General features: G+C 67.9%; 58 protein-coding genes and 1 pseudogene (1 of these 59 running past the window's edge). 44 read left to right on the top strand and 15 right to left on the bottom strand.

Going from position 1 to position 57,671, the window contains the following annotated elements; all coding sequences use genetic code 11:
- Together AU197_RS12755 and AU197_RS12750 are read left to right on the top strand one after the other, a co-directional pair.
- Positions 1-202, top strand: partial view of an ArsR/SmtB family transcription factor gene (locus AU197_RS12755; RefSeq protein ID WP_064403067.1) — the 3' portion only. Its footprint begins 149 nt before the window's first position; 202 of the gene's 351 nt are visible here — the last part of the coding sequence; the start codon falls outside the window, past its left edge; the stop codon is at positions 200-202.
- A gap of 18 nt (positions 203-220) precedes the next feature.
- Positions 221-694 (top strand): SRPBCC family protein, encoded by a 474-nt coding sequence (locus AU197_RS12750; RefSeq protein ID WP_064403066.1) that lies wholly within the window; start codon positions 221-223, stop codon positions 692-694.
- Between the two features lie 66 nt (positions 695-760).
- Here AU197_RS12750 and AU197_RS12745 read toward each other — a convergent pair whose 3' ends face one another.
- Positions 761-1,072: a GlsB/YeaQ/YmgE family stress response membrane protein gene (locus tag AU197_RS12745; protein WP_064403065.1), complete on the bottom strand. Its 312-nt coding sequence runs from the start codon at positions 1,070-1,072 to the stop codon at positions 761-763.
- 78 nt (positions 1,073-1,150) lie between these two features.
- The gene (locus tag AU197_RS12740) at positions 1,151-1,771 is read right to left on the bottom strand and encodes a hypothetical protein (RefSeq protein ID WP_064403064.1); all 621 of its coding nucleotides are present in this window, start codon (positions 1,769-1,771) and stop codon (positions 1,151-1,153) included.
- Between the two features lie 131 nt (positions 1,772-1,902).
- On the opposite strand from AU197_RS12740, the gene AU197_RS12735 reads away from it, so the two are divergent.
- The 8 genes from AU197_RS12735 to AU197_RS12700 all read left to right on the top strand — a co-directional run bounded on the left by AU197_RS12735 (position 1,903) and on the right by AU197_RS12700 (position 10,035).
- Positions 1,903-2,292, top strand: a complete 390-nt coding sequence (locus AU197_RS12735) for a secondary thiamine-phosphate synthase enzyme YjbQ (RefSeq protein WP_156434406.1) — start codon at positions 1,903-1,905, stop codon at positions 2,290-2,292.
- 147 nt (positions 2,293-2,439) lie between these two features.
- Positions 2,440-5,136, top strand: coding sequence for an alanine--tRNA ligase (gene alaS, locus AU197_RS12730; RefSeq protein WP_064403062.1), 2,697 nt, complete (start codon positions 2,440-2,442; stop codon positions 5,134-5,136).
- Positions 5,137-5,140: 4 nt separating this feature from the next.
- A complete protein-coding gene (gene ruvX, locus AU197_RS12725) occupies positions 5,141-5,722 on the top strand; it encodes a Holliday junction resolvase RuvX (protein WP_064403061.1) in 582 nt (193 codons plus the stop codon).
- Entirely contained in the window at positions 5,715-6,956 is a 1,242-nt protein-coding gene (locus AU197_RS12720) for an endolytic transglycosylase MltG (protein ID WP_156434402.1), read from the top strand. Before ruvX ends, AU197_RS12720 begins: the two co-directional genes overlap by 8 nt.
- Before the next feature lie 22 nt (positions 6,957-6,978).
- Complete coding sequence (locus AU197_RS12715) at positions 6,979-7,785, top strand: shikimate dehydrogenase (RefSeq protein WP_082696651.1); 807 nt, start codon at positions 6,979-6,981, stop codon at positions 7,783-7,785.
- Between the two features lie 58 nt (positions 7,786-7,843).
- Entirely contained in the window at positions 7,844-8,962 is a 1,119-nt protein-coding gene (locus AU197_RS12710) for an esterase-like activity of phytase family protein (RefSeq protein WP_064403059.1), read from the top strand.
- Positions 8,963-8,982: 20 nt separating this feature from the next.
- Positions 8,983-9,504, top strand: a complete 522-nt coding sequence (locus AU197_RS12705; protein WP_064403058.1) for a hypothetical protein — start codon at positions 8,983-8,985, stop codon at positions 9,502-9,504.
- Between the two features lie 129 nt (positions 9,505-9,633).
- Positions 9,634-10,035 (top strand): prepilin peptidase, encoded by a 402-nt coding sequence (locus AU197_RS12700; protein WP_064403086.1) that lies wholly within the window; start codon positions 9,634-9,636, stop codon positions 10,033-10,035.
- Here AU197_RS12700 and AU197_RS12695 read toward each other — a convergent pair.
- The 5 genes from AU197_RS12695 to AU197_RS12675 are packed head-to-tail and all read right to left on the bottom strand — an operon-like array spanning position 10,032 to position 12,408.
- Positions 10,032-10,232 carry a CbtB domain-containing protein gene (locus AU197_RS12695; RefSeq protein WP_064403057.1) on the bottom strand — a complete coding sequence of 67 codons (201 nt, stop codon included), beginning with the start codon at positions 10,230-10,232 and terminating at the stop codon, positions 10,032-10,034. The two genes, AU197_RS12700 and AU197_RS12695, sit on opposite strands and share 4 nt — an antisense overlap.
- On the bottom strand, positions 10,225-10,515 hold the full coding sequence (locus tag AU197_RS12690; protein WP_064403056.1) for a nitrile hydratase accessory protein: 291 nt from the start codon (positions 10,513-10,515) through the stop codon (positions 10,225-10,227). Before AU197_RS12690 ends, AU197_RS12695 begins: the two co-directional genes overlap by 8 nt.
- Positions 10,512-11,132, bottom strand: a complete 621-nt coding sequence (gene nthA, locus AU197_RS12685) for a nitrile hydratase subunit alpha (protein WP_064403055.1) — start codon at positions 11,130-11,132, stop codon at positions 10,512-10,514. Before nthA ends, AU197_RS12690 begins: the two co-directional genes overlap by 4 nt.
- Positions 11,129-11,866, bottom strand: a complete 738-nt coding sequence (nthB, locus tag AU197_RS12680) for a nitrile hydratase subunit beta (protein WP_064403054.1) — start codon at positions 11,864-11,866, stop codon at positions 11,129-11,131. Before nthB ends, nthA begins: the two co-directional genes overlap by 4 nt.
- Complete coding sequence (locus tag AU197_RS12675; RefSeq protein WP_064403053.1) at positions 11,866-12,408, bottom strand: DUF1097 domain-containing protein; 543 nt, start codon at positions 12,406-12,408, stop codon at positions 11,866-11,868. The genes nthB and AU197_RS12675 overlap by 1 nt, the downstream gene beginning before the upstream one ends.
- 132 nt (positions 12,409-12,540) lie before the next feature.
- On the opposite strand from AU197_RS12675, the gene AU197_RS12670 reads away from it, so the two are divergent.
- From AU197_RS12670 to AU197_RS12630, 9 genes and pseudogenes are all read left to right on the top strand, one after another.
- Positions 12,541-12,903, top strand: a complete 363-nt coding sequence (locus AU197_RS12670) for a nuclear transport factor 2 family protein (protein WP_231744914.1) — start codon at positions 12,541-12,543, stop codon at positions 12,901-12,903.
- Positions 12,900-13,388, top strand: a complete 489-nt coding sequence (locus AU197_RS12665; RefSeq protein WP_064403051.1) for a DUF3237 domain-containing protein — start codon at positions 12,900-12,902, stop codon at positions 13,386-13,388. Before AU197_RS12670 ends, AU197_RS12665 begins: the two co-directional genes overlap by 4 nt.
- 78 nt (positions 13,389-13,466) lie before the next feature.
- Positions 13,467-13,763: a nitroreductase family deazaflavin-dependent oxidoreductase gene (locus AU197_RS12660; RefSeq protein WP_082696649.1), complete on the top strand. Its 297-nt coding sequence runs from the start codon at positions 13,467-13,469 to the stop codon at positions 13,761-13,763.
- Positions 13,764-13,779: 16 nt separating this feature from the next.
- Positions 13,780-14,394, top strand: coding sequence for a TetR/AcrR family transcriptional regulator (locus AU197_RS12655; RefSeq protein ID WP_064403049.1), 615 nt, complete (start codon positions 13,780-13,782; stop codon positions 14,392-14,394).
- A gap of 37 nt (positions 14,395-14,431) precedes the next feature.
- Complete coding sequence (gene aroC, locus AU197_RS12650; RefSeq protein ID WP_064403085.1) at positions 14,432-15,643, top strand: chorismate synthase; 1,212 nt, start codon at positions 14,432-14,434, stop codon at positions 15,641-15,643.
- Positions 15,643-16,149, top strand: a pseudogene (locus tag AU197_RS12645) (shikimate kinase); the annotation flags it as partial. The gene aroC and the pseudogene AU197_RS12645, both read left to right, overlap by 1 nt.
- Positions 16,150-16,282: 133 nt before the next feature.
- Positions 16,283-17,368: a 3-dehydroquinate synthase gene (aroB, locus tag AU197_RS12640; RefSeq protein ID WP_064403047.1), complete on the top strand. Its 1,086-nt coding sequence runs from the start codon at positions 16,283-16,285 to the stop codon at positions 17,366-17,368.
- Positions 17,365-17,805, top strand: coding sequence for a type II 3-dehydroquinate dehydratase (gene aroQ / locus AU197_RS12635; RefSeq protein WP_064403046.1), 441 nt, complete (start codon positions 17,365-17,367; stop codon positions 17,803-17,805). The genes aroB and aroQ overlap by 4 nt, the downstream gene beginning before the upstream one ends.
- A gap of 118 nt (positions 17,806-17,923) precedes the next feature.
- A complete protein-coding gene (locus tag AU197_RS12630; protein ID WP_156434401.1) occupies positions 17,924-18,850 on the top strand; it encodes a DUF5995 family protein in 927 nt (308 codons plus the stop codon).
- On the opposite strand, the gene AU197_RS12625 is transcribed toward AU197_RS12630, so the two are convergent.
- Genes AU197_RS12625 through AU197_RS12610 form a run of 4 tightly spaced genes read right to left on the bottom strand, consistent with a single transcriptional unit; the run spans position 18,810 to position 25,200 of the window.
- Entirely contained in the window at positions 18,810-20,498 is a 1,689-nt protein-coding gene (locus AU197_RS12625; RefSeq protein WP_064403044.1) for a hydroxysqualene dehydroxylase, read from the bottom strand. The genes AU197_RS12630 and AU197_RS12625 overlap by 41 nt on opposite strands.
- On the bottom strand, positions 20,495-23,683 hold the full coding sequence (locus AU197_RS12620) for an adenylate/guanylate cyclase domain-containing protein (RefSeq protein ID WP_064403043.1): 3,189 nt from the start codon (positions 23,681-23,683) through the stop codon (positions 20,495-20,497). The genes AU197_RS12625 and AU197_RS12620 overlap by 4 nt, the downstream gene beginning before the upstream one ends.
- Positions 23,684-23,733: 50 nt before the next feature.
- Positions 23,734-24,636 carry a hypothetical protein gene (locus AU197_RS12615; protein WP_064403042.1) on the bottom strand — a complete coding sequence of 301 codons (903 nt, stop codon included), beginning with the start codon at positions 24,634-24,636 and terminating at the stop codon, positions 23,734-23,736.
- Positions 24,637-24,654: 18 nt separating this feature from the next.
- Entirely contained in the window at positions 24,655-25,200 is a 546-nt protein-coding gene (locus AU197_RS12610; protein ID WP_064403041.1) for a B-4DMT family transporter, read from the bottom strand.
- A 33-nt stretch (positions 25,201-25,233) separates the two neighbouring features.
- Here AU197_RS12610 and AU197_RS12605 point away from each other — a divergent pair, with 33 nt between their 5' ends.
- The 10 genes from AU197_RS12605 (at position 25,234) to AU197_RS12560 (ending at position 34,877) form a co-directional block, all read left to right on the top strand.
- On the top strand, positions 25,234-26,349 hold the full coding sequence (locus tag AU197_RS12605) for a M24 family metallopeptidase (RefSeq protein ID WP_064403040.1): 1,116 nt from the start codon (positions 25,234-25,236) through the stop codon (positions 26,347-26,349).
- A gap of 16 nt (positions 26,350-26,365) precedes the next feature.
- On the top strand, positions 26,366-26,929 hold the full coding sequence (gene efp, locus AU197_RS12600) for an elongation factor P (RefSeq protein WP_064350768.1): 564 nt from the start codon (positions 26,366-26,368) through the stop codon (positions 26,927-26,929).
- 13 nt (positions 26,930-26,942) lie between these two features.
- Positions 26,943-27,449, top strand: a complete 507-nt coding sequence (nusB, locus tag AU197_RS12595) for a transcription antitermination factor NusB (protein ID WP_502687878.1) — start codon at positions 26,943-26,945, stop codon at positions 27,447-27,449.
- Between the two features lie 3 nt (positions 27,450-27,452).
- The gene (locus AU197_RS12590) at positions 27,453-28,001 is read left to right on the top strand and encodes a hypothetical protein (protein ID WP_064403039.1); all 549 of its coding nucleotides are present in this window, start codon (positions 27,453-27,455) and stop codon (positions 27,999-28,001) included.
- A gap of 180 nt (positions 28,002-28,181) precedes the next feature.
- Positions 28,182-28,925 (top strand): GntR family transcriptional regulator, encoded by a 744-nt coding sequence (locus tag AU197_RS12585; protein WP_064403083.1) that lies wholly within the window; start codon positions 28,182-28,184, stop codon positions 28,923-28,925.
- Positions 28,922-29,149 carry a 4Fe-4S dicluster domain-containing protein gene (locus tag AU197_RS12580; protein WP_064403038.1) on the top strand — a complete coding sequence of 76 codons (228 nt, stop codon included), beginning with the start codon at positions 28,922-28,924 and terminating at the stop codon, positions 29,147-29,149. The genes AU197_RS12585 and AU197_RS12580 overlap by 4 nt, the downstream gene beginning before the upstream one ends.
- 10 nt (positions 29,150-29,159) lie before the next feature.
- Positions 29,160-30,587: an ABC transporter substrate-binding protein gene (locus tag AU197_RS12575; RefSeq protein ID WP_064403037.1), complete on the top strand. Its 1,428-nt coding sequence runs from the start codon at positions 29,160-29,162 to the stop codon at positions 30,585-30,587.
- A complete protein-coding gene (locus AU197_RS12570) occupies positions 30,584-31,435 on the top strand; it encodes an ABC transporter permease (protein WP_082696648.1) in 852 nt (283 codons plus the stop codon). The genes AU197_RS12575 and AU197_RS12570 overlap by 4 nt, the downstream gene beginning before the upstream one ends.
- Positions 31,432-32,193 carry an ABC transporter ATP-binding protein gene (locus tag AU197_RS12565; RefSeq protein WP_064403036.1) on the top strand — a complete coding sequence of 254 codons (762 nt, stop codon included), beginning with the start codon at positions 31,432-31,434 and terminating at the stop codon, positions 32,191-32,193. Before AU197_RS12570 ends, AU197_RS12565 begins: the two co-directional genes overlap by 4 nt.
- Positions 32,190-34,877 carry a fumarate reductase/succinate dehydrogenase flavoprotein subunit gene (locus AU197_RS12560; RefSeq protein WP_064403035.1) on the top strand — a complete coding sequence of 896 codons (2,688 nt, stop codon included), beginning with the start codon at positions 32,190-32,192 and terminating at the stop codon, positions 34,875-34,877. The genes AU197_RS12565 and AU197_RS12560 overlap by 4 nt, the downstream gene beginning before the upstream one ends.
- On the opposite strand, the gene AU197_RS12555 is transcribed toward AU197_RS12560, so the two are convergent.
- Together AU197_RS12555 and AU197_RS12550 are read right to left on the bottom strand one after the other, a co-directional pair.
- The gene (locus tag AU197_RS12555; protein WP_064403034.1) at positions 34,874-36,094 is read right to left on the bottom strand and encodes an FAD-dependent monooxygenase; all 1,221 of its coding nucleotides are present in this window, start codon (positions 36,092-36,094) and stop codon (positions 34,874-34,876) included. The genes AU197_RS12560 and AU197_RS12555 overlap by 4 nt on opposite strands.
- Positions 36,095-36,111: 17 nt before the next feature.
- Positions 36,112-37,314, bottom strand: coding sequence for a serine hydrolase domain-containing protein (locus tag AU197_RS12550; protein WP_064403033.1), 1,203 nt, complete (start codon positions 37,312-37,314; stop codon positions 36,112-36,114).
- Between the two features lie 144 nt (positions 37,315-37,458).
- Between AU197_RS12550 and pyrR the strand changes: the two genes are divergently transcribed.
- From pyrR to metK, 12 genes are all read left to right on the top strand, one after another.
- Positions 37,459-38,046 (top strand): bifunctional pyr operon transcriptional regulator/uracil phosphoribosyltransferase PyrR, encoded by a 588-nt coding sequence (gene pyrR / locus AU197_RS12545; protein ID WP_064403032.1) that lies wholly within the window; start codon positions 37,459-37,461, stop codon positions 38,044-38,046.
- Positions 38,043-38,993, top strand: a complete 951-nt coding sequence (locus AU197_RS12540) for an aspartate carbamoyltransferase catalytic subunit (protein ID WP_064403031.1) — start codon at positions 38,043-38,045, stop codon at positions 38,991-38,993. The genes pyrR and AU197_RS12540 overlap by 4 nt, the downstream gene beginning before the upstream one ends.
- Positions 38,990-40,282 carry a dihydroorotase gene (locus AU197_RS12535; RefSeq protein WP_064403030.1) on the top strand — a complete coding sequence of 431 codons (1,293 nt, stop codon included), beginning with the start codon at positions 38,990-38,992 and terminating at the stop codon, positions 40,280-40,282. Before AU197_RS12540 ends, AU197_RS12535 begins: the two co-directional genes overlap by 4 nt.
- A 31-nt stretch (positions 40,283-40,313) precedes the next feature.
- Positions 40,314-40,817: a PH-like domain-containing protein gene (locus AU197_RS12530; RefSeq protein ID WP_064403029.1), complete on the top strand. Its 504-nt coding sequence runs from the start codon at positions 40,314-40,316 to the stop codon at positions 40,815-40,817.
- Complete coding sequence (gene carA, locus AU197_RS12525; protein WP_156434400.1) at positions 40,814-41,944, top strand: glutamine-hydrolyzing carbamoyl-phosphate synthase small subunit; 1,131 nt, start codon at positions 40,814-40,816, stop codon at positions 41,942-41,944. Before AU197_RS12530 ends, carA begins: the two co-directional genes overlap by 4 nt.
- Before the next feature lie 92 nt (positions 41,945-42,036).
- On the top strand, positions 42,037-45,384 hold the full coding sequence (gene carB / locus AU197_RS12520) for a carbamoyl-phosphate synthase large subunit (RefSeq protein WP_064403028.1): 3,348 nt from the start codon (positions 42,037-42,039) through the stop codon (positions 45,382-45,384).
- A complete protein-coding gene (gene pyrF / locus AU197_RS12515) occupies positions 45,381-46,199 on the top strand; it encodes an orotidine-5'-phosphate decarboxylase (RefSeq protein ID WP_064403027.1) in 819 nt (272 codons plus the stop codon). Before carB ends, pyrF begins: the two co-directional genes overlap by 4 nt.
- A 430-nt stretch (positions 46,200-46,629) precedes the next feature.
- Positions 46,630-46,947 (top strand): integration host factor, actinobacterial type, encoded by a 318-nt coding sequence (gene mihF / locus AU197_RS12510; RefSeq protein WP_003889986.1) that lies wholly within the window; start codon positions 46,630-46,632, stop codon positions 46,945-46,947.
- Between the two features lie 10 nt (positions 46,948-46,957).
- Positions 46,958-47,533, top strand: coding sequence for a guanylate kinase (gene gmk, locus AU197_RS12505; protein WP_064403026.1), 576 nt, complete (start codon positions 46,958-46,960; stop codon positions 47,531-47,533).
- Positions 47,534-47,606: 73 nt separating this feature from the next.
- Complete coding sequence (rpoZ, locus tag AU197_RS12500) at positions 47,607-47,924, top strand: DNA-directed RNA polymerase subunit omega (protein WP_064403025.1); 318 nt, start codon at positions 47,607-47,609, stop codon at positions 47,922-47,924.
- Positions 47,925-47,955: 31 nt separating this feature from the next.
- A complete protein-coding gene (gene coaBC, locus AU197_RS12495) occupies positions 47,956-49,206 on the top strand; it encodes a bifunctional phosphopantothenoylcysteine decarboxylase/phosphopantothenate--cysteine ligase CoaBC (RefSeq protein ID WP_064403024.1) in 1,251 nt (416 codons plus the stop codon).
- A 126-nt stretch (positions 49,207-49,332) separates the two neighbouring features.
- A complete protein-coding gene (metK, locus tag AU197_RS12490; RefSeq protein WP_064403023.1) occupies positions 49,333-50,541 on the top strand; it encodes a methionine adenosyltransferase in 1,209 nt (402 codons plus the stop codon).
- 85 nt (positions 50,542-50,626) lie between these two features.
- Here the strand turns inward: metK and AU197_RS12485 are convergent, their stop codons facing one another.
- Positions 50,627-52,108 carry a flavin-containing monooxygenase gene (locus AU197_RS12485; RefSeq protein WP_197415529.1) on the bottom strand — a complete coding sequence of 494 codons (1,482 nt, stop codon included), beginning with the start codon at positions 52,106-52,108 and terminating at the stop codon, positions 50,627-50,629.
- A gap of 28 nt (positions 52,109-52,136) precedes the next feature.
- Entirely contained in the window at positions 52,137-53,126 is a 990-nt protein-coding gene (locus tag AU197_RS12480; RefSeq protein WP_064403022.1) for an alpha/beta hydrolase, read from the bottom strand.
- Here AU197_RS12480 and AU197_RS12475 point away from each other — a divergent pair.
- The 3 genes from AU197_RS12475 to AU197_RS12465 form a co-directional block, all read left to right on the top strand.
- Positions 53,125-53,847 carry a lysoplasmalogenase gene (locus AU197_RS12475; RefSeq protein ID WP_064403021.1) on the top strand — a complete coding sequence of 241 codons (723 nt, stop codon included), beginning with the start codon at positions 53,125-53,127 and terminating at the stop codon, positions 53,845-53,847. The genes AU197_RS12480 and AU197_RS12475 overlap by 2 nt on opposite strands.
- A 77-nt stretch (positions 53,848-53,924) precedes the next feature.
- Positions 53,925-55,871: a primosomal protein N' gene (locus tag AU197_RS12470; RefSeq protein ID WP_197415530.1), complete on the top strand. Its 1,947-nt coding sequence runs from the start codon at positions 53,925-53,927 to the stop codon at positions 55,869-55,871.
- Positions 55,872-55,908: 37 nt separating this feature from the next.
- Positions 55,909-57,671: DUF2207 domain-containing protein (locus AU197_RS12465; protein ID WP_064403019.1), on the top strand; the 1,763-nt coding region annotated here is incomplete at its 3' end.

Here is a 57,671-nt window from a genome sequence, read left to right as displayed (position 1 = left end):
GGTGTCCAAACACATTCAGGTGCTCGAGCACGCGGGACTGGTCACCAGGACCCGCGAGGCTCAGCGCAGGCCGGTGCACCTGGACGCCGCTGCGCTCGAACGGCTGACCGCCTGGATCGACCGGTACCGGCTCGACGCCGAACGCAGTTATCGCCGGCTGGACACCCTGCTGACCGAGACTTCACCGATGACCGAAACCTGACGAGAAAGGAACCGACACATGAGCAACGCACTGGATCTCACGGCCCCCGTGGACACCCTGGCCATGGAGTTCACCCGGGAGTTCGACGCTCCCGTGGACGCGCTGTTCCGTGCCCACGCCGAACCCGAGCTGGTCAAGCAGTGGCTCGGCCCGCGCGGGCTGGAGATGACGATCGAGGAGTGGGAGTTCAAGAGCCACGGCGGATATCGCTACGTGCACTCCGACCAGGGCGGCGCGTACAGCTTCAACGGAACGTTCCACACCGTCCGGCGCAACGAGTTCATCCTGCAGACGTTCGAGTTCGACGGGGCGCCGGATCAGGTCAACATCGAGTACCTGTGGTTCGAGGATCTGGGCGGCGGCCGCAGCCGGTTGCGCGGCCGGTCGATCTGCCCGAATGTCGAGGCCCGCGACGCTCTGCTGTCCTCCGGCATGGAGGGTGGAATGACCGAGGGCTACGAAAAGCTCGACGAATTGTTGAAGACCCTGTGACAAACCCTGTGACAGCAGCGATCCCGGCCGCCGGGGGGTGCAGCCGGGATCGCCTGGGTGGTTTCGCTATCGCAACACGCCGCCGCGACGGCCGCCCGTCATACCGGTGCGCCCCCTGCGGCCCATGAGCGCGGACGCCAGGCCCACGCCGATCACGGCGACGACGACCTGGCAGAGCAATTCGATCCAGTCGACGCCGCTGGTGGCGGTCGGAAGACCCAGGGCTCGAGCGATCGCCGTGCCGATCAGCGCCGACACGATGCCGACGAGGACGGTCACGATGATGCCGATGGGCTGCCTCCCGGGCAGGATCAGTCGGGCGAGCACGCCGATCACTGCGCCAATGAGAATCGCGGTGAGAATGCCGGTGACGGTCATGGTTCCTCCAGGGTCTCGGGGTGCAGCTGACATACCCCGACACCGGCGTCAATAAACGGGATCGTCAGGCGGACCGGATCAGACCATCTCGGGAATGCGGAGGTGGGCGAGCGCCAGATCGAACTCGCCCACGTCGACGATGTCGGCGCCGAGCTCGCGGGTGCGGGTGTTGCGCAGTTCCCTGGCCTGCTCGCGGTTGCCCGCCATCGCGTCTCGGCTGTCGAAGGTCGCCGACGACACCGCGCGGCCCGAATCGGCGTTGATCAGGTAACTGGCGCTGCAGAACCCGTCCAGTGCTTCCAGGGCCGGCAGCACATCGGTCTTGTAGAACGCGACCGAACGTGCGATGTGTTCACGGGGCAGCCGCAGCCATGTGGCCCGGACGCACGCGCCTTCGGCCGCGCGGTGGTCGCGGTGCATGACGCCGATCTGCCACTGATCGACGGTCGCCTCACCGCCTAGAATTTCGGCGGCGCGATCGCGCAGAGGTGCCGCCCGCTCGGCGCTGGTCCGCAACACGTCGTCGGAGTCCCAGGCGCTGGTCGCGATGCAGTGGCCGGATTCTCGATCCACCAACAGCGACAAGCCGACGAATCCGTCCATCGCTTCCAGCGCGGGCATGACCTCGGATCTGATGAAGGCGATGCCGTCATCGATCGACGCAGGTCGTGCATGGACGGTGGTAGAGCGTGCGTACACGGCCGACCCCCTTTTGCTCGGGGCAGCGCCCCAGCGGCGCCGCCGGACCACCTCTCAGCTTCCTCCTGGTGGAAGGCCGATTCAATGGACGATCGAAGGCGACTCGTACCCTCGATGATGTGGATACCGACGTGCTCGACATCGAGACCGGTCAGCGCCGGATCATCGACCTGACCGACGACGTGCGCGCCTTCTGCAGTCGCCGCCGCGACGGCTTGTGCAGCGTATTCGTGCCGCACGCAACCGCCGGGGTGGCGATCATCGAGACGGGTGCGGGTTCCGACGACGACCTCGTCGACACCCTCGAGAACCTGCTCCCGCGCGACGATCGCTACCGGCACTCGCACGGCTCGCCCGGACACGGCGCCGACCATGTGCTGCCCGCCCTGGTGTCGCCGTCGGTGACGATTCCTGTGCAGGACGGCGAGCCGTTGCTCGGCACCTGGCAGAGCATCGTGCTCGTCGACCTCAACCGCGACAACCCGCACCGCCAGGTACGACTGAGCTTCATCGACGGTTGACGTGACGTCGGTGACACCCGACCGAGTCTGACCTGGGCACTGCCGACGCCGCCCGTTCGTTGTCTTTTCGGCGTGACAACCGCGACCGGTACTGTAGTGCGGTCGAATAGTCGCAGGTACCAGCGAAACTCCAAGGATGTATCAGACGTGCAGACACACGAGATCAGGAAGCGTTTCCTCGATCACTTCGTGAAGGCGGGCCACACCGAGGTGCCGAGCGCCTCGGTGATACTGGACGACCCGAATCTGCTTTTCGTCAACGCCGGCATGGTGCAGTTCGTGCCCTATTTCCTGGGGCAGCAGACTCCGCCGTGGAAGCGGGCCACCAGCATCCAGAAGTGCATCCGCACACCCGACATCGACGAGGTCGGCATCACCACCCGCCACAACACCTTCTTCCAGATGGCGGGCAACTTCTCGTTCGGCGACTACTTCAAGAAGGGCGCCATCGAGTTCGCGTGGACGCTGCTGACCAACCCGGTCGAACAAGGGGGCTACGGGCTGGACCCGCAGCGGCTGTGGGCCACGGTCTACCTGGACGACGACGAGGCGATGGCCCTGTGGCAGGAGGTCGCCGGGCTCCCGGCCGAGCGCATCCAGCGTCGCGGGATGGCCGACAACTACTGGTCGATGGGCATTCCGGGACCGTGCGGGCCGTCGTCGGAGATCTACTACGACCGGGGCCCCGCATACGGCGTCGAGGGCGGCCCGGTCGCCAACGAAGACCGCTACATCGAGATCTGGAATCTCGTCTTCATGCAGAACGAGCGCGGCGAGGGCACCTCCAAGGAGGACTTCGAGATTCTCGGGCCCCTGCCGCGCAAGAACATCGACACCGGGATGGGCGTCGAGCGGGTGGCCTGCCTGCTGCAGGGTGTGGACAACGTCTACGAGACCGACCTGCTGCGTCCGGCCATCGACCTGGTGGCCGCGCATGCCCCGCGCGGCTACGGGCAGGGCAGCCACACCGACGACGTGCGATACCGCATCATCGCCGACCACAGCCGCACGGCGGCGATCATCATCGGCGACGGTGTGAGCCCCGGCAACGAGGGCCGCGGCTACGTGTTGCGCCGCCTGCTGCGCCGGATCATCCGCGCCGCGAAGCTGCTCGGCGTCGAACAGCCGATCATGGCCGACCTGATGACCACCGTGCGCGACGCGATGGGCCCGTCCTACCCCGAACTGGCCGCCGACTTCGACCGTATCCAGCGCATCGCGGTGGCCGAGGAGACCGCGTTCAACCGGACGCTGGCCGCAGGCTCGCGGTTGTTCGACGAGGCGGCAGGCGCGACGAAGGCCAAGGGCGCCACGGTGCTGTCCGGTTCCGACGCGTTCACGCTGCACGACACCTACGGCTTCCCGATCGAGCTCACGTTGGAGATGGCGGCCGAACACGGGCTGTCCGTCGACGAGGAAGGCTTCCGCGGCCTGATGGCCGAACAGCGCCGACGCGCGAAGGCCGACGCCGCGGCCCGCAAGCAGGCGCACTCGGACCTGTCGGCCTACCGAGACCTGGTCGACGCGGGTCCGACGGAATTCACCGGATTCGACGAGTTGTCTTCTGAAGCAAGGATTCTCGGGATCTTCGTCGATGGTGAGCGCGTACCCGTCGTCAGCCACGACGGGGGCGGCCCGCCGCCAGACCGCGTCGAGTTGATCCTCGACCGCACCCCCTTCTACGCCGAGTCCGGCGGCCAGATCGCCGACGAGGGCACGATCAGCGGCTCGGGCGCCTCCACCGCGGCCAAAGCGGCGGTCACCGACGTGCAGAAGATCGCGAAGACGTTGTGGTCGCATCGCGTCCACGTGGAGTCCGGCGAGTTCGTCGAGGGCGACACGGTCGTCGCCGCCGTCGACCCCAAATGGCGCCACGGTGCCACGCAGGGACACTCCGGGACCCACATGGTGCACGCCGCGCTCCGGCAGGTGCTGGGGCCCAATGCCGTTCAGGCGGGCTCGTTGAACAGGCCCGGATATCTGCGTTTCGACTTCAACTGGCAGGGCCCGCTTTCCGAGGAACAGCGTAGCCAGATTGAAGAGGTGACCAACGAGGCGGTCGAAGCCGACCACGAGGTGCACACGTTCACCACCGAGTTGGACAAGGCCAAGGCGATGGGCGCGATAGCGCTGTTCGGTGAGCAGTACCCCGAAAACGTTCGCGTGGTCGAGATCGGTGGACCGTTCTCGCTGGAACTGTGCGGCGGCACCCACGTACACAACTCCGCGCAGATCGGTCCGGTCACCATCCTGGGTGAGTCGTCGGTCGGCTCCGGTGTGCGTCGGGTGGAGGCCTACGTCGGCCTCGAGTCGTTCCGCCACCTGGCCAAGGAACGTGCGTTGATGGCGGGACTGGCCTCGACGTTGAAGGTGCCGTCCGACGAGGTGCCTGCGCGGGTGGCCAACCTGGTCGAGCGGCTGCGGGCGGCCGAAAAAGAGCTGGACCGGCTGCGCCTGGCCAATGCCCGCGCCGCGGCAGCCAATGCCGCCGCGGGCGCAGAACATGTCGGTAAGGTCCGTCTCGTGGCGCAGCGCATGGCCAGTGGCATGTCGGCTGGTGATCTGCGCACGCTCGTCGGCGACGTCCGCGGCAAGCTCGGCAGCGATCCCGCCGTGGTCGCGTTGATCGCCGAGGGCGAGAACGACAGCGTCCCCTTCGTGGTCGCGGTCAATCCGGCCGCACAAGAGCTCGGCTTCCGGGCCAACGATCTGGTGAAGACGTTGGGTGCGGCGGTCAACGGCCGCGGCGGCGGAAAGGTCGATCTGGCACAGGGTTCCGGCAAGGGGGCGGCAGGCATCGACGCGGCACTGGCCGCGCTCCGCGCAGAGATCGACCGAGGCTAGCGGCGTGGATTCCACACCGACGGACGACGATCCGCACACGCGTGCGGCCTCAGACGACCGCCGTCCGGATCGGCCCGGGGATTCACTGAACCCGCCGGATCCCGGGCGCGGCCGCCGGATCGGCATCGACGTCGGCAGCGTGCGGATCGGAGTTGCCGCCAGCGATCCCGACGGCATCCTGGCCACTCCGGTCGAGACCGTCCGTCGCGACCGCTCCGACCGGCACATCCGGCGGCTCACCGGGTTGGTCAAGGACCTGGACGTGGTGGAGGTCGTGGTGGGGTTGCCCCGCACGCTCGCCGATCGATCAGGGTCGTCGGCCCAGGACGCCGTCGCGTTGGCCGACGCGTTGGCCGCACGGATCGCGCCGACACCGGTGCGACTGGCCGACGAACGACTCACTACGGTGGTGGCTCAACGCTCGCTGCGGGATGCCGGTGTTCGCGCCAGAGGGCAGCGCTCGGTGATCGACCAGGCGGCGGCGGTGGGCATTCTGCAGAACTGGTTGGACCAGCGGCGTGAAGCGGCGCGCACGCGAGGAGCGGATGAGCACGTTGCCGCGCATGGAGAGGTCGGGGATGACTAACCATTGGAGCGGCGAGCGGGCCGAACCGGTTGCGGTCGGCCCGCCGCGGCGCCGGATGACCCGCGCGGAGCGGATCCGGGCGGCGCGCAACCGGCGCAAGCGTCGCTTGGCGAGCGCCTTGGCCGTCGGCCTGCTGATCGTGGTGGTCGTCGGCGCGGTGTTCCTGGGTTCCAAGTTATGGCACTCCCTGTTCGGCGGTAACGACTTCACCGGTGATGGCGTCGCGGATGTCGTCATCCAGGTGCATGACGGCGACTCGACCACTGCGATCGGCAAGACGCTGCAGGAGCACAACATCGTCGCGACCGCCAGCGTGTTCGTCGACGCAGCCGAAGGAAACGACGCGATATCGGCGATCCAGCCGGGGTTCTACAAGTTGCGGACCGAGATTCCGGCCGCCAACGCCGTTGCGCGGCTCTCGGATCCGAAGAACCGGGTCGGGAAGTTGACCATTCCCGAAGGACGCCAACTCGACGATGTGCGTGACGTCAAGACCAACGCGGTCACCGAGGGCATCCTGACCCTGATCTCCCGAGCGACGTGTGTCGACCTCGACGGTGAGCGGCGCTGTGTGCCCGCGGACGCGCTGAAGAACGTTGCCGCGACGGCGGCGCCGGCATCGCTCGGAGTGGCCGACTGGGCTGTCGGTCCCGTCCAGGCGATGGGTGACGACCATCGCCGGCTCGAGGGGTTGATCGCCGCGGGGACGTGGAACATCGATCCGTCGGCTCAGCCGCAGGAGATCCTGTCGAATCTGATCTCCACCAGCGCAGCGCAATACGCCAATGGTGGACTGCTCGAGACGGCCGCGGCCATGGACATGTCGCCCTACGAGATCCTGATCGTCGGCTCACTGGTGCAGCGGGAGTCGACGCCGGAGGACTTCTCGAAGGTGGCGCGCGTCATCTACAACCGGCTGGCCGAGAACCGCACGCTCGAGTTCGACTCGACGGTGAACTATCCGCTCGACCGCATCGAGGTGGCCACCACAGACGCCGACCGCGCGCAGCACAATGACTGGAACACCTATGTGCGGCCAGGCCTTCCGGCGACCCCGATCTGTTCACCGAGCACTGCGGCGTTGACCGCTGCGGAGAACCCTGCGCCGGGGGACTGGCTGTACTTCGTCACGATCGACATGCAGGGAACCACGTTGTTCACCAGGGACTACCCGCAGCACCTCGCGAACATCGAGCTCGCCCGGCGCAACGGTGTGCTCGATTCCGCGCGGTGAGCGCGAATCGGGCAGTGGCGCGGTGAGCGCGGGCCGTAAGGCGGCGGTGCTCGGGTCGCCGATCGCGCATTCGCGTTCCCCGCAGCTGCATCTCGCGGCGTACCGGGCGCTGGGGCTGACCGACTGGACCTATGAGCGCATCGAATGCACGGCGCAACAGCTGCCGGGCCTGGTCGGTGGGCTCGGACCGGAGTGGGTCGGCTTGTCGGTCACCATGCCCGGCAAGTTCGCCGCGCTGCAGGTCGCCGACCAGCGCACGGCGCGCGCCGAGCTGGTCGGCTCGGCGAACACGCTGGTGCGCACCGATACCGGTTGGCGAGCCGACAACACCGACGTCGACGGGGTGAGCGGCGCCCTCGGGGAGGCCCCCGCCCGACACGGTGTGGTCATCGGGTCGGGCGGCACCGCACCGGCGGCCATCGTCGCGCTGGCCGAACGCGGCGTCGCCCGAATCACCGTGATCGCGCGTAACCCGGACAAGGCCGCTCCGCTGGTGGACCTGGCGACGCGGGTCGGTGCCGACGCCCGATGGGCCGATATCGACGGACCCGGCCTGGCCGCGACGGCGGCCGACGCGGACCTGATGATCAACACGATTCCCGCCGACGTCGCCGCGGCGTATGCCCCCACGCTGGCCGTCGTCCCGCTGCTGCTCGATGCGATCTACGATCCCTGGCCGACCCCGCTGGCCGCCGCGGTGCAGGACGCGGGCGGGCGGGTGATCAGCGGCCTGCAGATGCTGTTGCACCAGGCCTATACCCAGGTCGAACTCTTCACCGGGATGCCGGCGCCGAAAGAGGCGATGAGTGCCGCGCTGCGGGATCGGTGATGTCGAGCGCGTCTGCCGGCACGTGAACCTGATCGCCCGCTCTGGCGTTGGTAGAGGTATGAAATCAGCCGGCAAGGCCGCTCTCTCGGTGACCACGGCGGCGGTCCTTTCCACGGCGCTGCCCGTTGCGCACGCCTCGACGCCGCAGTACCTGGGTCAATGGCAGGCGCCCCGCGGCGCGGTGTACGACAGCACCGTGATCGGGGGGCTCTCCGGGATCAGTTACGACGCGGAGCGCGATGTCTACTACACGATCAGCGACGACAAGTCCGACCACGGCAAGGTCCGGTTCTACAGCCTCCGACTGAACGTCTCCGACGGTGGTATCGACGGCGGTCACTTCGTCAGCAAGCACGACCTGCTCGATGAATCGGGACAACCCTTCCGTCCCAACGACATGTCCGTCCAGCCACCGGTGCTGGCCCCGGACGCTGAGGCGATCGCCTTCGACAGTGCGCGCGAGCAGTTGTATTGGACCTCCGAAGGATTCGTCGCCGACGGCGACGGCGGCCCCGCGGGGCTGCTGCAGCCCTGGATCAGGGTCGCCGGCCTCGACGGCACGTATCGAGGGGAATTCGTCATGCCGCCCGGGTTCGACCTGTCGGCCGACGAGATCAGCGGGCCCCGTCGCAACGGCGCGCTCGAGGGGCTATCTCTCACACCCGACGGCCGCTACCTGTTCGCGGCCATGGAGCACTCGCTGTACCAGGACGGCCCCACCGCAGACGAACAGACATCCGGGCAGATCCGCATCACCAAGTTCGATGTCGAGTCGAGGATGGCCGTCGCGCAGTATGTCTATCGGGTGGAACGCGCGGCCCCGCGAACCGGACAAAACGGTGTGCCCGACATCCTGGCCCTCTCGGAGAGCTCACTGCTGGTCATCGAACGTGCAGCCAATCTTCCCCATGCCGTCGGGGTCGCGCTCTACCGCGCCGATGTCGGCGACGCCACGGATGTGCTGGGGATGCAGTCGTTGAACGAAGCGTCGGTCACACCGATGGCCAAGTCGCTGGCCGTTGACCTCAACGCCCTCGACGAGCTCAAGCCGCTCGACAACGTCGAAGGAATCACCGAGGGCCCTGTGCTGCCCGACGGCCGCCGATCGGTGGTACTGGTCAGCGACGACAATTTCCAGCCGTTCGAAGTGACCCAGTTCTTGGCGTTCGCGCTGTAACGGCGACCGGGAGGGACACGGTGAGCGTTCCGTACCAGTACGACAACCGCATTCAAGAGTCGGCGCGCCAGTGGCAGACACTTCAGCTTGCCGTGTTGGGCTTCGTCGGCCTGTGCGGTGTGCTCACCGGTGATGATTCGGGTCGGAGCCGCCCGGGCTGGCTGCAGGAGATCGGGGCGGTCAGTGCGTTCGCCGGTTTCGTGCTGGCGGTTGCGGGGATCTTTCTCGTCGCCACCATCGCGCACCCTGTCATCGGGCAGCCTCGTCTTGGTCCGGCCACCGTTTCTCGACTGCGCGTGGGGATCACGTTCACGTTCGCCGCGGCCGCGCTGACCGCGGTGGCGGCGTTGACCTGGTGGTGGCCGCAGTCGCGCAGCGAGGTGCCCCCCGCACCCAAGATAGAGGTGACGACCTCGCAAGGCTCGGTGTGCGGAACTCCGGTGCCCGGCCGCACCGGAGCGGTTCGGCTCGACGCCGACGGTGAGCAGGTCGTGATCCCGCTGCGGCGGTTGCTCGCCATCACCGCCGTCGAGACGTGTTGAGGCGCAACGGGCCACGACACCCAGGTCGAGCGGTTCACCGCAACACCCGCGCTCAAATAAGTGATGAGGGCGGCTCTGCAACCCCGTTAGCCTTCAATCGTGGGGGCGGGGGTCTGCGGTGTCGTGGCGATGGTGTGGCTCGTGGCGCTGAGCGTGTTCGACGTCATGCAGCGGCGCTTGCCCAACTGGCTCACCCTGCCGGGTGCGCTGGTGGTCGTGGTGGTCGCGTTCGTGGCGGGGCGCGGTGTTGCGGCCTTGATCGGCGCCTTGGCGCTGTTCCTCGTATACCTGACGGTGCACCTGTTCGCGCCGGCGGCGATGGGTGCGGGCGACGTCAAGCTCGCGATCGGTCTGGGGGCGCTGACCGGTTCATTCGGTGTCGACGTGTGGGCCCTCGCCGCGCTCACAGCCCCGCTGGTGACGGCGACATGGGCCCTCGTCGCCGTGGTGTGCCGTTCGAAAGGAACTGTCCCACACGGTTTGTCGATGTGTCTGACTACGGCGACGGTGACCGCGCTCGTGGTGTCCTAGTGGCAGGGGAACCCGAGAAGGTGGCGCGCGTCGTGGACGAACTCGTGGATGTGGGTGTCCGAGCCGAAGATCGAGGTCGCGCCCTGGTCGAGCCCGACGAGGTACAGCACCATCAATGCCAGGAACGCGGTACCGGTCAACCACGCGGTGGCGGTCAGTGCGCCGTCCTCGACGCGCGTGGCGGTCGCCTCAGTCATGGCTGTCTCCTGTCATCCGGGCCGGTGCGGTCAGCAAATGGTGGTCGTGAATCACCTTCTCCAGGGCGCTGACCCAGTGGTCGTAGTACTGCCAGTCGCCGCGCTCGGGTTCGGGCGTGTCTTCCCACCGCCCGATGGTTTCGATCAGACTCTGCTGGAAGTCGACCCAATCGAAGTGGCGGAATTCCGACAGAGCCAGTGCCAGACCGAACGCGCGGCGCTGCCAGTCGTGGTCGAACTGCGGCGCGGCCTGGTCGGTGGTGCAGGTCTCGTGCAGGCTCATGACACCGGTCCCGCCAGCGCCACGCCCATCATCGATTCGGTCGTGACCAGTTCCATCAGTTCCTCGTCTGTGAATTCCTCCGTGCCGGAGGGGCGTTCGGGGATGACGAACCACCGTGAGTGACCGCTGCTGTCCCACACCTTGATCTCGGTGTCCTCGGACAGGTCGACGCCGATCTCGGCGAGCACCTTGCGCGGTTCGCGCGCTGCGCGCGCACGGAACACCGGGTCCTTGTACCAGTACGGCGGCAGACCGAGCACAGGCCACGGGAAGCACGAACACAGCGTGCAGATGACGAGGTTGTGCACACCAGGTGAGTTGGCGACTGCCTGTAGATGCTCACCCTCGGCGCCGGCCATGCCCTCGGGCAGGTCGAGTTCGGCGATGGCCGCAGGTGTGTCGACCACGACGCGAGCCGCGAAATCGGGGTCGGTCCATGCCTTCACGACAATCTTGCGTCCGTTCAGCGGTGTCATCTCCGATTCGAAGTACGACAACACCTTGTCCACGGTCTGGTTGGTGATCACACCCTTCTCGATCAGAAGCGATTCCAGCGCAGCGACTTTGGCGGCGCTGGACAGCTCGCGGTCCTCGCGGTAGTGGAATTGGTCGCTCATTGCGCTCCTTGCAAATAGGCCTCGAACAGCTCGGCGTAGATGGTCAGGGGACCGTCCTCTGCGCGCTCTCCGAACAGATCCTGCGGATCGAACGCGACGATGTAGATCGGCATCGGGTCACCGATGCCGTCACCGGTGTGGGTGAAGTACGCGTAGTCGCCCTCGAAGATCCGCTCCACGGTGCCCACGTGTCCACGCAGATAGCCGGGCAGGCGGGTATGGGCGGCGGCAGGCACGTTGGTGATGCGCACGGAGTCACCGACGGCGAACTTCGGATGCGCGACATCGCGACGGGGACTGTCGCCGCGGCGCAGATAGTCGACGACCTGGTCGTCGATCGCCGGCTCCGGACCGCCGACGGCAGGAGCGTTCTCGGTGGCCAGTTCGTCCTTGCGGGCCGATATTTCGTCTGCTGTCACGTAGCCCTTGTCGATGAAGAACTGTGTGATGCCGCCCAGCCATTTTTCGTAGTAGCGGAACTTGAAGTAGTCGAACGGGTTCATCGCTTCGGCGCCGGTGCGCAGGTCGGCCCACGTCCACTCGTCCTTGAACGCGGTCGGCACCTCGTCGATCGGATACCGCGGAAGGGCCGAACCAAGGTGGTTCGACAACCCCATCATCGCGACGTGGATACCGAATATCCGCTTCTCCCACTCTTCGACGAAGACGCGCTTCTCGAGTGTGAGCGGTTCCGGCAGCCCCTCCAGGCCGCCGAGGTAGTGCTGCAGTTTCATTACGCGGGGCTGCCTTCCGTCGTCGGTGCAATTTCCGGGCTTGCGTGGTCGGGTTCGGGCTCGCGGGTCAACACCTTCGCGACGTACTCGGACAACAGGCCGAACGAGGCGCCGAGCACACACGCCATCGCCGCGACCAGGCCCGGGTGCGATATCGACGTCACGGTGATCGTGTTGCCCGTCCCGGCCACCGTGGACACCGTGCTCGCAAACCCGACGACCACCGCGGGCGTCGTCGACAGCAGCGGCACCCAGGACGCCTGCACCATCACCGCGCTGCCGATCCCGACGGCGACGGCGACCGCCAACAGGCTGCCGCCCAACAGATGGCCCGCGTACAGGCTCGCCGACGCGATCAGGACGCCGGCCAGATTGCTCGTCAGCGACCGCACCCATCCGCCGATTCCGCCACCGACGAAGAAGAACGAGGCCCACGTCAGGAACACCACCCAGATCGGGACCGTGATCACTTCTGCGGTGAGGGCCACCGCGAGTCCACCGAGCACACCGATGCTCACCGTCAAAGCCGATCTTGAATCCATGGATGAACTGTGCAGCCAATGTGTTTCCGCGGTGTGACGGCCATGTTGGATTCGTGACAACGCGAGATCGGTGAAGAGCTATTGCATACCGAGGGTAGGTTAGTACATACTGCGAGTATGCAAAGTAGTCTGATGGCTCTATCCGAGCGTTACTTCGCCGCTTGGGCCGACCGCGACCCCGACGCGATCGCCGCTCTGCACACCGAGAACACCTGCTTCTGGACACATCTGGGCGCCGAGCCCGTCGTTGGCCGCGCCGCCGCGCGCGAGGCGTTCGCCGCCGTCTTCGCGCAGTTCCCGGACTTCGCCTTCGAAACCAAACGGGTCCTCTACGGCGAGGCGCACTGGGTGCTGGACTGGACGCTGGTCTCCGGTGGTGTGCGGTTCGACTGCCTGGACCTGGTCACCGTCTCGCCCGACGGGCTGGTTTCGCGCAAGGATTCGTTCATCGACTCCGCCCAACTGACGGCGACCATGACGGGGGATAGAGCGTGACCGCGGCAGCGGCCGCCCAGCTGCCCCTCGTCGAGTCCCTGCCGGTGGAGCACCTGTTCGATATGCACGTCAACCTGCAACCGGCACAACCGATTCCGACTCCCACCGGAATGCGGATGACATTCATCACGACCGGCGGGCACATCGACGGGCCACGGCTGTGCGGTGAGGTGTTGCCCGGCGGCGGCGACTGGCTGCTCGTCGGCGACGACGGCTGCGGTCGGGTCGATGTCCGCGCGACGCTGCGCACCCACGACGGTGTGCTGATCCACTTCGAGAGCGCAGGGATCATCAAGGTGCCGGCCGACGGGCTCGACCGGTTGGCCCACGGCGAGGTGCTCGGCTTCGACGAGACCTACGTCCGCACGACACCGAGGTTCGCCACCTCCGACGAGCGATACGCGTGGCTCAGCGAGGTGGTCGCGGTGGGCTACAACATCCTGTCGCCCGGTCACGTCGACTACCGCGTCTACCGAGTGCGGTGAACGACGAACGGCTTGCCCGGCAGTCGAACCGGGTGGTCAACCGCTGGCCGCGTGCGCAGCGGGCGATGGGCCGCCTGCATGCCCGGATCTACCGGGCCCGTGCTCTATCTGCGCCACGGTCACGCCGTGGTCGTGCTGGCCGCCAACGCCGGGGCGTCCCACACTCCCGCATGGTGGCTGAACCTGCGTCACGCCGGGACCGGCGTCGTCCAGATCGGCCGGGTTCGCACGTCGGTGCGGCCCCGGGAGTTGACCGGCGCCGAGCGCGAGCGCGCGTGGCATGCGTTTGTCGGCATGTATCCGCAAGCCGAGTACTACGCGCGCTTCACCGAGCGGCGACTGCCGCTGATCGCGCTCGAACCGGCCGGGTCGTAGCGGTTATCGTTCGGCCGTGACGACGAAGAGCGCGAGGCGCACCCAGGCGGAACGCACCGAGGCGACCGTCTCCGCGCTCGTCGACGCGGCGCGCGCGTTGTTCGCCGAGAACGGATACGAGGCGACGTCGCTGGACGCGGTCGCGGCCCGGGCGCGGGTGACCAAGGGCGCCGTCTACCACCACTTCGACGGCAAGCGCCGACTGTTCGAGGCGGTGTTCACCCGCGAGGTCGAGCGGATGACCGTACCGCTGGCCGAGGCCTATCAGCGTGCCTACGCGCGCAAGAAGGACCCCTGGGACGCGTTCGGAGCCGCCTGCCGGGTATTCCTCGACGAGTGCCTCGACCCCGGGGTACAGCGGATCGTGCTGCTCGACGCGTTCACCGCGCTGGGGTGGGAGCAGATGCGACGCCTGGAGACCCCGCTGCTCGACATGATGGAGACCGCGGTCGCCCGCGCGGTGGACGCGGGTGTGATCGCCAAACGCCCACCCGGGCCGCTGGCCCACTTCCTGTTCGGAGCCCTCTGTGAGACGGCGATGATCGTCGCGCGGGCCACCGATCAGAAGTCTGCGCACCGGCAGGCCGTCACCGAGCTAGGCCACGTTCTGACGGGCCTGGTCATCGGCTGATTCGGGGTGAGACGGCCGACGTGGGAAGATGGGACGCGTGTTGCGATGGACCACTGCTGGTGAATCACACGGCCGCGCCCTGGTGGCCGTGGTCGAAGGCATGGTCGCGGGCGTGCACGTCACCTCGGACGATATCGCCGCTCAGCTGGCGCGCCGACGTCTCGGGTACGGCCGCGGCGCGCGCATGAAGTTCGAACAGGACCAGGTCACGATGCTCGCGGGGGTCCGCCACGGCGTCACGCTCGGCGGCCCGATCGCGGTCGAGATCGGCAACACCGAGTGGCCGAAGTGGGAAACCGTGATGGCACCGGATCCGGTCGACCCTGCGGAGCTGGCCGAAAGCGCGCGCAACGCGCCGCTGACCCGGCCCCGACCCGGGCACGCCGACTACGCGGGCATGCTCAAATACGGTTTCGACGACGCCCGCCCGGTGCTGGAGCGTGCCAGCGCGCGCGAGACCGCGGCGCGCGTCGCCGCAGGCACCATCGCCCGTGCGTTCCTCTCCGAGGCCCTCGGCGTCGAGGTGCTGTCCCACGTCATCTCGATCGGTGCGTCGGACCCCTACGACGGCCCGCCGCCGCAAGCGGGCGACCTCGCTGCGATCGATGCCAGCCCCGTGCGCGCCTACGACAAGGACGCCGAGAAGTCGATGATCGACGAAATCGAGGCGGCCAAGAAGGACGGCGACACACTGGGCGGCGTCGTCGAGGTCGTCGCGAACGGCCTTCCGGTCGGGCTGGGCTCCTTCACCAGCGGTGACAACAGGCTGGACAGCCAACTCGCCGCCGCGGTGATGGGCATCCAGGCGATCAAGGGTGTCGAGATCGGCGACGGCTTCACGACCGCGCGCCGTCGCGGCAGCGTCGCCCACGACGAGATGCACCCGGGACCCGACGGCATCATGCGCTCGACCAACCGCGCAGGTGGACTGGAAGGCGGGATGACCAACGGCCAACCGCTGCGTGTGCGGGCGGCGATGAAGCCGATCTCCACGGTGCCGCGGGCCCTGGCCACCGTCGACATGGCCACCGGTGAGGAGGCCGTCGCGATCCACCAGCGCTCCGACGTGTGCGCGGTGCCCGCCGCCGGCGTGGTGGTCGAGACCATGGTGGCGCTGGTGCTGGCGCGCGCGGCGCTGCAGAAGTTCGGCGGCGACTCGTTGACCGAGACGCGCGCCAACATCGACAACTACCTGCGGGCAGTGGCCGAGCGCGAGCCCTCGCCGCAACGGGTCCAGGCTTCGGGCTGATGGCGCCCCGAGCAGTGCTGGTGGGGTTGCCCGGCTCGGGTAAGTCCACCATCGGGCGGCGGCTGGCCAAGGCGCTCGACCTTTCGCTGCTCGACACCGACGCCGCGATCGAGGAGAGCACCGGCCGCACGATCGCCGACATCTTCGCCACCGACGGCGAGCAGGAGTTCCGGCGGATCGAGGAAGAGGTCATCCGCTCGGCACTGCAGACCCACGACGGCGTGCTGTCGCTGGGCGGCGGCGCGGTGACCACACCCGGCGTGCGCGAGGCACTGGCCGGTCACACCGTCATCTATCTGGAGATCAGCGCCGCCGAAGGGGTTCGCCGTACCGGCGGAAGCACCGTGCGTCCGCTGCTCCAGGGCGGTGATCGCAGCGAGAAGTTCAAAGCGCTGATGTCCGAACGGATTCCGCTGTACCGCGAGGTGGCGACGCTGCGGGTCAACACCAACAGGCGCAACCCGGGCGCCGTGGTGCGCTACATCGTGGCCCGCCTCGAGAACCCCGAGACCCCCCACTCCTCGCGACGCAAGCGCCGCTCGCCGTGGCGCCGGGGACCGTCGCAGCTGACCGCCGAACCCAGTACCGAGGCCCCGCCGTCCCCGGCGGCGGTCGCCGCCCGCAATCCGAAGGCCAACCGTGACTGAGCCCGTGACCATAGACGTCCTCGTCGATCCGCCATACCCGGTGATCGTCGGCACCGGACTGCTCGGCGATCTCGAGCGCGTGCTCGAGGGTAGGCACAAGGTCGCGATCCTGCACCAGCCGACGCTGGCGCAGACCGCCGAGGTGATTCGAAGCACCCTGGCAGACAAGGGGATCGACGCACACCGCATCGAGATCCCGGACGCCGAGAAGGGCAAGGACCTGCCGGTCGTCGGCTTCATCTGGGAAGTGTTGGGGCGCATCGGGGTCGGCCGCAAGGACGCGGTCGTCAGCCTGGGCGGGGGAGCGGCCACCGACGTCGCCGGGTTCGCCGCTGCCACCTGGCTGCGCGGAATCGACATCGTGCACGTGCCGACCACGCTGCTGGGCATGGTCGACGCCGCGGTCGGCGGCAAGACCGGCATCAACACCGACGCGGGCAAGAATCTGGTCGGCGCGTTCCACCAGCCCGCGGCCGTGCTCGTCGACCTCGCGACCCTTCAGACGTTGCCGCGCAACGAGCTCGTGGCGGGTATGGCCGAGATCGTCAAGGCCGGCTTCATCGCCGATCCGACCATTCTCGACCTGATCGAGGCCGATCCCGAGGCGGCGCTCGACCCGACGGGAACCGTGCTGCCCGAACTGATCCGCCGCGCGATCGCGGTAAAGGCCGAGGTGGTCGCCGCCGACGAGAAGGAGTCGCAGCTGCGCGAGATCCTCAACTACGGCCACACCCTGGCCCACGCGATCGAACGCCGTGAGCGCTACCAGTGGCGGCACGGCGCTGCCGTCTCGGTGGGACTGGTGTTCGCCGCCGAGCTCGGACGGCTCGCAGGCCGCCTGGACGACGAGACCGCCGACCGGCACCGCTCCGTGCTGACCGCGCTGGGGCTGCCCGTCAGCTATGACCCCGAGGCCTTCGGCGAGCTGCTGGAGAACATGGCGGGTGACAAGAAGACGCGCGCGGGTGTGCTGCGGTTCGTGGTGCTCGACGGTCTCGGCAAGCCCGGACGCCTGGAGGGGCCAGACCCGTCACTGCTGGCGGCGGCGTACGCAGAAATAGGGGCGGTGACGTCATGACCCAGACCGTGCTCGTGCTCAACGGTCCCAACCTCGGTCGGCTGGGCCGGCGCGAACCCGATGTGTACGGCAGCACCACCCACGACGAGCTGGTGGCGCTCATCGACCGCGAGGCCGAGGCTCTCGGCCTGAAGGCCGTTGTGCGCCAGAGCGATAACGAGGCCGACCTGCTGGGCTGGATCCATGCGGCCGCCGACGCCGGGGATCCGGTGATCATCAATGCCGGCGCGCTGACCCACACGTCGATCGCCCTGCGCGACGCCTGCAGCGAACTACGCGCGCCGCTGATCGAGGTGCACATCTCGAACGTGCACGCGCGCGAGGAGTTTCGGCACCATTCCTACCTCAGCGCGGTGGCCACCGGTGTGATCGTCGGCCTCGGGGTGCAGGGTTACATCTTGGCGCTGCGGTATCTCGCGTCCCTGGAAGACAGGTAGTCGATTACTCACATCATCAAGACCGAATGGTGCCATCGTGGTGTCGTGCCCCCCGTTTCCACGGGCGGCTAGCCCAAGCGAAGGCGGTGCATCGGCGATGTCTCTACACGATGAACCGGTGCCGGACCCATCGGCGATGCCCAGCCGGGCAGCCCCTTCCCAGGGAGTCCCGTGGGAGCCCCTCCAACCGGCCACGAACATCGATGACGTGGTGCGCAATCTCGATCAGATCATCGATTGGTCGGTCCGGCAGAAGAGTACCGTTGGCTACTTCGCGGTGTTGTACAAGCGGTCGACCGTCGCCATCCGCGCCGCCCTCGACGAGGGTCTGTTCTACGACCGCCCGCTGATGGAGCAGTTCGACGCGGTGTTCGCGAAGCGCTACTTCGACGCGCTGAACGCCTACTTCTGCCCGGACGACTACGACGGGTTGACCCTTCCCTGGGAGGTGACTTTCGTCCGTCAGGAGTCCGGACAGTCGACGATGCTGCAGCACATGGTGGCCGGACTGAACGCCCACATCAACTTCGATTTGGGCCTGGCCACCGCGGAGATGGTGCCGGACTCGATGGAAGCGTTCGAGCACGATTTCCAGCTCATCAACGCGCTGGTGTCCACGCAGATTCGTGGCATGCTCCGGGTCACCGAGGGCCTTTCACCCGCGGTGCGATGGATCCGCCGAGTCATACCGAACGAGGTCGGGTTCGTCAGCAGAATCCTGATCAAGTTTCGGAGATCGGGCTGGTTGTTCGCGATCTACCTGTCGATGAATCGCGACAAGGCGCGTGAGAAGGAAGTGAACCAGATGGCCTGGGCCGCTGCGCTCAGCGCCTGGTATCTCGATCCGCCGAGGTATTTCCAACTCATTCCCCGCATCATCGCGGCCATCGCCACGCGCGAGAACCGAGACATCGCCGCCCATTTGGAGGCGCTGGACAAAGCGACGATCGAACCTGACCCGCTGGACGAGCGCTTCCTGGACCGTCGATACCGGACGCGATCCCTCATCCGAAAAGGCGCGCCAGCCCGGCAAGTCCGCGGCTGAGCGGTCCGGCCGACCCAAGACCATCTGTGTTGACCTTCAGGGGTGGTCGGCCCAGCTTCCACAACACCCGGTCCGCCACGCGCGCTGCTCCGAATATTCGCGGTTCCTGCAACGGCCAGACGGGGCACCGGGGCGCCGCCGAACCGGTGGCGTCGAGAATCCCGTTGACAGCGCGCCGCGCGGCCTCGTTCGCGCCTTCCATGGTTGCCAGATCCGTGTAGGTGCGCACGAAGTCGGAGGCGAGAAAAAAGTTCGGAATCCGGGTGGCGGCCTCGGGGCGGTTGGCCCACGAGCCGGCCGTGTTGATCAACAGCGGTTCCAGGTTGGTCGCTTGTGTCGGGTTCGGGAAGACGATGGCCGGATCGAGGAACCAGGTGAGCACATTTTGTTCGTCGAGTGAACCGTCATCGATGTGTGCGACCATCTGGGCCCACACCTCAGCACGTATCTCCTCCGGCGTGCACTCGGTTGCCACCTTCCCGTAGAGCCTTCCGGGCCGCTGCCATTCGGAGATGTCGACCGACAGGATGCCCTCCACACGGCCGTCTCCGCGCCGCGCGAGGTCGACGTCGGGCCAGAACTGCTTCTGGGAGATCGCGGTCAACGACCATTCGGAGTCGATGAAGATGGCGTGTCCCGGCTCCAGCGGCACGTCACGATCCAAGTAGAACATGATGCCGTTCATCCAGCGGGTGACCAGTTGCGGGAGCCTGCCGAGAATGGGGTCTGCGGCGCGCAGCTCTGGGGACACCAGCTTTTCGAGCTGTTCTTTGGGGATGGCGCAGACGTAATAGTCGGCGACGACGGGCTCCACACCGGCCGAGGATTCGACGGTCACCCCGGTGACCCGGACCCCGTCGCACTTGATTGCGGTGGCCTTGGCGTCGGTGCGCAGATTGACGCCGAGATTGCGCAGATGCGCCGCCCAGGGGTCGATCCAGACCTCACTCGTCGGGCCGTCGAGCATGCGGGACATGCGGCCGTCAGCACGCACGATGTCGAACAGCAGCTGGCACAGGATCAAACCCCCTGTGCGCGCGGATAACTCGCGCGCGCGTGCCGCGACGAGCGTGCGCGTCATCCCATCGGCGAGGAATTTCTGGAAGGCCGGGGACCGGTGCTCGGCGCCGACGAACTTCCACCAGCTCGTTTTCTCCCACTGGTCGTACCGGCGTTCATCACATGAAGTCATCAGTGTCAGCAGGCGTTCGATGAACACACCGAGTTCCGGCGGACTGATTCCGAGGCTGCTGCCGGCTTTGCGGATGAATGCCGCTGTGGCCGCGAAATCCTCGAAAGACGACGGCTGCTCGGCGATGCCGACAAGCTCCGGATACCCGTCCGCCTGGGCCAGGAGTATCCGCGTCGTCGGCACGAGATGGTCGACGACGGTCTTCGATCCATAGGGTATGCGTGCCATCGTGTCGGGAACGTGCTTGTAGAAGCCGGGGAAGAACCGAAATCCGTGCTCACCGGGCAGGTCGAGCCGGCCGCCGGTACCCGATCCCCACACCGGTATCGAGCGTGCTTTCCCGCCGAACGAGTCGGGTCGGCCCTCGTAGACGGTGACCTCGAAGCCGCGCTCGGCGAGCTCGTGGGCTGCGGTGAGGCCGGCGACGCCACCCCCCAGCACCGCAACGGACTTCATGCGAGTAGCTGTTCAGCGCGCGCTATTTCAGGCCACCGCGCGTCGCCGGGAAACCGGCACACGGCGTCAACCAATTCCGGCCGGACTGCGTCGCCGTCGATGTCGAAGGTATCCAGCAGACAGCGCAGTTCGAACAGAAGCGCGCTCTGACTGCGGGCGAGATCAAGTGCGGCGGCCAGGGTGTCGCGCCGGTCTTGCACGTCGGTCAGGGTGTGCGCGCGCACCCTGATCAACTCGGCGTCGTTGAAGTGCATTCCGGTGTCCTTTGCGTGACGAAGCGACATATCCAACCGCTCCCGTGCCTGGTCGTTCCTTCCGGCAGCGCACAGCAGTCGGCCGATGACTCCATCCTGGTAGGTGAGGTATACGTTGAGCTGCATCATTCGCGATCCGTCGACGAACCGCGCGATTTTCTGCGCCCGCAGAGTCAGCATCTCGGGGTCGGCGCCGGCTCCGAGCGCGGCCAACCCTTTTACGGTGTTGTGCTGCGCCGCGGCGACCAGGCGCCACAAATCGAGCCCGGATTCCTCTGTGAAGCGGCGCATTTCGATGGCGAGGACGGCGGCCTCCCCGAGTTGGCCGGCTTCCATCGCCACCCACACCTGTGTGAAATACGTGTGTGCACGATTGAATGCGTTCAGCGGGAATCCCAGGGTCTCACAATGGCGTACCGATGCGGCCAGCCTGGCCTCGGCCCGATCGAGTTCGCCGCCGAGCACGTCCGTCATCGCCAGATACGTGAGAGCTCCGGAGATCGGGTCCGTGTTGCCCCACCACGCGGTGTCCGGGTCGCGTGGCTGGACGGCGGTGAGACGGTCGAGTGCCTCCGACAGCTGCCCGCGCGCGGTCACGAAATCGCCCTCCAGCCAGGTGACAGAACCCAACGACGACTGGATCGCAGCGTGACTCCAGGGTCGATCCCGGGTGATCCGGCCGCCCATCGAGTCCAGCAGTGCGTGTGCCCGCCGCAGATCGGCGCGAGGGACGTAGTAGCTCAGCAGGGCGGTCAGAGTCGCGTAAAGTTCGTCGTCGTAGCCGCCGGAGGCGGTCATCTGCAGACACTGCTCGAAATCCGCGGGGCCCTCGCCGCTCATGCTTCCGTGTGCAGCCCCGATCAGAAACCCCCGTTCGAGGCGGATCGCGATCTCGGTCGTGTCGCGCCGGGGCCCCGGATCGCAGCGAGCAAGCCGGTCGAGGGCGTTGGTCAGGTATCCGTACGCCTCCAGCGCTGCACCGCGACGTCGGGCGTCGACGCATGCTTTCCGGTAGGCGGTGACCGCGTCCGCGAACCGCTCCGCTGCGTCGTAATGGCGTGCCACCACACGCCAATCGGGTTCGGCTCCGCCAGCGGCGTGCACCAGGGCGTCCGCGACGCGCGCATGCAACTCCCGCTGCAGGCTGGGTGGGGCAAGCTCGAGGGCAAGCTCGCGCAACAATTCGTGGCGGAACTGCCAACGTTCGTCGCGGGTCGGCTCGAAAACTCGAGCCTGCACCAGTTGATGTACGACTGAATCGATTTCGGAGTCGCTGGTATTCACCGAACGTAGTAGTGCGAGATCACCACTGCGCCCGATGACGGCCGCCGCCTCCACCACGGGCACGACGTCCCGACGAGGGTGCAGGCGGGCCAACAGCGGTTCATAGAGCGCCTCGGGCACCTGCTCGTCGGACCCCGACCCGTTCAGCCCCGCCACGACATGCTCGATGTAGAACGGGATCCCGTCGCAGCGACGACGCACCGCGGTCCGCTGCGCGTCACTCACGGTTGGATTCAGGGTGTCGATAAGCCTGTCGGACTCCTCCTCGGATAACGCCCGGAGCTCGAAATAGGTTACTGGCCAGTCCATTTCCAGCCACGGCCCGTCGCGCCCCGTCAGCACGACCATCAGCCGCCCGTCCGCTGATTTCAGTATCGAGTTGAGCAGTTCCATCGTCGACGGGTCGAACCAGTGCACGTCCTCGGCGATGACGACACCGGCGCGCCCGTCCAGACACGACGACACGTAGCGTTGCGCCGCGGCGCCGATCGACTCGTACAGTGAGCGGCCTTCCGCTGCGGCCGGGTGGTAGCCGTATTCGGGTCCCACGCCCAGGATCGGCGCCAGAAGCGGCATCGTCGATGCTGGATCCAGTGCGCGAACTTCCAGCTCCGCCTCGAGCAGGCGTAGCCGCTCCGCGCCGTCGGTGAATCGCGTGATCCCGCAACGACGTTCCAACAACCTCCGCACGGGGTACAGGCCGGTGTCGGCATGAAGAGGCGAACCCGAGAGCTCGACCACGGCTCCTCCCGTGTCCTCGACCAGTTCGGCAGCCGCATGCGCCAGCCTCGTCTTACCAATGCCCGGCTCACCGTGGAACGCCACGCCCGGCCGGGCCGACCGCCCCTGTCGAGTCTCCTGCCACGCCTGCTGCAGCCACGCACATTCCTGCTCACGGCCCACCAGCGGCACCGCTCGCGGTGCGAGCGCCTGTGACCGTTCCGCGAGCACGCGGTGATAGGAGACCGGTTCCTCCACACCTTTCACGCGGGCCGGTGCACAGGCGGCGAGTTCGAATGCGTTATGCACGAGCGCGGCAACCGCATCCGATATCGCCACCGAACCCGGCTCGGCCAACGACTGAATCCGTTGCACCAAGTTGGCGGCGAACCCGTACACGTCGTCCTCGGCCTGGTCGAGGTAGATCACCCCCCGATGGACGCCGACGCGCACGTTCAGCGCCTGACCGAACCTGCGCTGTGCCCGCTCGCCGAGCCGGCTGACCGCCCGCGCGATGTCCAGTCCCGCGGTGACCGCACGCCGTGCGTCGTCTTCATGCGCCTCGGGGTGACCGAACATCACCAGCAGGCCGTCGCCCTTGGTCGAGCTGATGTGCCCCTCGTAGTGGTTGACCAACCGGACCACTTCGTCGCGGTAGCGACCGACCAAGGCGCGGTAGGTCTCCGGTTCGACGCGGGTGGACAATACCGTCGAGTCGACCAGGTCCACGAACATCAAGGTGAGTCGACGGATTTCGCCGTGGTTCGTCGACGCGGCGAGAAGATCCTCGGCGTCAGGGTTACCGTGATCGACAGACAGCACCTGTCCGGCCAGAGCGGAGGCCGTGTCGCGGTCACCGCGGTTGATGGCGCGCACGGCCCGGTCCAGCAGCTCGTCGATCGACAGACCGCTCTCGCCTGGGCCCACCGGTTCCTCCTGCCCCAGAACGGGTCAAGAGTAACGCGCCGAGAACCCGCTTACAGGGATAAACGGCGAGCCTGGCGGTTCGCCCGACCTCGGCCGATACGCCGTCCATCGGTACTGGCCACCGAGTAGCAGATCGCCGTCGAGATCACCGTCGGCAACACGAGGGTGAGCACCAGCACGCAGATGACGATCACCGGGTTCGGCGCCGTGAGCCAGTCCTCGGGGATGCGGGCCAGACTGACCGCGAGCCAGGATCCGACGATCGCGAGCACCACGGTGCCGATGGTGGCGAACTGGATCGACCGAAGCTCCAGCAGCGTCGGTTCGGTGCTGTCGGCCAACGACCTTCGCAGCGTCCGGGTGCGCAGGTACACCAGCACGAAGTCGGCGATGACGAATGCCGCGGCCGCGACGACGATGCTGCCTTCCACCCACACCGCGGGTCGGTGCCCCCACATGAAGCGCAGGTAGTCGATCGAGGTCTCGGACACGATCAGCGTCGCCGTCATCGCCGCCGCGAAAGTCAGCCAACCGCCGAGTTCGGCGAGGAAACAGTACGCGCGCACGTCGGCGGGGTCCTGGTCGCTGACCTTGTTGACGGCGTGGCTGGCCAGCATCCAGCCGAGCCCGCCGAACAACGCGGCCGCCCCCGCGGCCAGCATCCCGGTCGACACCGCACCCTGAGTCCAGGCGATCGCACACGTGGCCTGGCGTGCCCCGTCGGGCACCTGGGTTCCGGTGATCAAGCTGAACAGGAAGCTGTCGAGCATCAACACCAGGACGGCCGAGGAGAACAGCGCCAGGGTGTGCACGCCCTCGCGACTGTTCTTGTCGAACAGCAGGGCGATCGCGGTGATCAGGAAACCGCCGAGCACCCCGGCCAGTTGTGAGTTCGACGCCGCGGACGTCAGCACGCTCCATTGGTCGGACGTGCAGAACTCGTCCGGGTTCACGGAGCGGTGGGCCTAGTGCTAGGCCCGGTCGTCGCGGGGCGCGGACTGGGTGGTCTCGTCCGTACCCGGTTGGCTGACGGCGGCGAACACGTCGGTGTCGGCGCGGTCGTCGTCACCGGCGCGGTGCAGGTGCGGGGTCTGATCAGCCTTGCGGTCGACGAGCCAGCGGCCGAGCGCCACCCCTGCCAGCGCCATCAGGAACACCAGCAGCGCGGTGAACGCCGCGAAGGTGGTGAGTTCGTTGACGAGCGCCTCGACGTAGAGCGCCTTGTAGAACAGCGAGATGAACCAGGCCACCGCGCCGCTGACGATCCCGGCGAACAGGCCGGCCAACAGCCAGATCATGGCGAGGTCTCCGCGGCGGTCCGGGTCCGGGTTGGCGCGGGCGTCGGAGCGGCCGTCGACGAACCCCCAGATGAACACCGCGACCGCGAACAGGACGACCAGCACGACGCTGATCAATCCCGCCTTGGTTTCCCACGCGTTGATCAGCGCGCCCTGCAGCAATCGCACGATCACCATCAGGGTCGCGAACACCAGTCCGCGCAGCAACCACTTACTCATGGGGCCTCACCTTAGCGAGTAGCGTCATCGACCGTGACTATTTCACAGCGCCGGGACCGGCTGCGCGAGCGGCTGGCCAAATCCGACATCGATGCCATGTTGGTATCGGACCTGGTCAACGTGCGCTATCTGAGCGGGTTCACCGGCTCCAACGCCGCCCTGCTGATCAAGGCGGACGACGAAACGCCGGTGTTGGCGACCGACGGGCGCTACCGCACGCAAGCCGGGCAGCAGGCGCCCGACGCCGAGATCGTCATCGAGCGAGCCTGCGGACCGCATCTGGCGGGTCGTGCCGCCGCCGACGGCGTGCGCCGGCTCGGCTTCGAGAGTCATGTGGTGACCGTCGATGCCTTCTCGGTCCTGACCAAGGCCGCAGGGGAGCAGACCGAACTGGTGCGTGCAGCCGGGACCGTCGAGGCGCTTCGCGAAGTCAAGGACGCCGGGGAGGTCGCACTGCTGCGGCTGGCGTGCGAGGCCGCCGACGCGGCATTGCAAGATCTGGTCGACCGGGGCGGATTGCGGGCCGGGCGCACGGAGAAGGAGGTGGCCCGCGAACTGGAATGGCTGATGCTCGAACACGGCGCCGACGGCCCGTCGTTCGAGACGATCGTCGCGGCCGGACCGAACTCGGCGATCCCGCATCACCGGCCCACCGACGCCGTGCTGACCGCCGGCGATTTCGTCAAGATCGACTTCGGTGCCCTGGTGAGCGGCTACCACTCGGACATGACCAGGACCTTCGTGCTTGCGCCGATCGCGGACTGGCAGCACGAGATCTACGCGTTGGTATCCGCCGCGCAGAAGGCCGGCCGCGAAGCGTTGGCGCCCGGAGTCGCGTGCAAGGACGTCGACGCGGCATCGCGGCAGGTCATCGCCGATGCCGGTTACGTCGAGAACTTCACCCACGGGCTCGGCCACGGCGTGGGCCTGCAGATCCACGAAGCGCCAGGAATCAGCGGCGCGTCCGTCGGTACACTGCTTGCTGGCTCCGCGGTGACCGTGGAGCCCGGTGTCTATCTGCCCGATCGTGGCGGTGTCCGCATCGAGGACACGCTGGTCGTCGGGAGCGACATCCCGGAGTCGGGTAGCCGGCGACATCAGACCGCAGACTTGCTCACCCGGTTCCCCAAGGAACTGGCCATCCTCTGACAGGAGTACTACCAACGTGGCAACGACCGCCGACTTCAAGAACGGGCTCGTCCTGGTGATCGACGGCCAGCTGTGGCAGATCATCGAGTTCCAGCACGTCAAACCGGGCAAGGGTCCGGCCTTCGTGCGCACCAAGCTCAAGAACGTCGTCTCCGGCAAGACCGTGGACAAGACCTACAACGCCGGGGTGAAGGTCGAGACCGCGACGGTCGACCGGCGCGACGCGACCTACCTGTACCGGGACGGTACGGATTTCGTGTTCATGGACTCCGAGGACTACGAGCAGCACCCGCTGCCCGAGTCGCTGGTCGGCCGCGCCGCCGGCTTCCTGCTCGAGAGCATGCCGGTGCAGATCGCCTTCCACGACGGCAACCCGCTCTACCTCGAACTGCCGGTGACCGTCGAACTCGAGGTGACCCACACCGAGCCGGGCCTGCAGGGCGACCGCTCGAGTGCGGGCACCAAACCGGCGACGGTCGAGACCGGTGCCGAGATCCAGGTGCCGCTGTTCATCAACACCGGCGACAAGCTCAAGATCGATTCGCGCGACGGAAGTTACCTGGGTCGGGTGAATGCCTGACCGGAGCGACGGGGTGAGTGACCGCAAAGGCGACTCCGGCCGGATTGGGCGGCCCGCCGACCGTGGCAGGCACCAGGCCCGCAAGCGCGCCGTCGATCTGCTCTTCGAGGCAGAAGCGCGCGGACTCACCTCGGCCGAGGTCGCCGATGCACGAAATGCGTTGGCCGAGAACCAGTCCGACGTATCACCGCTCAATCCCTACACGGTGACGGTGGCCCGCGGCGTGACGGAGCACGCCGCACACATCGACGATCTGATCGCCGCGCATCTGCAGGGCTGGACGCTCGAGCGGTTGCCCGCGGTGGATCGCGCGATCCTGCGGGTCGCGGTGTGGGAACTGCTGCATGCCGAGGACGTACCCGAACCGGTGGCCGTGGACGAGGCGGTCGAACTCGCCAAGCAGTTGTCCACCGACGACTCACCGGGTTTCGTCAACGGAGTGCTGGGTCAGGTGATGCTCGTGACGCCACAGATCCGCGCCGCCGCCCAGGCCGTGCGGGGTGAGGGGAGCGGGGGATAGGGGATGCCCACACCGCAGGATTGGGCGCCATACTCGAGCGTCGACGAAGCGGCCAGGGTGTATTTACGCGACCCCGAACTCGCGCTCGACCAACTGCGGTCGGTGGTGGACCTGCCGATCATCAAGTCGTTCATCATGTCGCGCGGCTACCTCGACGAGCCGTGGGGCGAGGAGGACCAAGCCCTCTGGCAGGAGGTCGTCTGCACCGACGGGCACCGGTTGATCATGTGGCGCGCTGACGACGAGATGTCGTCGACCGATCGCGACCGCCGCGTGCTCAACGCATCGGTGCGCACCATCCTGCTGTCGACGATCACCGATCACGTGCTCACCACCGAGTACGAGGTCCTCGACGATGGCACCCGGCGCCTGTCGGAGGTGAGGTTGCGGATGTACACCCAACTGATCACCCGCACACGACAGAAGTCGGCCACCGAATCCGACATCTACTGCGAGTCGTTCCGGTACTACAAGTCCGTCGACAACGGCGGGCTCGCTCAGATGCAACGGCTGCTGCAATTCGGCCGGGTGCTCTCGCGCAGCATGCAGTAGTCCCCAACTTTCGTTCACCGCGATTGTTAATCGATCGCCGCAGCGCCGGTGGCGCATACGCCTCATTCGGTTCAGTTTCTCCTGGTAGCCGCCGGGTGCCGGCGGCGCATTGGCCATCGCCGTTTCGAGGTGATTCCGGGCACCTCGCGACGGCTGGTCCACGCCCATAACGTCTTCGGCATGTCGCAGCCCGAGCCGACGCCCCTGCGCAGGCCCCGCGCCGATCGCGCCCGGCAGGTCGCCGATGTTTTGCGGCACCAGATCCACGCGGGCGCCTTCGACGGCGGCCTTCCCGCCGAACACGAGCTGGCGGCCGAATTCTTCGTGTCCCGCAACACCATTCGCGAAGCGCTCGCCGTGCTGAAGAACGAAGGGCTGATCGATCGCGGCCCCAAGGTCGGCACCCAGGTCGCGGTGCGCAAGTACGATCACGGCCTCGACGCGCTGGTGGGTCTGAAGGAGACGTTCAAGGAGTACGGCGAGGTCCGCAACGAGGTCCGCGCGGTGCAGCATCTGGCCGCGCCGCCCGCGGTCGCGCGCAAGCTGCGGCTGGAACCGGGCGAGCAGGTGGTCTTCATCGAGCGACTGCGGTATCTCGGCGACCTTCCGCTGTCGCTCGATCTGACATATCTCGCGCCCGACATCGGCGCCGAGGTGGTGCAGCACCCGTTGGTGACCAACGACGTGTTCGCGCTCATCGAACAGGTCAGCGGGCAGCGGCTGGGCCGGGCGACGCTGGCCTTGGAGGCGGTTTCGGCCGACGCCCATTCGGCGGCGACGTTGCAGGTGCCCGACGGCGCGGCGCTGCTGATGCTGGAGCGACTGACCAGCCTCGGCGACGGCCGGCCCGTCGATCTGGAGTACATCCGCATGCGCGGTGACCGAATCACCATGCGCGGCAGCCTGATGAGGAGCAACCAGTGACACTGATCAACCAACGTGCCGACGTGCCCGTCACAATCGACGAGTCGTTGTGCATCCAGGGCTGCACGCTGTGCGTCGACATCTGCCCCCTCGACTCGCTGGCGATCAACCCCGAGAACGGCAAGGCCTTCATGCATGTCGACGAGTGCTGGTACTGCGGCCCTTGCGCGGCGCGCTGTCCCACCGGCGCCGTCACCGTCAACATGCCCTACCTGATCCGCTGAGGACCCCGCCATGACCAGACCGTTCATCCGCCTGGCCGCGTTGGCCGCCGGGCTCACTGTCGCGGCGTCGGGCTGCTCGCTCGACTCCGCGTCCGATTCCTCCGACGTCGTCGACGTCGTCGTCGGATACCAGTCCAAAACCATCAACACCGTCACCGCAGGCACACTGCTGCGCGCGCAGGGTTACCTGGAGCGTCGGCTCTCCGACCTCGGCGAACGCACCGGCACCGAGTACCGCGTGACGTGGCAGGACTACGACACCGGAGCGCCGATCACCGCGCAGATGGTCGCCGAGAAGATCGACATCGGGTCCATGGGCGACTATCCGATGCTGATCAACGGGTCCAAGACGCAGGCCAACGAGCGCGCCCGCACCGAGATCGTCTCGGTGACGGGATACAACCCCAGGGGCGCGCTGAATATGGTTGTCGTCAAACCGGATTCACCGGCGCAGACGCTGACCGACCTCGAGGGTCAGAAGGTGTCGGCCAGCGTCGGGTCGGCGGGCCACGGCATGCTGGTGCAGGCGCTGTCGCGAGCGGGCGTGGACCCCAACACCGGGGTGGAGGTGCTCAACCAGCAGCCGCAGGTCGGCGCTTCGGCACTGGAATCCGGTCAAGTGCAGGCACTCTCGCAGTTCGTCGCATGGCCCGGACTGTTGGTGTTCCAGGACAAGGCCAAGCTGCTCTACGACGGTGCCGAGCTGGACTACCCGACGTTGCACGGGGTGGTCGTGCGGCGGGCCTACGCGGCCGAGCACCCGGAGGTCCTCGACGCATTCCTGCAGGCGCAGCTGGACGCGACCGAATTCCTCAACGACAAACCGTTGGAGGCCGCCCGGATCGTCGCAGAGGCCAGTTGGCTGCCGCAGGAAGTGGTCTACCTCTACAACGGGCCGGGAGGCACATCGTTCGACACCACGCTCAAGCCGTCGCTGATCGAAGCGCTCGAAGGCGATGTGCCCTACCTGAAGTCGATCGACAACTTCGCCGACCTCGATGTACCGGGTTTCGTCGAAGACGCCCCGCTGCGCGCGGCGTTTCAGGAACGCGGGCTCGACTACGACACGGCCCTGGCGGACACCGCGAACCCCTCGCTGATCACGGGCACCGATCCGGTGTGCAACACAGCGGTGACCGACCCCGCGGAGGCGGGTGAGCTGTGGTTGGACGGCGCCGACGCCACCCAGCCCGCGGCGACGCCGGCCTGCCTGCTCAAAGCGGTCCGCGACGCCACTGCCCGCGGCGCGACGATTCGCGCCGCCTATGTCCCCGACACCGAGTTCGGCACCCGTTGGTTCGCCGACAAGGCAATCTGGGTGAAGGACGGTGCGGACTATCGGCCGTTCGCCACTCCCGGCGGTGCGCAGCGCTTCATCGCCGCCAACCCCGGCAGTGCGCCGGTCGACTACGAGCAGGCGTTGGCAGGTGCGGCATGACGACGGTCGCCGAGGTGATCGAATCCCCGGTGCAGGTCGAAAGCGCGCCGGTGCGGGACCGGAAGTCCGTGGTGTGGCGGCGCCGGTCGGTGCGGGTGGCCTCCGTCGTCGCGGCGGTGGGCCTCTGGCAGCTGTTGACCGCCAACGACGTTCGATCGTGGTTGCGCTTCGACACCCTGCCAACGGTGACGGAGGTCGCGACCGCCCTCACCCAAAGGCTGGGCACCCAGAACTACTGGCTCGACCTCGGGCAGTCGCTGATCCGGATCCTGACCGGGTTCGGGCTTGCCGCTCTCGTCGGTGTCGTCACCGGCATCATGCTCGGCCGATCGACGGTGTTCGCCGACGTGTTCGGCCCGCTCGCCGAGCTCGCCCGACCCATCCCGGCCATCGCCATGGTGCCGGTCGCGATCCTGCTGTTTCCCACCGATGAGGCGGGAATCGTGTTCATCACGTTTCTTGCGGCGTACTTCCCGATCATGGTCAGCACCCGGCACGCGGTGCGCGCACTGCCGACGATCTGGGAGGATTCGGTGCGCACGCTGGGAGGCAGCCGCGCCGATGTGTTGCGCCGGGTCGTGCTACCGGGAATCCTGCCGGGTCTGTTCGGCGGCCTCTCGGTCGGCATGGGCGTGGCGTGGATCTGTGTGATCTCGGCCGAGATGATCTCCGGCCGACTGGGTGTCGGGTACCGGACGTGGCAGGCCTACACGGTTCTCAACTACTCCGACGTGTTCGTCGGCATCATCACGATCGGGGTGCTGGGCTTCACGACGGCTGCCGCGGTCGAACTGATCGGCAGGCGAGCGACGCGCTGGCTGCCGCGCGCCGAGGAGAACATTCGATGACCGCCACCGTCGCCCCCGAGACGCTGCAGGGCTTGCGGCTGCAGCTCGAGGACGTCCGGTTGTCCTACACCGGCGAACCCGTCGTCGACGGCCTGAGCCTCGACGTGCGCCCGGGGGAGATCCTGGTGCTCACCGGACCATCAGGGTGCGGCAAGTCGACGGTGCTGCGCGCGCTCACCGGGCTGTTGCGACCGGATGCCGGCCGGGTGCTCGCCGACGGCGCCGAGGTCGCGACGACGTCGCGCGACCGGGGCATGGTGTTCCAGGACAGCGCTTTGTTGCCCTGGCGCACAGTGCGATCCAACATCGAACTCGCGTTGCAGCTGCGCGGTGTACCGCGGTCCGGACGACGCGAACGCGCCGAGCGGTGGATCGACGAGGTGGGGCTTTCCGGATTCGCCGATTACCTGCCCAAGAGCCTCTCGGGCGGTATGCGTCAACGCGTGCAATTGGCGCGTGGGCTGGCGGGTGCACCGCGGGCGGTGATGATGGACGAGCCCTTCGCGGCGCTGGACACCCAGACCCGGGCGGCGATGCAGCGGCTGTTGATCCACACGTGGCAGGCGCACCCGACCACTATCGTGTTCGTCACCCACGACGTCGACGAGGCGCTGATCATCGGCGACCGCGTCGCGGTGCTGGGCCGGGTGGGCCAACCGCTGCGCGCGCTCGTCGACGTCCCGCAACCGCGGGTCGCCGACGCCGTCCGTTCCGAAGCACGTACCGAAATCCTTGCTGCCCTTCATTATTCCTCATGAACATTCCTGAACTCGCCGACACCGTTCGGCTCGACTGTGACGTGCTGGTGATCGGCGGCGGAACGGCGGGCACGATGGCCGCGCTCACCGCGGCCGAGCACGGCGCACAGGTGCTGTTGCTGGAGAAGGCGCACGTCCGGCACTCCGGTGCGCTGGCGATGGGAATGGACGGCGTGAACAACGCCGTGATCCCCGGCAAGGCCACACCGGAGGACTACGTCGCCGAGATCACCCGAGCCAACGACGGAATCGTCAACCAGCGCACCATCTATCAGACGGCGACCCGCGGGTTCGCCATGGTGCAGCGCCTCGAGCGCTACGGCGTGAAGTTCGAAAAGGACGAACACGGCGAGTACGCCGTGCGCCGGGTACACCGGTCCGGCTCCTACGTACTGCCCATGCCGGAGGGCAAGGACGTCAAGAAGGCGCTGTATCGGGTGCTGCGTCAGCGCTCGATGCGCGAAAAGATCCGCATCGAGAACCGGCTGATGCCGGTACGGGTACTCACCGACGACACCGGCCGCGCCGTCGGCGCCGCCGCGCTGAACTCACGCACCGGCGAATTCGTCGCGGTCGCAGCGAAAGCCGTGATCCTCGCCACCGGCGCGTGTGGGCGGCTGGGGCTGCCGGCATCGGGCTACCTCTACGGCACCTACGAGAACCCGACGAACGCCGGCGACGGTTACTCGATGGCGTACCACGCCGGCGCCGAGCTGTCCGGAATCGAATGCTTCCAAGTCAATCCGCTGATCAAGGACTACAACGGACCGGCGTGCGCCTATGTGGCCAACCCGTTCGGCGGCTACCAGGTCAACGCACTGGGCGAGCGGTTCGTCGACTCCGACTACTGGTCGGGGCAGATGATGGCCGAGGTCAAACGCGAGATCGAATCGGCCCGCGGTCCCATCTACCTGAAGGTCTCGCACCTGCCGGACGAGACGCTGGGCGCTCTCGAGAACATCCTGCACACCACCGAGCGGCCCACCCGGGGCACCTTCCACGCCAACCGCGGGCACGATTACCGCACTCACGACATCGAGATGCACATCTCCGAAATCGGCTTGTGCAGCGGTCATTCGGCCTCCGGGGTTTGGGTGGACGAACACGCCAGGACCACGGTGCCGGGACTGTACGCGGCCGGCGATCTGGCGTGCGTCCCGCACAACTACATGATCGGGGCCTTCGTCTACGGTGACCTCGCAGGCGAGCACGCGGCATCCACGCTTGCCGACGTCGACCCGCCGTCGGCCCTTCCGGAAGACCAGTTGCGCGAAGCGCACGACCTCGTCTACCGACCGCTCCGCAGGCCCGAAGGCCCGCCGCAGCCGCAGGTCGAGTACAAACTGCGCCGCTTCGTCAACGACTATGTGGCACCGCCGAAGACGGCATCGAAACTGTCGATCGCCATCGAGACCTTCGAGCGCATGCGCGACGAGATCGCGGAGATGGGCGCCACCACACCGCACGAGCTGATGCGCGCGGTCGAGGTGTCGTTCATCCGCGACTGCGCCGAGATGGCGGCGCGGTCGTCGTTGACGCGCACCGAATCACGGTGGGGCCTCTATCACGACCGCGCCGACCTGCCCCAGCGAGACGACGAAGGCTGGCGGTACCACCTGAACCTGCGCAAGGATGCCGACGGGTCCATGACATTCGTCAAACGGCCCGTCGCACCGTATTTCGTCGCGGTACCCGACCTCGAGCACCTGCCCTCCGATGATCCGGTCACCCACGTTCACCAGCCCCCGATCACCATCGGCCGCGCCCCCGCCGATGGTGCGTCGCGGATCCGGCCCGCCGCGCCCGCCCAGCCGCCGTCACCGCGCATCGCCGCGGTGCTCGCGCTCGAGTTGCCGTCGGTTTCACAGCTGATGGAGTTCCTCGCCGACGCCGACGCAGGCGTGCGGCGCACTGCGGTCGCCACACTCGTGGAGCATCTGCCCGAGGGATACGAGGCGCCGCTGATCGCCGCACTGGCCGACCCCGATTCCGGTGTCCGACGTGTGGCCGCCGACGGCGCACGGGAACTCGTCGAGGTGCTTGCCAGACCGGAACATGTCGCACCGCACGTCGAATCGACGGATCCCGAAGTGCGTGCGATGGCTGTCTACCTCCTGTCGGCGCGTCGTGTGGGTAGCGAGGACCTGTACCGTCGGGCCGCCCTCGATGACGTCGATCACCGGGTGCGGATCGAGGGCGTGCGCGCGCTGGTGTCGGTCGACGACACCGACGGCGTGGCGGCGGCCGTCGGCGACGACAACCGTGAGGTGCGCATCGCGGTGGCCAACGGACTGGCGACGTTGCGTACCGGCGTCGACGCCGTGCGCCGGTTGGCCAACGACACCGACCCGCTGGTCCGTGCGGCCGCGCTGTCGGCGTTCGGTGCGGTCGGCTGCGGTGACGATGACGAGCCGGGTGTGCGCGAAGCGCTCAAGGCGCCGGCCTGGCAGGTGCGCGAGGGCGCGGCACGCGCGCTCGCGGGCGCCGCACCGGCGGTCGCCGTTCCGGCATTGTCGGCGGCGCTGACCGATCAACACCTCGATGTCCGCAAGGCCGCGGTGCTCAGCCTGAGCCGCTGGGCGGCGTCTGAGAAGACGGCGCGGGATGCGTTGGAGATAGCGCTCAAAGACGGCGACGCCGACGTCCGTGCCTATGCCCGGCAGGCGTTGGCACGCGCGGGCTAGGACACGGACATGGCCGGATAGTCCGGCAGCTCGATCGAATCGGCCGTCGTGAACCACAGCCGCGCGGCCACCGGTCGAAACGGCCAGCGCTGCATCCACTTCATCACCGCCGCGTTGACCGCGATGTCGGACTCCGACATCGGTGCGTACCGGTCGATGGTGTTGTTCAACTTCTGGCAGGTGTCGACGTATGGGCGCATCCGCGACTCGTATCGCGCCAGCGCATCGGCGATGCCGTCGGCTTCGAACGAACCCGCCGGCCCCAGTTCACCCGCGAGGAGATAGGCGCCGACCAGCGCAAGGCTCGTGCCCATGCCCGACAGCGGCGATGCGCAGTATCCGGCATCTCCGACCAGGGTGATGCGGCCCGTCGACCAGGACGGCATGTGGATCTGGGCGAAGGAATCGAAATAGAAGTCGTCGGCTTCGTCGGCGGCGGCCAGCAGCGCGTCGCATGCCCACCCGGCCCCGGCGAACCGCTCGGCGAGGATGCGGCGCTGTTGGTCGGGGTCGTGCCGGTCGTATTCGATGGGCTCGGACCGAAAAGCCAGGCCGGCCTTGGCGATTGCGGGGTCGTGGGAGGGCCGCATCGAGGCGTTGAGGCCGCCGGGAGCCTGGTAGAGCAGGAACCAGCCGTCGAGTCCTACGCTGTCGGGGGCGGAGAACCACGCGTTGTATCCGCCGATCGGTTTGACGAACTGGCCCTCGGGGCCGAAGGCCAGGCGGCGCACCGCCGAATGCGGACCATCGGCGCCGACGACGAGGTCGGCGTTCAGCACCGTACCGTCGGTCAGCGTCGCCTCGACCCCCGCGTCGAGTTCGCGAAGTTCCGAGATCCGCTGCCCGAAACGGTATTCGACCGAGTCCCGGGTGGCCTGGTACAGCACGTCCACCAGATCGCCGCGCAGGATCTCCAGCTTCGACACCAGGCCGTTGCCGTCGAAGGCGGTCACCGGCATCTCGGCACGTCTGCTGCCGTCGGAGCGCACCCAGGCCGCGCCGCGCTGTTCGAGCGCGCGGGCTCGCATCTGGTCGATCAACCCCATGCGCTCGACGACGTCGCCGCCCGCGCCGCGCAGATCGACCGTCTGGCCGCCGGGCCGGACGCCCGGTGCGATCTCCACGACGACGACGCGATATCCGTTGCGCGTCAACCAAAAAGCCAACGACGGTCCGGCGATGCCGGCGCCGCTGATCAGGACGGTCGGCTGGGTCATGTCGCCAGACTAAACGGTCAGATGTCCAGCGCCTGGTAGGTGCGGCGGACGAATTTCGGCTGGGCGCTCTGCAGCGTGGCCAGCGAGGTGTTGCCTGCGATCGCGGCCGCGTCGACGCTCAGATCGGGGAGATTCTGGATCAGGTAGATCAGGATCAGATCCGCCGACGGGTCGGCCTGCCACCAGGTGCCGTACGCGCCGGGCCAACTGAATGTGCCCGGTCCGCCGGGGCCGAACAACGGGCGGGATTTCGCCGGATCGGTCACCACGGACAGGTTCAGCCCGAAGCCCCGGCCCACCCAGAACGGGGCCCCGAGGAAGTTCTGGCGCTTCTGCTCCTCGGTCAAACGGTCGGTGCGCATCAGCCGCACGGACTCCTCCGAGAGCACCCGGACCCCCTCCAGCGTCCCGCCGGCCAGAAGCATCCGCGCGAAGCGCAGGTAATCGTCGACGGTCGACCACAATCCGGCGCCGCCGGTGCAGAACGGCGGATCGGTGATGGGTGCGGGTCCCATCACGTCGTGCTGCAGCGTGTTGTTCTGGTCGAGCTTGTACATCGTCGCGGCCCGGTGGCGTCGAGACGTGCCCACGGAGAACCCGGTGTCGGGCATCTGCAGCGGTTCGAAGATCCGTTCGCGCAGGATGTCGGACAACGGCTTGCCTGCGATGCGCGAGATCGCGATCCCCAGCACATCGGTGGCATGGCTGTACGTGAGCCGGTCGCCGGGCTGGTGCACCAGTGGCAGGGCGGCCAGCTCGGCCAGCCAGCGGTCCTGATCCTGGCGGAACGACATCCGGCCGTAGGCGCGGCTCAACGGACCCAGCACCGAGAAGGCGTAGGCCAGACCGCTGCGATGTGTCATCAGGTCGTCGAAGGTGATGAGGCGCCGCGCGGGCATCGTTTTGTCGAGGTCGCCCTGCGGGTCGACAAGCACCTGCATATCGGCGAGCTCGGGCACCCACGTGGCGATCGGGTCGGTGAGCGCGAAGCGGCCTTCCTCGAGAAGGCTCATCGCGGCCGCGACCGTCACCGGTTTGGTCATCGACGCGATGCGGAAGATCGTGTCGCGCTGCATCGGCAGCCCGGCATCGACGTCGCGGTGTCCCAACTCGTTGACCTGGACCACTTCACCGGCATGCCAGACCAGGGTCACCGCCCCGGCGAGGAGCCCGGCGTCGATCGCCTCGCGGATGGACGCGTTGTTGCCGTCGAGTTTCATCGCGGCAAGCCTACTGAGGCACCGGTGCGGGCAGGCGCCTTCGTGGCGCGGCGGGACCACTGGTGTGCGGGTGCTAAGCTTCGCGGCAGTTTCGACGTCCTTTAAGGAGCCGTCCAGAGAGGCGGAGAAGGAGGTCAGAGTCGCTTGGGCGCGCATGAGGGCTCGTCGGGCACCGACCGGGAGCTGATGTCCGCAGCGGACGTCGGCCGCACCATTTCCCGTATCGCCCACCAGATCATCGAAAAGACCGCACTCGACGGATCGCCTGACGCCCCCCGCGTCGTCCTGCTCGGCATCCCCACCCGGGGCGTGACGTTGGCCACCCGGCTGGCCGACAAGATCAAGGAGTTCTCCGGCGTCGTCGTCCCGCACGGCGCGCTGGACAACACGCTGTATCGCGACGACCTCGACTTCAAGCCGCCCCGGGCTCTGGAGGAGACCTCGATCCCCGATAGCGGCGTCGACCAGGCTTTGGTCATCCTCGTCGACGATGTGCTCTATACCGGGCGCTCGGTGCGCGCGGCGTTGGATGCCCTGCGCGACATCGGCAGACCCAAGGCGGTGCAATTGGCGGTGCTGGTCGACCGCGGTCACCGGGAGCTGCCGCTGCGCGCCGACTACGTGGGCAAGAACGTGCCCACCTCCCGAAGCGAAAACGTCAAGGTCCGGTTGGTCGAAGACGATGGCCACGACCGTGTGTCCATCGCGCCGTACGGAGGTCCGGTCAGGTGAAGCATCTGCTCTCGGCGGCTGATCTGTCGCGCGAGGACGCGCTGGCGATCCTCGACAACGCCGACCATTTCAGCCAGGCCCTGCTCGGCCGTGAGGTCAAGAAGCTGCCCACCCTGCGTGGCCGCACGATCATCACGATGTTCTACGAGAACTCGACCCGCACCCGGGTCTCCTTCGAGGTCGCGGGCAAGTGGATGAGCGCCGACGTGATCAACGTCAGCGCCTCGGGATCGTCGGTGTCCAAAGGGGAATCGCTGCGCGACACCGCCTTGACGCTGCGCGCCGCGGGGGCCGATGCGCTGATCCTGCGCCATCCCGCCTCGGGTGCGCCTCAGCAACTGGCCGAGTGGACGGCCACCGAGGACGGGCACGGCCCTGCGGTCATCAACGCCGGCGACGGCACGCACGAGCACCCCACCCAGGCGCTGCTCGACGCCTTGACCATCCGTCAGCGCCTGGGCGACATCGAGGGCAAGCGGGTGGTGATCGTCGGCGATGTCCTGCACAGCCGGGTGGCCCGCTCGAATGTGCTTCTGCTGCACACCCTGGGCGCGGAGGTGGTGCTGGTCGCGCCGCCGACGCTGCTGCCGGTCGGGGTCGCCGACTGGCCGGTCACGGTGTCGCACGACCTCGACGCCGAACTGCCGCTGGCCGACGCGGTTCTGATGCTGCGGGTGCAGGCCGAGCGCATGAACGGCGGATTCTTCCCGTCGGCCCGGGAGTACTCGGTGCTCTACGGCTTGTCCGAGAAGCGCCAGGCCCTGCTTTCGGGCAACGCGGTGGTCCTGCACCCCGGGCCGATGGTCCGAGGTATGGAGATCGCGTTTTCGGTCGCTGACTCGTCGCAATCGGCTGTGCTGCAACAGGTTTCCAACGGAGTGCATATCCGGATGGCGGTGCTGTTCCATCTGTTGGTGGGCGCCGAGAGAGGGGCTATCAGCGTATGAGCGTGCTGATACGAGGCGTGCGGCCGTACGGCGAGGGCGATCGCGTCGACGTGCTGGTGGCCGACGGGCAGATCGCCGACATCGGTGCAGAACTTCAGATTCCCGACGACGCGGATGTCGTCGACGCCACCGGTCAGGTGCTGCTGCCCGGCTTCGTCGACCTGCACACCCATCTTCGAGAGCCCGGTCGCGAATACGCCGAGGACATCGAAACCGGTTCGGCCGCAGCGGCTCTGGGTGGGTACACCGCGGTGTTCGCCATGGCCAACACCAACCCGGTTGCCGACAGCCCGGTGGTGACCGACCACGTCTGGCAGCGCGGTCAGCAGGTGGGCCTGGTCGACGTGCATCCCGTGGGCGCGGTGACCGTCGGGCTGGCGGGCGCCCAGCTCACCGAGATGGGCATGATGGCAAACGGTGCCGCTCAGGTGCGGATGTTCTCCGACGACGGCATCTGTGTCCACGATCCGCTGATCATGCGGCGCGCGCTCGAATACGCGACCGGGCTCGGCGTGCTGATCGCACAGCACGCCGAGGAGCCGCGGCTCACGGTCGGCGCCGTCGCTCACGAGGGCCCCAACGCGGCCCGGCTGGGCCTCGCCGGCTGGCCCCGGGCGGCCGAGGAGTCGATCGTCGCGCGCGATGCGCTGCTGGCACGCGACGCCGGAGCGCGGGTGCACATCTGCCACGCCTCCACATCGGGCACCGTCGAGATCGTGCGATGGGCGAAATCACAGGGGATCTCGATCACGGCCGAGGTGACCCCGCACCACCTGCTGCTCGACGACGAACGTCTGGCCACTTACGACGGGCGGTATCGGGTCAACCCGCCGCTGCGTGAGTCCTCGGACGCCCAGGCGCTGCGCCAGGCGCTGGCGGACGGGATCATCGACTGTGTGGCCACCGATCACGCCCCGCACGCCGAGCACGAGAAGTGCTGCGAGTTCTCCGTCGCCCGCCCGGGCATGCTCGGATTGCAGACCGCACTGTCGGTGGTGGCCGAGACGATGGTGCGTCCGGGGCTGCTGACCTGGCGCGACGTCGCGCGGGTGATGAGCGAGCGGCCCGCCGAGATCGTCGGTCTACCCGATCAGGGCAGGCCGCTCGAGGTCGGCGAGCCGGCCAACCTGACGGTGGTCGACCCGGACGCGAGGTGGACGGTCGAAGGTTCCGTACTGGCCAGCCGCTCGGCCAACACGCCGTACGAGTCGCTCGAACTACCCGCGGCGGTCACGCTGACGTTGTTGCGCGGCAAGGTGACTGCGCGGGACGGGAAGTGCCCGGCGTGAATTTCGAGCGAGTAGCGCAGGCGGATCGCGCATGAACACCGGTACGCTCGTCGGATCGCTGGTCATGGCCGCCGTCGTGGCCGTGCTCATCGCGGTGCTGATTCAGGCGATGATCCGCGGATGGCGTCGTCGCGCCGAGCGCCAGGCCGAACTGATCGGCACGCTGCCTGCGCTGCCCGACACGGTCGGGCCCGCGATCGTGCCCGCCACCAAGGGCCTGTACGTCGGCAGCACTCTGGCCCCACATTGGAACGACCGAATCGTGGTCGGCGACCTGGGCTTTCGCGCCAAGGCCGTGCTGACCCGTTACCCCGAAGGAATCATGTTGCAGCGCAGCGGCGCTCTGCCCATCTGGATCCCCGACGAGGCGATCACCGAGATCCGAACCGAGCGGGCGATCGCGGGCAAGGCGATGACTCACGAAGGCATTCTCGCAATCCGGTGGCGATTGCCGTCGGGCACCGAGATCGATACCGGGTTCCGCGCCAACGACCGCCGCGAGTACTCGCACTGGGTGGAACAGGAGGCGGCGTGAGGCGAACCGACAAGGCTGTCCTGGTGCTCGAGGATGGTCGCGTCTTCACGGGCACGACGTTCGGCGCGGTCGGGCAGGCGCTCGGCGAGGCGGTGTTCTCGACCGGGATGTCCGGCTACCAGGAGACGCTCACCGATCCGAGCTATCACGGGCAGATCGTGATCGCGACGGCGCCGCAGATCGGCAACACCGGATGGAACCACGAGGACGCCGAGAGCCGCGGCGACAAGATCTGGGTGGCCGGTTATGCGGTGCGCGATCCGTCGCCGCGGGCCTCGAACTGGCGGGCCACCGGCACGCTCGACGAGGAACTCGAACGCCAGGGCATCGTCGGCATCGCGGGTATCGACACCCGCGCGGTGGTGCGCCACCTGCGCAGTCGAGGTTCGATGCGTGCCGGGTTGTTCTCCGGACCGGCGCTGGGCGAGCCCGACGAACTGCTCGAGCGGGTGCGCAGCCAGCCCGGCATGCTCGGCGCCGACTTGGCGGGAGAGGTCAGCACCGACACCACCTACGTGGTGGAACCCGGAGGGCCGCAACGGTTCACGGTCGCCGCCATCGACCTCGGCATCAAGACCAACACCCCGCGCAATTTCGCGAGGCGGGGTATCCGCAGCCACGTGCTGCCGGCGTCGGCGACATTCGAGCAGATCGCCGACCTGAAACCCGACGGCGTGTTCCTGTCCAACGGCCCGGGCGATCCCGCCACCGCCGACCACATCGTGGCCGTCACCCGGGAGGTGCTCGGCGCGGGCATCCCGCTGTTCGGCATCTGCTTCGGCAACCAGATTCTTGGCCGTGCGCTGGGGCGCGCGACGTACAAGATGGTGTTCGGCCACCGCGGAATCAACGTGCCGGTGATCGACCATCAGACCGGCGCGGTCGCGATCACCGCGCAGAACCACGGTTTCGCCCTCGAGGGCGAGGCGGGGGAGCGCTTCGACACACCGTTCGGCGAGGCGATCGTCAGCCACACGTGCGCCAACGACGGCGTCGTCGAGGGCATCAAACTCGTCAGCGGGCTGGCCTTTTCGGTGCAGTACCACCCGGAGGCCGCAGCCGGACCGCACGACGCGAACTATCTGTTCGACCAGTTCGTCGACCTGATGGCAGGGGAAAACAAGTGACGTCGTCCACGGTGAGCGACCGCGTTTGTGCGGATCGGCGCGGCGTGTCGTGCGCAGACACGGTCTTTGGCGGCACAAGGGGGGCGCGGTAAATGCCTAAGCGCAGCGACCTCAACCACATCCTGGTGATCGGCTCCGGGCCGATCGTCATCGGTCAGGCGGCCGAGTTCGACTACTCCGGCACCCAGGCGTGCCGGGTGTTGCGCGCCGAGGGGCTGCAGGTCAGCCTGATCAACTCGAACCCGGCGACGATCATGACCGACCCCGAGTACGCCGACCACACCTACGTGGAGCCCATCACACCGGAGTTCGTCGAGCGGGTGATCGTGCAGCAGGCCGAGCGCGGCAACAAGATCGACGGCCTGCTCGCCACGCTGGGCGGTCAGACGGCGCTGAACACCGCGGTCGCGCTGTCGGAGTCGGGGGCGCTGGCCAAGCACGGCGTGGAGCTGATCGGCGCGGACTTCGAGGCCATCCAGCGCGGCGAGGATCGGCAGCGGTTCAAGGACATCGTCGCCAAGGTCGGCGGTGAATCCGCGCGCTCGCGAGTCTGTTTCACGATGGACGAGGTCCGCGAGACGGTGGAGGAGCTCGGCCTGCCGGTCGTGGTGCGCCCGTCCTTCACGATGGGCGGGCTCGGCTCGGGCATGGCGTACTCCGCCGAGGACGTCGACCGGATGGCCGGCGACGGGCTCGCGGCCTCCCCGAGCGCGAACGTGCTCATCGAGGAGTCGATCTTCGGCTGGAAGGAGTACGAACTCGAGTTGATGCGCGACGGCCGCGACAACGTGGTCGTCGTCTGCTCGATCGAGAACTTCGACCCGATGGGTGTGCACACCGGCGACTCGGTCACCGTCGCGCCGGCGATGACGCTCACCGACCGCGAGTATCAGACCATGCGCGATCTGGGCATCGCGATCCTGCGCGAGGTCGGCGTCGACACCGGAGGCTGCAACATCCAGTTCGCCGTCAACCCCGCCGACGGGCGGCTGATCGTGATCGAGATGAACCCGCGGGTGTCGCGCTCGAGTGCGTTGGCCTCCAAGGCAACCGGGTTCCCGATCGCCAAGATCGCCGCGAAGCTGGCCATCGGTTACACGCTCGACGAGATCGTCAACGACATCACCAAGGAGACCCCGGCCTGTTTCGAGCCGACGCTCGACTACGTCGTCGTCAAGGCACCGCGTTTCGCGTTCGAGAAGTTCCCCGGTGCCGACGGCACGCTGACCACCACCATGAAGTCGGTCGGTGAGGCGATGTCGTTGGGGCGCAACTTCATCGAGGCGCTCGGCAAGGTGATGCGCTCGCTGGAGTCCGGGCGCGCGGGGTTCTGGACCAAGCCCGACCCCGACGAGGACACCGTCACCGTCGACGAGTTGCTGGAGCGGCTGAGCACACCCTCGGACGGACGCTTGTACGACCTGGAGCTGGTGCTGCGCAAGGGTGCGACCGTCGAACAGGTGTCGAAAGCCTCCGGAGTCGACCCGTGGTTCGTCGAGCAGATCGCCGGGCTGGTCGCGCTGCGCGCCGAGATCGTCGACGCGCCGGTGCTCGACGCCGACCTGTTGCGACGCGCCAAGTACCACGGGCTGTCGGACCGCCAGATCGCCGCGCTGCGACCCGAACTCGCCGGTGAGGTCGGCGTGCGGGCGCTGCGCCAGCGGCTCGGCATTCACCCGGTGTTCAAGACCGTCGACACGTGTGCCGCCGAGTTCGAGGCCAAGACGCCGTACCACTACAGCAGCTACGAGCTCGACCCTGCCGCCGAGACCGAGGTGGCGCCGCAGACCGAGCGGCCCAAGGTGCTGATCCTCGGTTCGGGCCCCAACCGCATCGGGCAGGGCATCGAGTTCGACTACAGCTGTGTGCACGCCGCGACGACGTTGAGTCAGGCCGGCTTCGAGACGGTCATGGTGAACTGCAATCCCGAGACCGTGTCCACCGACTACGACACCGCCGACCGGCTCTACTTCGAGCCACTCACCTTCGAGGACGTGCTCGAGGTGTACTACGCCGAATCCGTCTCCGGTGCAGGCGGTCCGGGTGTCGTCGGCGTCATCGTGCAGCTCGGCGGCCAGACGCCGCTCGGACTGGCCGAACGCCTGCAGAACGCGGGCGTGCCGATCGTCGGGACCAGCCCCAAGGCCATCGACCTGGCCGAGGACCGCGGCGCGTTCGGCGAAGTGCTGACCAACGCGGGCCTCCCGGCGCCGCGGTTCGGTCTGGCCACCAGCTTCGAGCAGGCGCGGCGCATCGCCGCCGAGATCGGTTATCCCGTGCTGGTTCGGCCGTCCTACGTTCTCGGCGGCCGCGGCATGGAGATCGTCTACGACGACGAGACGCTGCAGGGCTACATCACCAGGGCCACCGAACTCTCGCCCGAGCATCCGGTGCTGGTGGACCGGTTCCTCGAGGACGCCATCGAGATCGACGTCGACGCGCTGTGCGACGGGTCCGAGGTCTACATCGGCGGCATCATGGAGCACATCGAGGAGGCCGGCATCCACTCCGGTGACTCCGCGTGTGCGCTGCCGCCGGTGACGTTGGGCCGCAGCGACATCGAGGCCGTGCGGCGGGCCACCGAGGCGATCGCCCACGGCATCGGTGTGGTGGGCCTGCTCAACGTGCAGTACGCGCTCAAGGACGATGTGCTCTACGTGCTGGAGGCCAACCCCCGCGCCAGCCGCACTGTGCCGTTCGTCTCCAAGGCCACCGCGGTGCCGCTGGCCAAAGCGTGTGCTCGGATCATGCTGGGCGCGACGATCGCCGAACTGCGCGAGGAAGGCGTGCTGGCGCGCACCGGGGACGGCGCGAGCACCGCCCGCAACGCTCCCGTCGCGGTCAAGGAGGCGGTCCTGCCGTTCAATCGGTTCCGCAAACACGATGGCACGCAGATCGACTCGCTGCTGGGCCCGGAGATGAAGTCGACGGGCGAGGTGATGGGCATCGACCACGACTTCGGAAGCGCCTTCGCCAAGAGTCAGACCGCCGCCTACGGGTCGCTGCCGCTGGAGGGCACGGTGTTCGTTTCGGTGGCTAACCGCGACAAGCGGTCGCTGGTGTTCCCGGTCAAACGGCTCGCCGATCTTGGGTTCCGGGTTCTGGCCACCGAGGGCACCGCGGAGATGTTGCGGCGCAACGGAATTCCGTGTGAAGAGGTGCGCAAGCACTTCCAGGAGCCCAGTGAGGACAGGCCCGCCTCGTCCGCCGTCGACCTCATCAAGGCCGGGGAGGTCGACATGGTGATCAACACCCCGTACGGCAACTCCGGTCCTCGCGTCGACGGATACGAGATCCGCTCGGCGGCGGTGGCGAACAGCATTCCGTGTGTGACGACGGTGCAGGGCGCCTCGGCGGCGGTGCAGGGCATCGAGGCCGGGATCCGCGGGGACATCGGCGTGATGTCGCTGCAGGAGCTGCACAGCGTGCTGGGGCCGTGACGGGTTTCGGCCTGCGGCTGGCCGATGCGGTGGCCCGGCGTGGACCGCTGTGTCTGGGCATCGATGCGCACCCCGAGCTGCTGCGTGCGTGGGGACTGGACGCCGACGCCGACGGGTTACGTCGGTTCTGCGACGTGTGCGTCACCGCGTTCGCCGACTTCGCCGTCGTCAAACCGCAGGTCGCGTTCTTCGAGGCGTACGGCGCCGCCGGCTTCACTGTGCTCGAACACACCATCGCCGCGCTCCGCGAGGCGGGCGTCCTGGTGCTTGCCGACGCCAAACGCGGCGACATCGGCTCCACGATGGCCGCATACGCCAACGCGTGGGCGGGCGATGGGCCGCTGGCAGCCGACGCCGTGACCGCATCGCCTTATCTGGGCTTCGGCTCGCTGCAGCCGCTCATCGGGACGGCGATGGCCAACGACCGCGGTGTGTTCGTGCTCGCGGCCACCTCGAACCCCGAGGGCGCGTCGGTGCAGCGCGCCGATGTCGGCGGCCGCACCGTCGCGCAGTCGATCGTCGACGCCGCCGCGGCGGTCAACCGCACCGAGTCCGCGCTGATCGGCCCGATCGGCGTGGTGGTCGGCGCCACCCTGGCCCAACCGCCCGACGTCAGCGCGCTCGCGGGACCGGTCCTGGTCCCGGGTGTCGGCGCCCAGGGTGGGCGTCCGGAGGCGTTGAGCGGGCTGGGAGGGGCCCAACCGGGCCAGTTGCTGCCCGCGGTCTCCCGGGAGGTGTTGCGCTCCGGCCCCGACGTGGGCGCGCTGCGCTCCGCGGCCGAGAAGATGCGCGACGCGGTCGCCTACCTGGCCTGACACACCTGCGCGCCAGATCACACGGACAACGCCAGTCTCAGCTGTCACAGAAGTCACAAACTGGCTGCTCGCGACACGCCCGAAAGCGGATGACCAGCGAAAATTTTCTTTTTCCACGGCGCAGGCCCGGCGAAGTGTGGCGCAGGTCACGCGCTGAGCGGGCGATCAGCGCACCGGCGTGATCCGAATTGCCTTGATATGCAGGCGGTTCCGGTGGCGGAAAACAAGATTTTGCGGCTCCTGGCCGCGAAACGCCGCAAACGGGTGTCGCGCGTGACCGCCCGACACGCTGGGCTTTTGACGCCGTAACCAGGGGGTGGGGTTCGCTTTCGTCAGCCCGCGTGGGTACGGTCGTCGTCGCTGGCTGTTTGAGGGTTTTCCCCTATCAGCCGAGGCAGTGGAAATTGATGGTGATGAGACGGAGGAACCCGTGGCCCTTCCCCAGTTGACCGACGAACAGCGCGCGGCCGCGTTGGAGAAGGCTGCCGCCGCACGTCGAGCCCGAGCCGAATTGAAGGATCGGCTCAAGCGCGGCGGCACCAACCTCAAGCAGGTGCTCAAGGATGCCGAGACCGACGAGGTCTTGGGCAAGATGAAGGTTTCGGCGCTTCTCGAGGCGTTGCCCAAGGTCGGCAAGGTCAAGGCGCAGGAGATCATGACCGAACTCGAGATCGCCCCGACCCGCCGGCTGCGTGGCCTCGGCGATCGTCAGCGCAAGGCGCTGCTGGAAAAGTTCGACCAGTCCTAGGCGCATAGGTTTGAGCGCCGGCCGAGGGGCCGGCCGGGTAGTCGTGCTGTCCGGCCCCTCTGCCGTCGGGAAGTCGACCGTCGTTCGCTGTCTGCGTGAACGCGTTCCCGACCTGCACTTCAGCGTGTCCGTCACCACCAGGGCCCCGCGCCCCGGCGAAGTCGACGGCGTTGATTACTCCTTCGTGACTCCTGCCGAATTCGATCAGCTCATCGCCGACGGGGCCCTGCTCGAATGGGCGGAGATCCACGGTGGGCTGCACCGTTCCGGTACACCCGCCCGGCCGGTCCGCGAGGCGATCGCCGCGGACAGGCCCGTACTCATCGAGGTGGATCTGGCGGGCGCGCGGGCCGTCAAGACCGCGATGCCCGAGGCCCTGACCGTCTTCCTGGCCCCTCCGAGCTGGGAGGAGCTGAAGAACCGGCTGACCGGGCGCGGCACCGAGACCCCCGAGGCGATCGAGCGTCGGCTGGCCACCGCCCGAGCCGAACTCGCCGCGCAGGACGACTTCGACACCGTGGTCGTGAACAGTCAATTGGAGTCAGCCTGCGCCGAATTGGTATCCTTGCTGGTGGGCCACCGATGAGTACGCGCCGGAGACGGCGCCGCAGGCCCGACAGCTATCTCGCATTCAGCTAAAACCGCCAGGAGAATTTTTCGTGAGCACCCCGCACGCCGACACGCAGCTGGCAGCTGTGGACGACTTCGACAGGTCCGCCGCCAGTGCCTACGACACGCCGTTGGGCATCACCAACCCGCCCATCGACGAGCTGCTGGATCGCGCGTCGAGCAAGTATGCGCTGGTGATCTATGCCGCCAAGCGCGCCCGCCAGATCAACGACTACTACAACCAGCTCGGCGACGGCATCCTCGAGTACGTCGGCCCGTTGGTCGAGCCGGGCCTGCAGGAGAAGCCGCTGTCGATCGCGTTGCGCGAGATCCACGCGGACCTGCTCGAGCACACCGAAGGCGAGTAGCAACACCGCGAGGCGTAGGGGAGCGGCCGCCATGGAGCCCAAGCGGATCATCGTCGGCGTCGCCGGTGGTATCGCCGCCTACAAGGCGGCCACCGTGGTCAGACAGCTCACCGAGGCCGGACACGATGTCCGCGTCGTCCCCACCGAGTCCGCCCTGCGGTTCGTCGGTGCCGCCACCTTCGAGGCCCTCTCGGGTCATTCCGTGCACACCGGCGTCTGGGACGACGTCCACGAGGTGCCGCACGTCCGCTTCGGTCAGGAAGCCGATCTCGTCGTCGTCGCGCCCGCTACCGCGGATCTCCTGGCGCGTGCGGTCGCGGGCCGCGCGGACGACCTGCTGACCGCGACGCTGCTGACGGCCCGCTGCCCGGTGCTGTTCGCCCCGGCCATGCACACCGAGATGTGGTTTCACCCGGCGACCGTGGAGAACGTCGCCACGCTGCGTCGGCGCGGCGCCGTTGTCCTCGAACCCGCATCGGGCCGGTTGACCGGAGCCGACAGCGGCGCTGGCCGTCTGCCCGAAGCCGAGGAGATCAGCACGCTGGCCCAACTCCTGCTGACCCGACCCGACGCGCTGCCCTACGACCTGGCCGGCGTCAAAGTCCTGGTCTCCGCGGGCGGGACTCGCGAGCCGATCGATCCGGTGCGGTTCATCGGCAATCGCAGCTCAGGCAAGCAGGGGTATGCGATGGCCCGGGTGATGGCCCAGCGCGGCGCCGACGTCACGTTGATCGCCGGCAACACCGCCGGCCTGATCGACCCGGCAGGCGTCGACGTCGTGCACATCGGCTCGGCCGCCCAACTCAAGGACGCCGTATCCAAGCACGCACCGGACGCGCACGTGCTGGTGATGGCCGCCGCGGTGGCCGATTTCCGGCCCACGCAGATGGAGACCAGCAAGATCAAGAAGTCCGCCGATCCGGACGCCGCCGCGCCGGTCATCGAACTGACCCGCACCGAGGACGTGCTGGCGGGTGCCGTGCGGGCCCGGGCCGACGGACAGCTGCCGAATATGCGGGCCATCGTGGGGTTCGCTGCCGAGACCGGCGACGCGAACGGCGATGTGCTTCACCACGCTCGCGCGAAGCTGCAGCGCAAGGGATGCGATTTGCTCGTCGTCAACGCGGTGGGCGAGAATCGGGCGTTCGAAGTGGACAACAACGACGGATGGCTGCTCGCGGCCGACGGCACGGAGTCCGCGCTGGAGCACGGTTCGAAAACGCTGATGGCCAGCCGTATCGTGGACGCGATCGTGGCCTTCCTGCACAGCGGCAGCGGGTAGCGCGGATCACGCATCCGGCTGCGTGAAATGCTTGCGCGCAAGGCAAGCACAGGCTTGGGTGCAACAGGGCACACCTATAACTTGATGTACTAACTATCTCGACATGAGAGCGGAAGGATCCACACTGTGAGTCAAGCTCGGCTGTTCACCAGTGAGTCGGTCACCGAGGGCCATCCCGACAAGATCTGCGACGCGATCAGCGACTCGGTGCTCGACGCTTTGCTCGCGGGTGATCCCAAGTCGCGGGTCGCCGTGGAGACACTGGTCACCACGGGGCAGGTGCATGTCGTCGGTGAGGTGACGACGGCGGCCAAGGAGGCTTTCGCCGATATCGCCACCACGGTGCGCGAACGCATCCTCGAGATCGGCTACGACTCATCGGAGAAGGGCTTCGACGGTGAGACCTGCGGCGTCAACATCGGCATCGGCCGGCAGTCGCCGGACATTGCCCAGGGCGTCGACACCGCGCACGAGACCCGCGTCGAGGGCGCCGGCGACCCGCTGGACCTGCAGGGCGCGGGCGACCAGGGCCTGATGTTCGGCTATGCGATCAAGGACACGCCCGAGCTGATGCCGCTGCCGATCGCGCTCGCGCACCGGCTGTCACGCCGGCTGACCGAGGTCCGCAAGAGCGGCGTGCTCGACTACCTGCGCCCCGACGGCAAGACCCAGGTCACGGTGCAGTACGACGGCACCATCCCGGTGCGCCTCGACACGGTCGTGCTGTCGACGCAGCACGCGGCGGGTATTGACCTCGAGGGGACGCTGACGCCGGACATCCGCGAGAAGGTCGTCAACACCGTGCTGGCCGACCTGAACCACGACTCGATGGACACCTCCGACTTCCGCCTGCTGGTGAACCCGACGGGCAAGTTCGTGCTCGGCGGCCCCATGGGTGACGCGGGGCTGACGGGCCGCAAGATCATCGTCGACACCTACGGCGGCTGGGCCCGTCACGGCGGCGGTGCGTTCTCGGGCAAGGATCCGTCCAAGGTGGACCGCTCGGCGGCCTACGCGATGCGCTGGGTGGCGAAGAACGTCGTCGCAGCGGGTCTGGCCGAGCGCGTCGAGGTCCAGGTGGCCTACGCGATCGGCAAGGCCGCGCCGGTGGGTCTGTTCGTCGAGACCTTCGGCAGCGAGTCGGTCGATCCGGGCCGCATCGAGAAGGCGATCACCTCGGTGTTCGACCTGCGCCCAGGCGCGATCGTGCGCGATCTCGACCTGCTGCGCCCGATCTATGCGCAGACCGCCGCGTACGGCCACTTCGGCCGCACCGACGTCGAGCTGCCCTGGGAGCAGCTGAACAAGGTCGACGAGCTCAAGGCTTCCGTCTGACGACGATCGCTGCCGTCGAGACTGCGCTTTCTGATCGATTTCGGGCAAATTCCGTCAGAAACCGTAGTCTCGGCGCCGATCTCACTCAGGGGCTGAACGCGTAATCCCGTAGCGGGAAGCGGCGGCTGCGCCAGTACGCCTCCAGCGTCGTGGTCGGGCGCAGCGGGGCGTCGCCGTTCTTGTCGAAGTAGTAGCTGTTGGCCCGCTGGCAGCTCTCCTGCCAGAAGATCTGGCGGTGGCGCTTGCGCATCATCTCGTCGAAGTAGCGGTCGTTGGCTTCCTGCGTCACCTCCACGCGGCGGGCCCCCTTCCGCCGGGCGTGCTTGAGGCAGCGGACGATGTGATGCGTCTGCGTCTCGATGAGCGCGAAGTACGACGATCCGACGTAACCGTACGGCCCGAACACGGTGAAGAAGTTCGGGAAACCCGGCACGCTCACACCCTCGTAGGCCTGCAGGCGGTTCTCCTGCCAGTGCTGGCTCCACGACCGACCGCGCGAACCGGTGACCGGATAGGTCGGCATGTCCTCGGCGTCCATCACCTTGAAACCGGTGGCGAGGATCAGCACGTCCACATCGCGGGTCGCGCCGTCGACGGTGGCCACACCCGAACCGGTGATCTTGTCGATCGGCTCGGTCACCAACTCGACGTTGTCCCGGTTGTACGTCGACAGGTAGGTGTTGTGGAAGCCGGGCCGCTTACACCCGACGGCGTAGCGCGGCGTGAGCTTGTCGCGGACCTCCGGGTCGCCGACCTCCTTGCGCAGATACGCCTTGCCGACCTTCGACATGTTCTTCGCCATCGGGTTGATGGTGAAGTACTGCGCGGGCAGCGTGAAGGTGAGCTCGACATACGCCTGGCTCAGCAGACGCTGCACCACATGGCCGCCGGGCAGCCGCATCATCCGCCGCGCCGTCGACGACAGCGGCACGTCGAATTTCGGGAAACACCAGATCGGGGTGCGCTGAAAGACGGTGAGCTGCTTGACGATCGGAGCGATCTCCGGAATCACCTGCACCGCGGAGGCACCGGTGCCGATGACCGCGACGCGCTTGCCCGCGAGGTCCTGCGAGTGGTCCCAGCGCGCGGTGTGCATGGTCACTCCGGCGAACGAGTCGACCCCGTCGATGTCGGGCAGTTTCGGCGTGATCAGCACCCCACACGCATTGATCAGGAACCGCGCCGTGACGACGTCGCCGGAGTCGAGTTCGATTCGCCACAGGCTCTGCCCGTCGTCGAAGACCGCGCCGAGCACCTTGGTGTTGAACCGGATCTTGGGACGCAGGCGGTACTTGTCGACGCAGTGCTCGGCGTAGGCGCGCAGTTCGTGCCCGGGTGCGTAGGTGCGGGTCCATTCGGGACTCTGCTCGAAGGAGAACTGGTAGGAGAACGACGGAATATCAACGGCGATACCGGGATACGTGTTCCAGTACCACGTCCCGCCGGGGCCGTCGCCGGCTTCGATGATCAGATAGTCGCCGAGACCGGCCTTGTCGAGGCTGATCCCGGCGCCGATACCGGAGAAGCCGGCACCGACGATGATGGTGTCGTGATCGGGCACTGTCATAGGGCCTCCCGTGTCGCTCACATCTCGCTCACGGTACCCCGTCGTTCAGCCGTTGCGATACCGGATGCAACGCGGTGCGCAGGGCCCGCAACCCCCGTTCGGTGGCCTCTGTCGCGGCGGGCACCACCCCGGCATAACCGAGGTAGCCGTGCACCAGGGTTGCGGCGTTGTGCAGTTCGACGGGAACCCCGGCGTCCGAAAGCAACTCCGCGTAGCGGGCGCCGTCGTCACGCAACGGGTCATGACCCGCGACGGCGATGTAGGCGGGCGGCAGGCCGGTCAGGTCCGCGGCACGTGCGGGCGCCAGCGTCGCGGGCATGTCCGACAAATCCAGGTCGCCGACGTACCACCGCGAAAAGCCGCCCACCGCATCAAGATTCAGGATCGGTGCGTCGGCGTTCTCGGCGAACGACGGCAACGAGGTGTCCCACGTCGTCGCCGGATACCACAGCAGCTGAAAGCGAATCTCCGGGCCGCCCGCGTCGCGCGCCAGCTGTGCCACCACCGCGGCCAGATTGCCGCCCGCCGAGTCGCCGGCGACCGCGAGCCGGCTTGCGTCCACGCCCAGTTCGTGCGCACTCGCGGCGACCCACTGCGTCACCGCCCACACATCGTCGACGGCGGCGGGGTAGGGGTGTTCGGGCGCCAGCCGGTAGTCGACGGAGATCACCACGGCCTCGGCGTCGGCCGCGTGACGGCGCGCCGTGCCGTCGTAGCTGTCGAGGTCGCCGACGGACCAGCCGCCGCCGTGGAAGAACACCACCACGGGGGCGAGCGCATCGGTCACCGTCGGCGGCCGGTACACCCGGACCGGGATCGGCCCACCGGGCCCGTCGACCGTGCGGTCCTGGGCGCGCACCTCGGGGAGGATTTCGACCCGCGGAAGCGCGTTGAACCGGTCACGCGCGGCCCGTGCGCCGCCGTCGGTTGTCAACTGGAACGGAACCGCCTGCAGTACCTTCAGCAGAATGGCGTCGATGGGTTCCGGGCTGGCCGGCCCTACCTCAGGGACTGACATGGGGACACCGTACGTTCACCGGCGGACCCGATTTCTGTGGGTGGCCGCCGCGGTCGTGGCGGCCTGCTACGGGGGATTTTTGATCGCCACCGCGGTCCGGCTGCCCGCCGGTGCCGAGCTCACCGGTCAGTTCGCGTTGCAGCCCGCGGTCAAGGCCGCTGCTGCGGTGCTGCTCGCCGCGGCCGCATTGACACATCCGGTCGCGCGGGAACGACGCTGGTTGGTGGTTGCGCTGTTGTTCTCGGCGGCGGGCGACTTCCTGTTGGCGCTGCCGTGGTGGGAGCCGTCGTTCGTGCTCGGGCTGGCCGCCTTCCTCGTCGCCCATCTGTGCTTCCTGGGTGCGCTGTGGCCGTTGGTCGCCCGCTCCGGTCCGAGGCTGGCCGCCGCGGCGGTGACGGTCGCGGCCTGCCTGGCCCTGCTGGTGTGGTTCTGGCCGACGCTCATCGCCGAGGGCATGGCTGTTCCGGTGACGCTCTACATCGCGGTGCTCGGCGCGATGGTGTGTGCCGCGCTCATGGCCCGGCTGCCCACGCCGTGGACCGCCCTGGGCGCCGTGTGTTTCGCGGTGTCGGACGCGATGATCGGGATCGGCAAGTTCGTGCTGGGCACCGAAGCCCTGGCGGTGCCGATCTGGTGGGTGTATGCGACCTCGCTGTTGCTCATCACCGCCGGCTTCTTCTTCGGCAGGACGTCGGTGCCCTCTGCTACCAATCCTGCGTGACGGGACCCGAGAGCCCGGCCCGCCCGGGCGCCACCAGACAACCTGCCGAGCACGAGCCGGTCGCGCGTGTGCTGCCGATGCTGACCGTTCCGCACCTCGACCGCGAGTTCGACTACCTCGTCGCGGCCGAGCAGTCCGACGACGCGCAACCCGGCGTCCGGGTCCGGGTGCGGTTTCACGGCCGCCTGGTCGACGCGTTCATCCTGGAGAGGCGGTCCGACACCGACCACGTCGGCAAGCTCGGCTGGCTCGACCGGGTGGTTTCGCCCGAGCCGGTGCTGACACCCGAGATCCGTCGACTGGCCGACGCCGTCGCGGCCCGCTACGCCGGCACCCGCGCCGACGTCCTGCGGCTGGCGGTCCCGCCGCGGCACGCCCGGGTCGAGAAACAGGACCCACCGCAGCCCACGTCAGCCGAGCCATGTGCCGTCGACACCACGGCCTGGAACGCCTACGGCCGCGGTGAACAGTTCCTCGCGGCCGTGGCGGGCGGACGCGCCGCCCGCGCGGTCTGGCAGGCGCTGCCCACAGAAGCGTGGCCGAAGCGGCTGGCCGAGGCCGCGGCGGTGATGGTGAACGCGGGCCGCGGTGTGCTGGTGATCGTGCCGGATCAGCGCGACATCGATGCGGTGCACGCCGCCGCGCTCGGCCTCCTCGACGAGGACGTGGTGGTGGCGTTGTCGGCGGGACTCGGCCCCGCGCAACGCTATCGGCGTTGGTTGTCGGTGCTGCGCGGTAGCGCCCGGCTCGTCATCGGCACCCGCAGCGCGGTGTTCGCACCCGTCGCCGACCTCGGTCTGGTGATGGTGTGGGACGACGGCGACGACACGCTCGCCGAACCCCGTGCGCCGTACCCGCATGCGCGCGAGGTGGCGATGCTGCGGGCACATCAGCTGCGCTGCGCCGCGCTGATCGGCGGATTCGCCAGGACCCCGGAGGCTCAGGCGCTGGTGCGCAGCGGCTGGGCGCACGACCTGGTGGCGCTGCGGCCGGCGGTGCGGGCGGCCGCACCGCGCGTCGTCGCCCTCGACGACAGCGGTTTCGAACAGGAACGCGACCCGGTCGCGCGGTCGGCCCGACTTCCGTCGATGGCGCTGCAGGCCGCGCGCAAGGCGCTGCAGTCCGGCGCGCCGGTGCTGGTGCAGGTGCCGCGCCGCGGATACGTGCCCGCGCTCGCGTGCGCGCGCTGCCGGACCATCGCCCGGTGCCGCAACTGCACCGGGCCCTTGTCGCTACCCGACCGCGACGCCGCGGGCGCGGAGTGCCGGTGGTGCGGGCGCGCCCACCCCTCGTTGCGCTGCGTGCGGTGTGGCTCGGATGCGGTGCGCGCGGTCGTCGTCGGGGCCCGACGCACCGCAGAGGAACTCGGCAAGGCGTTTCCGGGCACGACGGTCATCACATCCGGCGGTGACGCCATGGTCGCAGAGGTGCCGCCGCAGCCGGCGGTCGTCGTCGCCACGCCCGGTGCCGAACCGGTGGCGGCGGGCGGCTACGGCGCCGCGCTGATGCTGGACAGCTGGGCGCTGCTCGGCCGGCAGGATCTGCGGGCGGCCGAGGACACCCTGCGCCGGTGGATGGCCGCGGGCGCGCTGGTCCGTAGCCGCGGCGATGGCGGGGTGATCGCGGTGGTGGCCGAGTCCGCGATACCCACCGTGCAGGCGCTGATCCGTTGGGACCCCGTCGGTCACGCCGATGCCGAGCTCAACGCGCGCGCTGAAGTCGGCCTGCCGCCCGCTGTGCACATGGCCGCGGTGGACGGGCCGCCCGAGGCGGTGCACGCGTTGCTCGACACCGCCGATACACCCGAGGGCACCGAACAACTCGGCCCGGTCGATCTGCCGATCGGCGCGCGCCGGCCGCCGGGACTGGCCCCCGACACGACGGTGATCCGGATGCTGCTGCGGGTTCCGCGCGACACCGGGCTGGCCCTGTCCTCGGCCCTGCGCCGGGCCACCGCGGTGCTCAGCGCACGTCACGACCAACAGCCGGTTCGCGTCCAAATCGATCCTTTGCACATAGGGTGAACCGGAAACCTGGCGTCGCAGGCAACAGGAGGTTCGCATGCGCCGGCTGTTCGCGTGGTCGATCACGTTGCTGGTGCTGGCATTTGCGGTGCTCTGGCCCGTGGTGTTCAGCGGTGGCGGTGGTTCGGAGGCCGCCCCCGCCGACGACCCCGTCGTCATCACCGACTACGACGTGAACCTCGTCGTCGACGAGGACGGGCGACTCGAGGCCGTGGAGACCATCACGGCGGATTTTCCCACCAGCAGGCACGGCATCTTCCGGTACTGGGACGTCACCAATCCCAACAGCCCTCACGTACGTCAGGTGCCGCAGATCGAATCGATCCTTCTCGACGGCGATCCGGCGCCCTACGAGATGCTGTGGGAAAGCGGTGAACGGTTCCGGGTAGCCAAGATCGGCGATCCCGACAGCTACCTGAGCTACGGCGAGCACGTCTACGAGATCCGCTACTCCATCGACGGTGTCCTCGATCCCGGAGACACCGGCGCCGACCGCAGATTCGCCACATCGTCCGGCGAGCCTGCCGCAACCGGGTCGGTGTTCTTCTGGAACGTGATCGCACCGGCCTGGAACAACCGGATCCAGCGCGCCGACATCTCGATCCGGCTGCCCGGAGACGTTCCCCGCGTGCAATGTTCGGTCGGGTACGGCGTCGGCGGGCCTTGCCTGAACCTGACGACGACGGGGAACCGGGTGACCTTCGCGGCGCGGAACCTTCCGCCGCGCACGCCGGTGACGGTGCGCGCGAGTGTCGACGTCCCGACCCCGCCGCGCACCGAACTGCCATGGACTCACGACTGGGACCGCGTGCTGGGACGGTCGCTGACCGGAGTGCTGTGGGTCGCGGCGCTGACCTTGGCGGCCGGTGTGGCCGGGCTGCTGTGGTACCGCAGCACGGTCGAACCGTCGCCGGGTTTCCCGCTGCAGTACGCGCCGCCGGAGGGGCTCGGCCCCGTGCAGACCGAGTTCATCCGGACCGAGGCGGTGCCCAAACAAGCCCTGACCGCGACGCTGTTCTACCTCGCCGAGCGGAACCTGATCGAACTGCGCCAGGTCAGCGAGCAGCATTGGCGGATCCGCGGCATCGCCGAGCACAGGGCCTGGGTCGACGTGGACCCGGTCAGTGTGACGGTCGGTTCGGTGCTGAAGGTCTTGCATCCCGGCGGGGAGTTCGAAGCGAAGAAGACCGTGAAGTCGGGGCAGAAGCTCAACAAAGCCAAGACCGATCTGACCAAGGCCGTTCAGAACTGGGCCTTCGACAACAAGCTTCTCGTCAAACGGCGCAAGGAACTCTGGCTGCGCACTGCGAACGCGATCGCGTTCGTGCTCATGCTGTGCGCCGTTTTCCGCTGGCTGTTCCCGACCACGATGTGGGCGTTGCCGTTCGCGGCGTTCTTCCTGCTGTCGATCGGCTCGTGGGCAGCGGGCGTGGGCACCAGGCGTACCGAGGCAGGTCGCGAACTCTGGTCGCGCGCAGGAGGTTTCCATCGCATGCTGACCACCGATTCGGCCGAGGCGCGTTTCGACTTCGGCGCCCGAAAAGACCTCTACTCGGCGTACGTTCCGTACGCGGTCGCCGCGGGTGCTGCGGCCCTGTGGGCCAAGAAGTATGAGACGACGATGGGAACGGCTGCGCCACAACCGGATTGGTACAACTCGACTACGTACGGGGGGGTGGGACTGGTCGGCGGCTCCAGCGGGGCGGATTTCGACAGCTTCGAGTCCGCGTTGGCGTCGTCGATCGGCGCGTACACCGCATCTCAGTCGTCCAGCCGGGGCGGCGGGACCGGACGCGGCGG

Origin of the sequence: Mycobacterium sp. IS-1590 (assembly GCF_001500025.1) — a bacterium.
Taxonomy (GTDB): Bacteria; Actinomycetota; Actinomycetes; order Mycobacteriales; family Mycobacteriaceae; genus Mycobacterium.
Note: the sequence above shows the minus strand (reverse complement) of the source record. Positions and strands in the feature narration are given on the sequence as shown.

Coding starts and splice junctions, on each gene's coding strand:
- AU197_RS12750 (WP_064403066.1), top strand. CDS start 221: ATGAGCAACGCACTGGATCTCACGGCCCCCGTGGACACCCTGGCCATG.
- AU197_RS12745 (WP_064403065.1), bottom strand. CDS start 1,072: ATGACCGTCACCGGCATTCTCACCGCGATTCTCATTGGCGCAGTGATC.
- AU197_RS12720 (WP_156434402.1), top strand. CDS start 5,715: ATGACTAACCATTGGAGCGGCGAGCGGGCCGAACCGGTTGCGGTCGGC.
- AU197_RS12710 (WP_064403059.1), top strand. CDS start 7,844: ATGAAATCAGCCGGCAAGGCCGCTCTCTCGGTGACCACGGCGGCGGTC.
- AU197_RS12700 (WP_064403086.1), top strand. CDS start 9,634: ATGGTGTGGCTCGTGGCGCTGAGCGTGTTCGACGTCATGCAGCGGCGC.
- AU197_RS12695 (WP_064403057.1), bottom strand. CDS start 10,232: ATGACTGAGGCGACCGCCACGCGCGTCGAGGACGGCGCACTGACCGCC.
- AU197_RS12690 (WP_064403056.1), bottom strand. CDS start 10,515: ATGAGCCTGCACGAGACCTGCACCACCGACCAGGCCGCGCCGCAGTTC.
- nthA (WP_064403055.1), bottom strand. CDS start 11,132: ATGAGCGACCAATTCCACTACCGCGAGGACCGCGAGCTGTCCAGCGCC.
- nthB (WP_064403054.1), bottom strand. CDS start 11,866: ATGAAACTGCAGCACTACCTCGGCGGCCTGGAGGGGCTGCCGGAACCG.
- AU197_RS12675 (WP_064403053.1), bottom strand. CDS start 12,408: ATGGATTCAAGATCGGCTTTGACGGTGAGCATCGGTGTGCTCGGTGGA.
- AU197_RS12670 (WP_231744914.1), top strand. CDS start 12,541: ATGGCTCTATCCGAGCGTTACTTCGCCGCTTGGGCCGACCGCGACCCC.
- AU197_RS12660 (WP_082696649.1), top strand. CDS start 13,467: ATGCCCGGATCTACCGGGCCCGTGCTCTATCTGCGCCACGGTCACGCC.
- aroQ (WP_064403046.1), top strand. CDS start 17,365: ATGACCCAGACCGTGCTCGTGCTCAACGGTCCCAACCTCGGTCGGCTG.
- AU197_RS12625 (WP_064403044.1), bottom strand. CDS start 20,498: ATGAAGTCCGTTGCGGTGCTGGGGGGTGGCGTCGCCGGCCTCACCGCA.
- AU197_RS12610 (WP_064403041.1), bottom strand. CDS start 25,200: ATGAGTAAGTGGTTGCTGCGCGGACTGGTGTTCGCGACCCTGATGGTG.
- AU197_RS12590 (WP_064403039.1), top strand. CDS start 27,453: ATGCCCACACCGCAGGATTGGGCGCCATACTCGAGCGTCGACGAAGCG.
- AU197_RS12585 (WP_064403083.1), top strand. CDS start 28,182: ATGTCGCAGCCCGAGCCGACGCCCCTGCGCAGGCCCCGCGCCGATCGC.
- AU197_RS12575 (WP_064403037.1), top strand. CDS start 29,160: ATGACCAGACCGTTCATCCGCCTGGCCGCGTTGGCCGCCGGGCTCACT.
- AU197_RS12570 (WP_082696648.1), top strand. CDS start 30,584: ATGACGACGGTCGCCGAGGTGATCGAATCCCCGGTGCAGGTCGAAAGC.
- AU197_RS12565 (WP_064403036.1), top strand. CDS start 31,432: ATGACCGCCACCGTCGCCCCCGAGACGCTGCAGGGCTTGCGGCTGCAG.
- AU197_RS12560 (WP_064403035.1), top strand. CDS start 32,190: ATGAACATTCCTGAACTCGCCGACACCGTTCGGCTCGACTGTGACGTG.
- AU197_RS12555 (WP_064403034.1), bottom strand. CDS start 36,094: ATGACCCAGCCGACCGTCCTGATCAGCGGCGCCGGCATCGCCGGACCG.
- AU197_RS12550 (WP_064403033.1), bottom strand. CDS start 37,314: ATGAAACTCGACGGCAACAACGCGTCCATCCGCGAGGCGATCGACGCC.
- AU197_RS12535 (WP_064403030.1), top strand. CDS start 38,990: ATGAGCGTGCTGATACGAGGCGTGCGGCCGTACGGCGAGGGCGATCGC.
- AU197_RS12530 (WP_064403029.1), top strand. CDS start 40,314: ATGAACACCGGTACGCTCGTCGGATCGCTGGTCATGGCCGCCGTCGTG.
- carB (WP_064403028.1), top strand. CDS start 42,037: ATGCCTAAGCGCAGCGACCTCAACCACATCCTGGTGATCGGCTCCGGG.
- coaBC (WP_064403024.1), top strand. CDS start 47,956: ATGGAGCCCAAGCGGATCATCGTCGGCGTCGCCGGTGGTATCGCCGCC.
- AU197_RS12485 (WP_197415529.1), bottom strand. CDS start 52,108: ATGACAGTGCCCGATCACGACACCATCATCGTCGGTGCCGGCTTCTCC.
- AU197_RS12475 (WP_064403021.1), top strand. CDS start 53,125: ATGGGGACACCGTACGTTCACCGGCGGACCCGATTTCTGTGGGTGGCC.
- AU197_RS12480 (WP_064403022.1), bottom strand. CDS start 53,126: ATGTCAGTCCCTGAGGTAGGGCCGGCCAGCCCGGAACCCATCGACGCC.
- AU197_RS12470 (WP_197415530.1), top strand. CDS start 53,925: ATGCTGACCGTTCCGCACCTCGACCGCGAGTTCGACTACCTCGTCGCG.